This window comes from Pseudomonas sp. NPDC077408, from assembly GCF_050269105.1.
GTDB lineage: Bacteria > Pseudomonadota > Gammaproteobacteria > Pseudomonadales > Pseudomonadaceae > Stutzerimonas.
This window is the reverse complement of the sequence record NZ_JBNNHS010000002.1, coordinates 394,228-450,658: the sequence shown is the minus strand read 5'-3', so window position 1 is coordinate 450,658 and position 56,431 is coordinate 394,228. Positions and strand designations below refer to the sequence as shown.

Below are 56,431 nucleotides of genomic sequence, written 5' to 3'. Positions count from 1 at the left end.
CCTGCGCCGGACCGTACGCTCAACGACGTCGTCGATCCGGCAGTGCAGCAGACCGACGCGGCGATGGATGCGGAGCAGGCGGAAACCTTCGCCGAGCAGTTGGACCGCGAACGTCTGGATCTGCTGCTTCAAGAGTTGCAAAACAAGGTCGACGAAAATCCGGAGCTGACCCGCTTCAAGGATCAGATCCTGTTCGAGATCACTCAGGACGGCTTGCGCATCCAGATCATGGATGCGGCCAATCGTCCTATGTTTGCCCTAGGCAGTGCCCAGTTGCAGCCGTACTTCGAGGATATTCTGCTGGCCATGGCCGATACCATCCGCGCGGTACCGAACAAGATCAGCGTCAGCGGGCACACCGATGCCAAGCCCTATTCTGGGCGCGGCGAATTTGGTAACTGGGAGTTGTCGGCAGGGCGGGCCAATGCAGCTCGGCGCGCCTTGGTTGCGGGTAGCTATCCAGAGGAACAGATTGCCCGGGTGGTGGGCTATGCCTCTTCGGCCTTGTTTGATCGGGAGGACCCGTTGAATCCCGTCAATCGCCGCATCGATATCCTGGTGTTGACCAAGAAAGCGCAGCGCGATATCGAGGGTGAGCAGTCGGACGCGACGGGGAAAGACGCAGCGTCAGAGCCCACTTCCGCAGGTGATATGTCGGCGCCCTCGGCAGCGCCTTCCGCGCCGCTGCAAGCACCGCAGTTGCGCGAGCGGCTGAACATCTTCGAGGACGGCGTGCTGCAATTCGACCAGCCTGGCGGTAACTGAGCCGGGCGGCTCAACCGTTTCTGGTCAAGCAAATGTCAGTAGTCGGCTTCCGGTAGGCTACTGATGATATGTCGGTAACTGGCCATGCGTTGTGGCTGGATTTGCCCCTGCTCCAGTGCCTTGAGCAAAGCGCAGCCCGGCTCGCGGTCATGCTTGCAGTCGCGGAAGCGGCAGTGACCCAGCAGGTCCTGGAACTCGATGAAGCCGGCTTCGACATCAGAGCGGCTTACGTGGCCCAGGCCGAATTCGCGGATGCCCGGGGAGTCGATGAGCTCGCCACCGCCGGGGAAATGAAACAGCCGCGCGGTCGTGGTGGTATGCGTTCCCTTACCGGTCATCTCTGACAGCGCACCCACCCGGGTGTCGACGCCAGGCAAAAGGCTGTTCACCAGCGACGATTTGCCCACCCCGGACTGGCCGACGAATACGCTGACGTGCCCGTCGAGGCGCGCTTGCAGCGCCTCCATGCCGGCACCGTCATGCGCGGACACCTCCATCAGGGGATAGCCCAGGGTGCGGTAGACCGCCAGCAGGGCGTTGAGTGCGCCTTCGTTCTGGGCATCAATCAGGTCTGCCTTGTTCAGCAGCAACAGCGGCGTGATACCGGCATGCTCGGCTGCGATCAGGTAGCGGTCGATGAGATTGGCGTGCGGCTCCGGCAACGGGGCGAAAACGATGACGATCAGGTCGACGTTGGCGGCCACTGGCTTGAGCTGACCGCGAGTGTCTGGCCGGCAGAGCTCGGACTGACGCGGCAGTTGCGCAACGATTACACCGATGCCCTGGTTGCCTGGACGCCAGACCACTCGATCGCCGGTCACCAGCGCTGGCAGGTTTGCACGCAGGTGGCAGCGGAACACCTGACCGCAGTGCTCGCCTTCCTGAGCCTCAACTTCAACCTGCACGCCGAAGTGAGCGATGACCAGGCCGGTCTGTTCTGGGCCGAGATCGCCGCCCTCGAGCTCTTCCACTGTGCGCGATTCCCGCCGCGCCGCGCGCGTGGCGCGTTCTTCCTGGATCTTCTCGATGCGCCAGCTTTGCCGGCGGTTGAGTTGGCGTTTGGCCATTGCGTGGGTGCCCAGGTATGAAAAGAGGGCGAGTCTAACATGCCCGTGAGTACGGGCTGCGGGCCTGTTTTTGCTGGGCTTTTGGCCGGTAGACTAGGCAGTCTCTACCGTTGGCGGCCAGCGCCCATGCCTGTCTCCTCACTTACTCGTTATCCCGCCTTGCTGGCGCTGCTCAGTCAACTGCTGTCGCTGCTGCTCTGCTGGCTGTTGCTGCTTGCGTTGGCGCGACTGCTGGGCTGGCACCTCAGCCTTTTAGGGGCTGCCTGTCTGCAAGGTGCGGTTGCTGCATTGATCGGTCAGCGCCTCGGATTGTCGCGCTGGTGGCTGCCAATCAATCTTGGCTTCGTGCCGGGGCTGGTGCTTCTTCAAGACCATGCGCTGCCACCCTGGTTGTTGCTGGTCGGCTTTCTAATCTTGCTGATGTTGAACTGGAACGCCCTGGCCGAGCGGGTTCCCTTGTATCTCACTGGTTCGGTTGCCGAGCAGCAGCTGGCGCAACGGCTACAGGCGCTGCCCGATGGGTTCAGTTTCGTTGATCTGGGCAGTGGGCTCGGCGGCACCCTCCTGCGGTTGGCGCGGCTTTATCCATCGGCACGTTTCGTCGGTGTCGAGACGGCTCCGCTCACCTTTGCATTGTGCTGGTTGCGCTGTTTGTTCCAGCGCAACTGCCGGGTGCGTTTTCGCAGCTTCTGGCGCGAACCGCTGGCCGGCTACGATGTGGTCTATTGCTTTCTCTCGCCTGCTCCCATGCCCGCGTTGTGGCAGAAGGCTCGGGCCGAGATGAGTCCGGATGCGCTGTTGATCAGTAACAGCTTCGAGGTGCCTGGCGTTGAGGCGCAGGAAACTCTGGCCATCGATGACTGGCGGCGTTCACGCCTGCTGATCTGGCGGCCCGGGGCGGCCCCGCAACCTGACGGCCGCTCCGCGAGCGGCTAAACTGCGCGCCACAGCCAAGGAGTTCACCATGCAGAACCCGCAAAATCTCATCTGGATCGATCTGGAAATGACCGGTCTGGATCCTGACAACGACGTCATCATCGAAATGGCAACCATCGTTACCGACAGTCAGCTCAACGTGCTGGCCGAAGGGCCGGTTATCGCCATCCATCAGAGCGATGAGATCCTTGCCGGTATGGACGAGTGGAATACACGCCAGCATGGCGGCTCCGGCTTGACTCAGCGGGTGCGCGACAGTCAGATCACTACCGAGGACGCCGAGGCGCAGACGCTGGCGTTTCTTGAGCAGTGGGTGCCTAAGGGCAAGTCGCCGATCTGCGGTAACAGCATCTGCCAGGATCGGCGTTTCCTTTACCGCCGCATGCCGCGCCTGGAAGCCTACTTTCACTACCGCAACCTGGACGTTTCGACGCTCAAGGAATTGGCCGCGCGCTGGGCGCCTGAGGTACTGGCTGGTTTCAAAAAAGGTGGTACGCACCTGGCGCTGGACGACATCCGCGAGTCGATTGCCGAGCTGCGCCATTACCGCGAGCACTTCATCAAGCACTGATCACGCCGCAGCATGGCAAAGCCAGAAAAATGCGTGATTTACAAGCTGCGCGCGGCATCAGCGCAGCTTGAAACGGTTACCGGCCCAGTCTTCGCAGTTCGTCTGACTCAACCACCCGCGTACCTTCGCTTTCCTCCAGCGCCAGGCGCCAGAGCGCCCGCGCCAAAGTGCAGGCCGAGATACCCCGGTACTTGCCGGGCAACAGATAGGAGAGCGGGGCGGTCAGCCGTTCGACCGGGCGGACCTGCATGCGTGGCCCGAGCAGCTGCGAAGGTCGCACGATGGTCAGTTGCGGCCAGTTCTGGGCGCGTAGCGCCTGCTCCATCTCGCCTTTGACACGGCAGTAAAAAATAGAACTGGCGGGGTCGGCCCCCAGCGAGCTGATTACCAGCAGGTGTCGCGCGCCCATCTCCCGGGCGCGTTTGGCGAAGGCGATAACCAGATCATGGTCGATGGCGCGAAAGGCGTCCTGGCTGCCTGCTTCCTTCAGTGTGCTACCCAGGCAGCAAAACGCGGTGTCGATGTCACCCGACAGCTCCGGCAGCAGCGTCTGCAGCGGGCCAATCGGGTTCTCAAGCCGCGGGTGTGTGGCTAATTGCCTGCGGCTTGGGGCGAGCACGCACTCTACTGTGGGTTCGTTGAGCAGCCGGTCGAGCAGGTGCTCGCCGGTTAGCCCGGTGGCGCCGGCAAGCAAAATACGCTGTGGCGTCAGATACATGGTTTGGCTTCCTGTGACGATCAGTCAGATGGCGCTGGTTGCTGTCTGCTCAGCACTCGCCAGCGTTCGACAACCTGCTCGGGCGCCCATATCTGCGGCTCCGAAGCTTGATAGTGGTCGGCTTGTTCCCGTTCGGCAACCCTCGCCTGTGCCAGCGTGAATGCCTGCACAATATCCGGAGTTTCCTGCAAGGCCTCGGCAAATAGAGCGCGGCCGAAGTAGGTGAAGTCGCTCTCCTCGGAGCAGCCAAACGACACGCGGTCGGCACGAGCTGCGGTAATGATGAGCGTGTTGGGGCTTTTCAGCGGCTCGATGAACCCGCCGGAATAGCAGGCAGAGATGACAATGATCTTGTTGCGTTCGGCAAGTGGCTGCATCAGCGCCGACAGGTCCGCGGCTGGCAAGTCCTCCAGCGCCAGCCGGGGTTGCGCGAGGACCAACTGATGGTCTGCCGAGCCGTGACTGGTCAAGTAGATGAAGATCAGGTCTTCCGGGCCGCTGCGCTCGGCCAGCCGGGCAATCGCGCGGGAAAGGTTTTCGCGAGTAGCCAATGGCCGGTCGGTGAAGTGGTCGCGGTGGTTGACCAAACTGATCTGACCGCGGGCGGCAAAACGTTCAGCCAGCAGGTCGTCCACGTAGTCGACTTCGCGCAGAAACACGCTTTGCTGTCCATCGCCTGCCAGGGTCAGGCTGTAGAGCTCTGCCGCCGGGGTCGATGGTGGCACTGCGTCAAGAGCGTCCGCCAACAGCTGGCCCTGGTGCAGCAGGCCTATCTCCAGTGGGTCGGCGAGGCGCTTGCCTTGAGCATCCTGGCTTAGGCGGCCGGCCCGCCACGTACCGCTCCGCTTGGTGCCGTCAGCGAGGATGAAGGTTCCCGGCCCATCGAACTGGCCTGCCTGGAAACGACCGACATACTGAGCGCCGTCCGGCTGGCGCAGATCACCTTCGCCGTTGTACTGCCAGCGTGTGAACTGTCCGCTGTAGTGCGTACCATCGATGCCGACATATTCGCCGTTGCCGCTTAGTTCGCCGTGTTTGAACGTGCCTCTCCAGACACTCCCGGCAGCATCTTCGTAGCGCCCCTGGCCATGGAAAAGGTCGTCCTGAAACTGGCCCAGGTAATGCTCGCCGTCGTTGCTACGGTAGAGGCCATCACCGCTGAGTCGGCCGTCGGTGAAGGTGCCGCTGAATACACCGCTGGCGTCGCTACGGGTGCCCTCGCCGTTGGGCTGGCCACTGGCAAACGCGCCTTCATAGCTGATGTCCTCTGCCTCCTGCAATTTGCCGGTGCCGTGATAGAGGCCGTCCTTGAACCCACCTTCGTAGCTCAGGCCGGGTTCGCTGTAGCGGCCCGTGCCGTTGAGGCTTCCTTGCTCGAAATGCCCTTCGTAGACTCCACCGGTGGCGTAGCTGAAGCGGCCCTGGCCATTGAACAGACCTTGTTTGAAGGAGCCTTCGTAGCGGTCGCCATTAGCGCCTTGCCAGGCGCCTCGACCGTGCCACTGTCCATCCTTGAACGATCCAAGGTAGTGGCTGCCGTTGGGATAGTCGATACGCCCTTCGCCCTGCAGCAGGCCATCAATGACCTCGCCCCGGTAACGACCACCATCAGGCAGCACGGCGTCGGCAGGCAACAACGGTTCGCCATCACCGCAGGCGGTCAAAAAGCAGGCGAACAGAAGTGGAGCGAGTTGGCGCATGCGGCTATCCAGAGGGGCGACGCCGCAGTATGCCGCAAACTCAGCGGGGTGCGGCAACGGCGCCCGTCTGGTCAGACAAAGCAGAGCGCCAGGGTCTCAGCAATGTAGGCGGGCTTTTCCACGCCCTCGATTTCCATTACGGCGCGCGACTTGAGCAGCCACTGTCCCGGATTCTTCTCGTAGGCGTCGAGTAGCGTCGCTGCTACGCGAACCCGCGAGCCGACCCTGACTGGCTGGATGAAGCGCAGGCTATCGAGCCCGTAGTTGACCCCCATCTTGGTTCCTTCAGGACGAATCATCAGTTCGTCCATCAACATCGGCAATAGCGAAAGCGACAGGAAGCCGTGGGCGATGGTGCCACCGAACGGGGTTTGCGCAGCTTTCTCCGGGTCGATGTGGATGAACTGGTGATCACCGGTGCAATCGGCGAACTGGTCGACTCGCTGCTGATCGACGGTGAACCATTCGGAGTGGCCTAGCTCTTTGCCAATGTAGTCCTTGAGTTCTGCTACGGGTACTTGCGGCATATATCCTCCGGTGTTTGTTGTTTTGTGCGGATGTGACGCAACGCTAGATCAGCACGCAGCCGAGGGCGAATCAACCAAGCATGGTTCGTGCGAATGGCGCGCCATAGGCTGATAGGGAGCTGTTGCGGGTGTCGTTGTGGCGAGATGCTTATAATTGCGCTCCTTTGCTCTGGAGGCTTCCATGCTGCTACGCGGACTAACCTGGCTGCTGCTGTTCCAACTGCTTGGCACTGCGCTCAACGTAATGGTTCTGCCAATGCTGCCGGGGCCAATCATCGGCTTGCTGTTGCTGTTCGTAGCGCTGCTGGCTCGCGGGCAAGCGAGTGAATCGCTGCAGGTCGCCGCGAGTAGCCTGTTGCGTTATTTGCCCCTGTTGCTGGTGCCGCCCGCTGTGGGTGTGATGGCCTACACCGGGGCGATTCTCGAGGATTTCTGGGCCATCGTCGGCGTACTGGTGCTCTCGCTGGTGGTGTCGTTGGTGTTTACCGGCTGGCTGATGCAAACGCTGATTCGCCGTCAGCAGCGCAAGGCAGGTCGCGCATGATCGCGATGCAGTGGCAGGCGGCTTGGGGTGCGGTCATTCATCACCCCCTGTTTGGCGTGGCGATCACTTTGGCGGCTTTTCAGCTGGCCTATGCGGCCTACGAAAAAACCCGCTGGGTATTCCTGCAGCCAGTGCTGGTGTCGATGGTGGTGGTGGTCGCTACGCTTGTGCTTTGCGGTCTGAGCTATGAGGAGTACCGCGACAGCGCCCAGATGCTGACCGTGCTCCTCGGGCCAACCACCGTGGCACTCGCGGTGCCGCTGTACCTGAATCTGCGGAGGATCCGCGAACTGTTCGGGCCTATCATGCTCACCCTGCTACTGGCCGGCACTGGCGCTACGGCGCTGGGCATGACGCTGGCGTGGGTCTTTGGTGCCGACCAGATGATCCTGATGACCCTGGCGCCCAAGTCGGTTACCTCGCCTATCGCCATGCTGGTGGCCGAGCAGATCGGCGGTGTGGTGGCGCTGGCAGCTGTCTTCGTGATGATCACGGGTATCATCGGCGCGATCATCGGCCCGGAACTGTTGCGCAGGTTTGGCGTTCAGCATCCTGCCGCCCGAGGCATGGCGCTGGGTCTGACTGCGCATGCGGTGGGGACTGCCCAGGCGTTGCAGGAAGGCGACGAGTGCGGCGCGTTTGCAGCACTGGCCATGAGCCTGATGGGCGTGATGACCGCAGTGCTGCTGCCTTTGGCCGTGCTGATGCTGTCGTGAGGAGTTTGAATGAAGCTACCGTTGTTTCCGCTCGATACCGTTTTGTTTCCTGGGTGCACCCTTGATCTGCAGCTCTTCGAGGCGCGCTATCTGGATATGGTCAGCAGCTGCATGAAGGCCGGACATGGATTCGGTGTGGTGCGTCTCATCGAAGGCAGTGAGGTGGGCGTGGCGCCGAGCGAACATGCCCTGACAGGCTGTGAGGCGTTGATTCGCGATTGGCAACAGCGCCCTAATGGCCTGCTGGGCATACGAGTCGAGGGCGGCCGTCGCTTCGATGTGTTGTCGGTCGAGGTACAGCGTGATCAGCTGACCGTTGCCGAGATCAACTGGCGCGAGGAGGGGGACGACCTGCCGCTGAACGATGAGCATCTTGATCTGGCTATTCTGCTGGAAGCGCTCGGTCAGCATCCGCTGGTTGAGGCCTTAGGGATGGGCAGTGCCGCGCAGGGCCAGCGCTCACTGGCGCATCAGCTGGCCTACCTGCTGCCCTTTCAGCCGGAGCAGAAAATCGAACTGTTGCAGCTTGACGATCCAGCGCTGCAATTGCAGCGAATTCAGCGCTGGCTGGAGCAGCTGCAGGGCGAGGCGGTCGAATAAATGTACGGTGTCTGAATGGCGTTGGCGGCACTACTGGTAGCGATACAGCAGCATGGCACCTGGCAATGCCCAGATCGCAAAGGCGCCAATCAGTCCCAGGGTGGCCGGCAGGATCAGCCACCATATTTTCGGCGACAGTCCCGTCATCGGTGCGCGCCATTGCACAAGGGTCAGGCTCGCGGCGCAAATGCTGGCTGCCAACACCGCGCCAGCGATCACATCGGTTGGCCAGTGAACGCCGAGATAGACACGCGACAGTGCAATTGCGGTGGCCGGCAAGGCGCCCAATAGCACCCAGGCCAGGCGCAGGCGCGGTGGCTGGCCCCTGCCAGCGAGAACACCAAGGGTGAGAAAAAAGGCGAATGCTGCCGAGCTGTGACCGCTGGGGAAGCTGAAACTGTGCAGGGGCTCCAGCAGAATTTCCGGGCGGATGCGGCCGAAGGTCGTTTTAAGTGCGCCGTTGGCCAACGCGGTGCCCAGCAGCGTGAGAATGCTGAACGCCGCAGCTCGCCACTGTTTCGTGGCGATCAACAACAGACTCAGCAACACGGCGGCCCACAGCTGGGTTTGGAAGTCGCCGGCTCGTGTGACCACGACCATGAAACGGTCGAAGATCGGGCTGCGCTCGCCCTGAATGACCGTCATCAGCCCTTCGTCGAGTTCCACCAAATAGGGCCAACCAATGAATAGTCCAATCAGAACGGCTGCGCTGAGGCCGGCGGCAAGCGGGGTCACCCAGCGCATCTGATGCAGACTGCCATGCACCACGCCGCCGACGAGCAGAAGCAGAGCGGCGGTCACAACGCCCGCCTCGCTCCAGAAACCCTCTGGCAAGGGCAGTCGCACGGCTGCACCCGCCGCCCAGCCCGGCAGCAGATAGGCCATCGACCAGCCAGCCGCGGCGACCAGGCTGACCAGGAGAAAGCGTCCGAACGGCATGTCGAGCATGCCCGCGGTTACCGGCAACATGGGTCGCAGCGGACCAATGAAGCGTCCTACAAGCAGACTGGCAATGCCGTAGTGCTCGAAGTACAACTCGGCGCGTGTCAGCCATTCTGGGTGGTCGCGTAGGCCGCGGAGACTGCGAATATTCTGATGGTAGCGGCGTCCCAGCCCGTATGAGAGCAGGTCGCCAAGTAGACCGCCGGCATAGCCGAGGAGCAGTGTCTCGCCGAGGCTCAGCACGCCACTGCCGGCGACGACCGCGATGGCAAACACCAGTACGGTGCCGGGCATCAGCAAGCCAATAATGGCGAGGCATTCGAGGCAGGCGACTAAAAACAGGCTAAGGCCAAGCCATTGTGGGTGCTCAGTGAGCCAATTCGAGAGTGCGGTAAGCCATTCCGGCATGGTTGTTTTCCTTGGTCCGAAACGCTTCGACCCGGCACCTGGCGCCTGGGTTTCAAGCGTCTGGTCATGATAACGCTGGGAATTGCCTGGAGCGGTCACTGATCAAACGGCGGATTTCGACGCGCTTGAGTGGTCAGGTGGCACATTCGGTGGCGTGACTGCAGTCGGATGCTTTTCTGCCATTCGCCCGGCGCCGCTGTGCGTGAGGCGCGTGGGTGGCTATAATCAGCCGCTTTCCCTTCAGTCAGGCCAGCCAGACCATGACCGAGTCCGTACTCGACTACATGACCCGCCTCGGTCGCGCCGCGCGCGAGGCGTCGCGCGTGCTAGCGCGTGCCACCACAGCGCAGAAGAACCGGGCCTTGCAAGCCGCCGCCGCCGCGCTTGACGCCGCGCGTGAGGAGCTGGTCCGTGCTAATCGTGAGGACCTCGAGGCTGGGCGTGCCAATGGTCTGGACGAGGCCATGCTCGATCGGCTGGCGCTTACGCCGGCGCGCATCGACGACATGATCGAGGGACTGCGCCAGGTCGCGAACCTGCCTGACCCCATCGGTGAGATACGCGACATGCGCTACCTGCCTTCTGGTATTCAGGTTGGCAAGATGCGCGTGCCGCTGGGCGTGGTTGGGATCATCTACGAGTCACGGCCCAACGTGACCATCGATGCCGCAAGCCTGTGTCTCAAGTCGGGCAACGCCACTATTTTGCGCGGCGGCTCGGAAGCGATCCATTCGAACCAGGCCATTGCTCGCTGCATTCAACTGGGCCTGGCCGAGGCCCAGCTGCCAGCTGCTGCGGTGCAGGTTGTCGAGACCACCGATCGTGCCGCCGTTGGGGCATTGATCACCATGCCGGAATACGTGGATGTGATCGTGCCGCGCGGCGGTAAGGGGCTGATCGAGCGCATCAGTCGCGACGCTAAAGTGCCGGTGATCAAGCATCTGGACGGAATCTGCCACGTGTTCATCGATCAGGCGGCCGACCTCGACAAGGCTGTCCGCATCGCCGACAACGCCAAGACCCAGCGCTATGCGCCGTGCAACACCATGGAAACGCTGTTGGTTCATGCATCCATCGCCGCTCGTGTGTTGCCGCCGCTGGCAGCGATCTATCGGGAGAAGGGCGTCGAGTTGCGTGGCTGCCCGAGGACCTGTGAATTGCTCGGTAGCGATGTGTTAGCTGCCAGCGAAGAGGATTGGTCCACCGAATACAACGCGCCGATCCTGTCGATCCGCATTGTCGATTCCCTGGATGAAGCCATCCAGCACATCAATCGCTACGGTTCGCAGCACACAGACGCGATCGTCACGGAAAACTTCACCGATGCGCGGCGCTTTATTACTGAGGTCGATTCGGCGTCGGTAATGATCAACGCCTCCACTCGTTTTGCCGATGGCTTCGAGTACGGGTTGGGCGCTGAGATCGGCATTTCCACCGATAAACTGCACGCCCGTGGTCCGGTCGGCCTGGAAGGACTGACCAGCGAGAAGTACGTGGTATTCGGCGACGGCCACGTGCGTACTTGATGAGGGCAACTGGCACCCCTCGGCGCATCGGCCTTCTCGGTGGCACCTTTGACCCGGTGCATATCGGGCATTTACGCGGCGCTCTGGAAGTAGCGGAGATGGTCGGGCTCGACGAGGTTCGCCTGGTCCCCAACTACCGACCGCCGCACCGTGAAACGCCATACAGCACTGCGCAGGATCGCTTGAGCATGGTTCGGCTGGCGGTGCAGGACTTGGCTCCGCTTTCGGTCGATGCACGCGAGTTGGAGCGTGACAAGCCGTCTTACACCGTCGACACGCTGGAGTCTTTGCGTGCCGAGCTGGATGATGACGATCAGGTCTTTCTGATCATGGGTTGGGACGCCTTCTGCGGGCTTCCCAGTTGGCATCGCTGGGATCAGCTGCTCGATCATTGCCATATTCTGGTCATGCAGCGGCCGGATGCCGACAGCAAGTCGCCGGAAGCACTGCGGGACCTGCTGGCGGCACGCAGCGTGAACGATCCGCTGACGCTTACCGGCAGCGGTGGGCAAATCGCTTTCGTCTGGCAGGCCCCGCTAGGGGTGTCGGCAACACGTATTCGTCAATTTCTGGCCAGCGGCCGGTCTGTACGCTTTCTCGTACCGGACGCCGTGCTGGCTTATATCAACGCGCACGGACTGTACCGGGCGTCGAACTGAGGTTGTTTCACACTATGCAAAATGATTCTTTGGCTCAGCTGGCCGTTAGTGCCCTGGAAGATCTGAAAGGCACCGATATCACGACTATCGATGTCCGTGGCAAGACCAGCGTCACCGACTTCATGGTTATCGCTAGCGGCACGTCCAGCCGTCACGTGAAATCGCTCGCCGAGAACGTGCTCGAGAAGGTCAAGGAGCAGGGCGTACGCCCGCTTGGTAGCGAAGGCCTGGACGGCGGCGAATGGGCTCTGCTCGACCTCGGGGATGTGGTGGTGCATGTGATGCAGGTGCCAACTCGCCAGTTCTACGATCTCGAGCGCCTCTGGCAGGGCGCCGAGCAGAGCCGTGCGCAGCACGCGGGCGAGCAGGAATAGTCGATCCGTGCGGATCAAGCTGATTGCGGTGGGTTCGAAGATGCCGCGCTGGGTGGAGGACGGTTGGCAAGAATATGCCAAGCGCCTGCCATCTGAGCTGCCTTTGGAGCTTCATGAAATATCGCTTAACACCCGTGGCAAGAATGCCGACGTGGCGCGGTTGATTCGTCAGGAGGGCGAGGCCATGCTGGCGAAGGTGCAACCCGGCGAGCGCATCGTCACGCTTGAAGTGACGGGGCGGCCATGGAGCACCGAGCAACTGGCGTCCGAGTTGGAGCGCTGGCGGCTCGATGCACGCAACGTCAACCTGATGGTTGGCGGACCGGAGGGCCTGGCGCCCGAAGTTTGCGCGCGGAGTGAGCAACGCTGGTCGCTGTCGCCGTTGACCTTGCCACATCCGCTGGTGCGCATTCTTATCGGCGAGCAGATCTATCGCGCCTGGACGTTGCTGTCGGGTCACCCTTACCACAAGTAGTACAGCCAAACCCAAGATGTCCAAGTCGATCCCTCTCCAGGACCACGAAAAGGACGCCCGCCTGGTGCGTCAGCGGGTGATTGTGGGCGGGGTTTTGGTGCTGCTCCTGATCGGCGCCTTGATTGCGCGGCTTTACTACCTGCAGGTCGTGCAGTACGAGCATCACTCGACGCTATCCGAAAGCAACCGTGTTCACGTCCAGCCGATTCCACCGAATCGCGGGCTGATTTTCGACCGGACTGGCAAACTCATCGCCGACAACCGGCCGAGCTTCAGTCTTACGGTGACTCGCGAGCGAGCTGAAGATTGGCGCAAGACACTCGACACGGTGGTCGAGGTGCTGGAGCTCTCCAGCGAAGAGCGTGCGCTCTTCGAAAAGCGCGTGCTTCAGGGGCGGAGGCCATTCGAGCCGGTGCCGATCATGTACGAGTTGTCGGAAGAGCAGATCGCCCGCATCGCGGTGGATCAGTTCCGTCTGCCAGGCGTGGAGGTGGCGGCGCAACTGGTTCGACACTACCCACAGGGCAAGCATTTCGCGCACTCGGTCGGCTACGTCGGTCGGATCAACGAGGCGGAGGTCAAGCAGCTTGATCCGGTCAACTACAGCGGCACCCACCATATCGGCAAGACCGGCATCGAGCGCTTCTATGAAGATGTCCTGCACGGTCAGGTGGGTTACGAGGAAGTCGAAACCAACGCTCGGGGTCGGGTGCTGCGGGTACTCAAGCGCACCGATCCTATTCCGGGCAAGGACATCACCCTGACGCTCGATCTTGAGCTGCAGGAGGCGGCCGAAGCCGCGTTGGCGGGACGTCGCGGCGCCATTGTCGCCTTGCAGCCCTCGACCGGCGAGGTGCTGGCAATGGTCAGCCAGCCCAGCTTCGATCCCAACCTGTTCGTGACCGGCATCAGCTTCAAGGCTTACGGCGAGTTGCGTGACTCGATCGATCAGCCGCTGTTCAACCGGGTCTTGCGCGGGCTGTACCCACCAGGGTCGACCATCAAGCCGATGATGGCGGTGGCTGGGCTGGATACCGGTGTGGTAACCGAGAACAGCCGCGTGTTCGACCCCGGCTTCTTTCAGCTGCCCAATGTGAAGCATAAGTATCGGAACTGGAATCGCGGCGGCGACGGCTGGGTGGATCTGGAAACGGCCATCATGCGGTCGAACGACACCTACTTTTATGACCTTGCCCACAAGATGGGCATCGACCGTATGCATGACTACATGAGTCGCTTTGGCCTCGGCCAGCGCGTTGCGTTGGATATGTTCGAGGAAACCGCCGGCCTGATGCCGTCGCGAGACTGGAAGCGTGGGCGTTACCGGCAGGCCTGGTACCCGGGCGAGACCGTTATCCTCGGCATCGGTCAGGGCTACATGCAGACCACTCCGTTGCAGCTGGCCCAGGCGACCGCGCTGATGGCGACCCATGGCAAGTGGATCAGACCGCACCTGGCGAAAAGCATCGAAGGTGAAATGCCTGTCGATCCGGAACCGATGCCTGATATTCAGCTCCGCGATCCAAGTTACTGGGATGCCTCCATCAACGGCATGGTGAAGGTGCTGCACGGCGCCCGCGGCACGGCAAAGAAAGTAGGCGATACCGCCGCATATCTCATCGCCGGCAAAAGCGGTACGGCGCAGGTCGTCGCCATCAAGCAGGGCGAGAAGTATGACAGCGGCAAACTTGCCGAACGCCATCGTGACCACGCCTTGTTCGTCGCCTTCGCCCCGGTGCATGACCCACAGATAGCAGTGGCTGTGATGGTCGAGAACGGTGAGTCCGGGTCTGGCGTCGCCGCTCCGGTGGCCAAGCAGATCATGGACGCCTGGTTGTTGAACGAGGCGGGCGAGCTAAAGGCCGAGTATGCGCCGGCCATGACGGCACAGGGGCCCAAGCCATGAGCGGAACATTCGACCGCACGCTTTCGACCACCGATGTGATGCGTCGTCGGGCGACGCTGTTACAGCGCATGCATATCGATGGGGTGCTGCTCTTGCTTCTGCTGACGCTGGCGGCCGGCAGCTTGTTCGTTCTTTATTCGGCCGGCGGCAAGAACGTGGATCTGCTGATCAAGCAGGCGACTTCCTATGGCTTCGGCCTGGGCGCCATGCTGGTCATCGCCCAGCTGGAGCCCAGATTCATGGCGCGCTGGGTCCCGGCTGGCTACTTGGCGGTTGTAGCGCTGCTGGTCGCGGTGGAGTTCGTCGGATACACCGCGATGGGTGCGACCCGCTGGATCAATATCCCAGGGGTGATTCGCTTCCAGCCGTCCGAGTTCATGAAAATCATCATGCCGATGACCATCGCCTGGTATTTATCTGCGCGCGCATTGCCGCCAGGCATCAAGCACACCATGGTCAGCCTTGGCCTGATCCTCACGCCCTTCGTGCTGATCCTCAAACAACCGGATCTGGGCACTTCCTTGCTGGTGCTGGTCTCCGGTGCTTTCGTGCTGTTCATCGCCGGGCTGCGCTGGCGCTGGATTCTGAGCGCAATTGCGGCGCTGGTGCCGATCGCCGTGGCTATGTGGTATTTCGTTCTGCACAACTACCAGAAACAGCGCGTGCATACATTCCTCGACCCAGAAAGCGACCCGCTGGGAACCGGCTGGAACATCATCCAGTCGAAGGCGGCGATAGGTTCAGGCGGGGTGTTTGGCAAGGGTTGGTTGCTGGGCACCCAGTCCCATCTGGATTTTTTGCCCGAAAGCCATACGGACTTTATCATTGCGGTTCTGGCTGAAGAGTTCGGCCTGGTGGGCGTCTGCCTGCTGCTGCTGCTTTATTTGTTGCTGATTATGCGCGGGCTGGTCATTACCGTTCAGGCGCAGACCCTGTTTGGCAAGTTGCTGGCCGGTGCGCTGACGATGACTTTTTTCGTCTACGTATTCATCAACATCGGCATGGTCAGCGGTCTGTTGCCGGTGGTAGGGGTGCCGTTGCCCTTCATCAGTTTTGGTGGCACTTCATTGGTAACCCTGCTATCAGGGTTCGGGGTTTTGATGTCGATCCACACCCATCGCAAATGGATCGCACAGGTTTGACTAGAGTGAATTTCTTGGATCGATTACGACGTGGCTGGTTGACGCGAGCGCTCTGCGGAGCGGGTCTTTTTGCAGCGTTCGGACATGCTCCGGCGGTTTTTGCGGCAGATTATCAAGGCGAAAAGGTCGCCGATTTTGTGCGCGAAATGACGCAGGACTATGGGTTCGCCAGTGAGCAGGTGATCGAAGTGCTGGCGCAGGCAGAGCGCAAGCAGGTGATTCTCGATGCTATCTCGCGGCCGGCAGAACGCGTCAAGGCGTGGAAAGAATATCGGCCGATCTTCATGACCGATTCACGGGTCGCTCAGGGAGTGGATTTCTGGCGCGAGAACGAGGCGGCGCTGGCGCGCGCCGAACAGGAATTTGGTGTGCCGGCACAGGTCATCGTCGCCATCATCGGTGTCGAAACCTTTTATGGCCGCAACACAGGTAACTATCGCGTCATAGATGCCTTGTCGACCCTGGGCTTCGATTATCCACCGCGCCAGCCATTCTTCCGTCAGCAGCTCAAGGAATTCCTGTTGCTGGCCCGTGAAGAGCAAGTCGACCCTTTGACACTGACCGGTTCTTACGCCGGTGCCATGGGGCTGCCGCAATTCATGCCGAGCAGCTTCCGCGCCTATGCCGTGGATTTCGATGCGGACGGACGTATCGATATCTGGAAGAATCCTGTCGACGCCATCGGCAGCGCCGCCAATTATTTCAAACAGCACGGTTGGACAGCTGGTGCACCGGTGGTGGCGCGGGCCACAGTAAGTGGCGAGCAGCATAGCGAAGGTCTGACCGAGGGGCTTGAACCGGTCCTGAAGGCCGCTGAATTGCGCGAGCTGGGTTGGCAATGGTCGACCGAAACGGAGATGGCCAACGACACTGTGGTAACCGCCTTTCGTCTCGACGGGACCGACGGCGACGAGTACTGGGTCGGCTTGCCCAACTTCTATGTCATTACCCGTTATAACCGCAGCGTGATGTACGCGATGGCAGTCCATCAGCTTTCCGAGCAGTTGCTCCAGGCGCGGGGTGCGCAATGACCTCTCGTTTGCTGGCGGTAGCGACTGTCGCTGTGCTGGTTGTCGGATGCTCGTCGGCGCCGACACCGTCGCCGGCCCCCACCAAAAGTGCAGGTATCAGTGGGCCAGGTGACTACTCGCGGCCGCACAAGGACGGCGCGCCTTGGTGGGATGTCGACGTGTCCCGTATCCCGGACGCAACACCCACGCCGCACAACGGCCCGTTCAAGGCCAATCCCTATACCGTGCTGGGCAAAACCTATTACCCCATCGGTGACGGGCGCAACTATCGGGCGACCGGAACGGCATCCTGGTACGGCACCAAGTTTCATGGTCAGCCGACCGCCAACGGCGAAAAATACGATCTGTACGGCATGAGCGCGGCGCACAAAACGCTGCCGCTGCCCAGCTATGTTCGGGTAACCAACCTCGACAACGGCAAGACAGTGGTGCTGCGGGTCAATGACCGCGGTCCGTTTTACTCGGATCGGATCATCGACCTGTCGTTCGCGGCGGCGAAGAAACTGGGTTATGCAGAAAACGGGACCGCACGGGTCAAGGTCGAAGGTATCGACCCCGAGCGATGGTGGGCCGAGCGAGGCAGGCCGGCGCCGATGGTCCTGGCCCAGCCGCAAAAAGTCGCCAAACCCTCGGCTGCTGCGCTGGCGCAACCTGTCGAACAATACACGCCGCCACCCACACAGCATGCTGGCGCCACCGTGCCGGTGGAGGTTGAGACCGGCGACAAGCGCGCTGCAAGCGGGACCGGTGTCTATCTCCAGGTCGGTGCGTTTGCCAACCCTGATGCCGCTCAGTTGCTACGCGACAAGCTCAGCAGTCTGACCGAAGCGCCGGTTTTCGTGAGTTCGGTTGTGCACCAAGAGCAGATTCTGCACCGGGTGCGCCTAGGGCCAATCGACTCCCCCGATGAAGCCACACAGCTCGAACAGAGCGTCCGTCTCGCCAATTTGGGAAACCCGCGCAGAGTACGCGGCGATTGAAGGTTCTTCATCGCTGATGGATAAGCGACGCTGACCTGTAACCGTTTTTGCCACACCACCTTTTTGAGAGCGCAATGACTATCACCACCTTCGTGCACCGGCTGTTCCTTCTCACCGTGCTGGCCGTAGCGCCCACCGCCTGGGCCGAGCCGATCATCCCTTCACCGCCACAGCTGGCGGCCAAGTCCTACGTTTTGATGGATGCCGCCAGCGGCAAGGTGCTAGTCGAGAATGCCGGTGACGAGCGCCTGCCGCCCGCCAGTCTGACAAAACTGATGACGGCTTATATCGCCACATTGGAAATCAAGAAGGGGCAGATTTCCGAAAGCGACATGGTGACTATTAGCGAAAAAGCCTGGCGCACCGGTGGCTCGCGGATGTTCATCCAGGTCAATACGCAGGTTTCGGTAGACGATCTGCTGCACGGCATCATTATTCAGTCAGGCAACGACGCCAGCGTCGCTATGGCTGAGCATATCGCCGGCAGCGAAGAGGCCTTTGCCGACCTCATGAACAGCACGGCTCAGCGTTTGGGCATGACCAACACCCACTTCATGAACGCCACAGGGCTGCCTCATCCAGAACACTATTCTTCTGCTGCTGACATGGCCAAACTGGCACGTGCGATCATCTATGAGGATCCGGAGCATTACGACATCTACGCGCAGAAGGAATTCTTCTGGAACAATATCAAACAGCCCAACCGTAACCTTCTGCTATGGCGCGACAAGACCGTAGACGGTTTGAAGACCGGTCATACCGAAGAGGCAGGCTACTGCCTGGTCGCTTCGGCAGTTCGTGATGACATGCGTCTGATCACCGCTGTCTTCGGCACCAACAGCGAGCAGGCACGTGCCGCCGAGACGCAGAAACTGCTGACCTATGGCTTCCGCTTCTTCGAGACCCGAACCTTCTATCAGAAGGGTGTTGAGCTGGCGACGTCTCGTGTCTGGAAAGGCCAGCAGGACCAGGTCAGTGCTGGGCTGGCGAACGACCTGACCATGACCCTGCCGCGTGGGCAGATGGACAAACTCCAGGCCGGCCTTACCTTTAATCCCGAACTCACCGCGCCAATCCAGCAGGGTGATGTAATCGGCAAGGTCGAGGTAAGTCTCGATGGCGAGGTGTTGCAAAGCACTGACCTGATTGCTTTGCAGGCGGTAGAGGAAGGTGGGTTATTCAGCCGTTTGTGGGATAGCATTCAGCTGTTCTTCTTCAACCTCTTCAACTGAACCTCTGAAGCGCGTCCCGCTCTCCGCTGGATGCGCTTGCGGATCACGAGTCCGTTGCCATGACCGAAAGTAAAAGCGAAACACAAGCACCGAAAATCGAGTTCCCCTGCGAGCGCTATCCGATCAAGGTGATCGGCGATGCGGGCGAAGGCTTCAGCGAGACGGTGGTAGAAGTGATCCGTCGGCATTCGCCGAATTTTGATGAAACCACGCTGGTTAGCCGCGACAGTCGTAACGGACGTTTTCTATCCGTGCAGGTACTGATCACGGCGACGAGCGTGGAGCAATTGCAAGCGATTCATGTCGATCTGCGCGCCACCGGGCGCGTGCACATGGTGCTGTAATGGGCCGGCATTCCACGAATGCACGCATGGCTGTAAGTCCTCCAGGCGCAGGTGCTTAGTCATGAGTATCTCGCTGTTGGGGGTGCGTGAGCTCGGTCTGGTGGACTATCCCGTCGCCTGGCAAGCCATGCAGCGCTTTACCAACGAACGGCAGCCGGACACTGTTGACGAGATTTGGCTGCTACAGCATCCGCGGGTGTTCACCCAGGGGCAGGCCGGCAAGGCCGAGCACCTGCTGTTGCCCGGTGATATCCCTGTGATTCAGGCTGATCGGGGCGGGCAGGTGACCTATCATGGCCCCGGGCAACTGGTGTGCTACCTGATGCTGGACGTCCGTCGGTTAGGTTTTGGTGTGCGCGAACTGGTCAGCCGCATCGAACAGAGCCTGATCGGTTTGCTTGCCAGCTACGATGTGCAGGCCTTGGCCAAACCGGACGCGCCTGGCGTGTACGTCGAGGCTGCGAAGATCGCGTCCCTCGGCCTGCGCATTCGTAACGGACGCTCGTTCCATGGCCTGGCGCTCAATGTGGACATGGACCTGGAACCCTTTGGGCGGATCAATCCTTGCGGCTACGCCGGCATGGGCATGACCCAATTAGCCGATCTGGTTGAGGGGCCGGTAGCCTTTGCCGAGGTTGGTGCCCGCCTGCGTGAGCAGCTGGTCAAGCACCTCGGCTACGCGCAGCAGCAGACCCTCACAGGCGCAGCAATAAGCTAGCTAAGTCGGGGCTTATCCAATATGTCAGCGGGGCATGACGGATATGAAACGCCTACCCAGTCGAGATAGAGGGGTAGGCGGTATTCGGCACGATCAGTTCAGATTGAGGGTCGGTATGAGGCTGCTGTCGAACGGCTGGCCCGGTACCGGCACCGGAGCGGCCAAGCCCAGGTTGTTTTTCTCGAACACCCGGTCGGCTCGGTAGCTGGAGCGCACCAGCGGGCCGGCGGCGACTTCCATAAAGCCCTTTTCCAGACCGATATCGCGGAAACGGTTGAATTCTTCGGGGCTGACCCAGCGCTTGACCGGCAGGTGGTTGCGGGTCGGCTGCAGATACTGGCCGAGGGTGAGGATGTCGACGCCGATGGCGCGCAGGTCATCCATAGTCTGCAGCACTTCCTCGTCGCTTTCGCCCAAGCCCAGCATCAGGCTGGTTTTGGTCAGCATCTCCGGGCGATGGCGCTTGGCATGCTCCAGCACGCGCAGGGTCTTCTCGTAGCCGGCGCGAGGGTCGCGCACTTCATGGGTCAGGCGTTTGACCGTCTCGACGTTCTGCGCGAAGACTTCCAGGCCCGAGTCCGCCACGCGTTCGATGGCTTGCAGGTCGCCGTCGAAGTCCGGAGTCAGGGCCTCCACGACCACCTGCGGGGTGCGCTCCTTGATGGCGCGCACACAGGCGGCGTAGTGCGCGGCACCGCCGTCGTCAAGATCGTCACGGTCCACCGAAGTCAGCACGATATAGCGCAGCGCCATGAGCTCCACCGATTTGGCGGTGTTCTGTGGCTCCTCCTGATCCAGCCAGCCGTTGGGGTTGCCGGTATCCACCGCGCAGAAGCGGCACGCGCGGGTGCACACCGAGCCCATCAGCATGATGGTGGCGGTGCCGTTGGACCAGCATTCGCCCATGTTCGGGCAGTGCGATTCCTGGCATACGGTGCTCAGGCGGTGCTCGCCCACGTTGCGCTTGACCGCTTCGAAGCGGCTGCCGCTGGGCGCCTTGACCCGCAGCCACTTGGGTTTGGGTTCGAATACCTGGGGTTCGCTTGAGGCGCGGCGTTTCTGCCCGTCCTTGATCGCGGTGATGCCCTGAGTGGTGCGGAATTTATCGCCGCTGGCAACGGGTTTGGGCTGGGAGATATCGGACATCGGCAATCTGGGCTCCGCTAGAGGCTCCGTGGGACGAGACGGCTTGTGGCCGCCGCGCAGTTTATCACAGGCGTTGACCGGTCAGTCCGCGTGACGAGGCATGCACGGATCGACAGCGCCGCGGCGGGGAGCCGCAGTGACGATCGGGTCGTGCACGAGTGTTCTATCCGCGTTTACCTGCGTTACCGCGCTTTGCTTGCCAACGAGTGTGAGTCACCCGGCTGCGGAGCCGGGCGGCTTGGGGCAGCGCATGGCCGATGAGTTCGGCCATGCTCGCTAAGGCTCTGCGCGCAGCCGTCCCAGCAATTCCTGCGTCGGATGCCCGTCGGCGGGCCAGCCCAGCTGTTGCTGGAAGTCTCGGATAGCGCTGCGGGTGTTGGCACCGATGATGCCGTCTGCAGTGCCTGGATCGAAGCCTCGGTTTGAAAGGCGTTCCTGCAGTTCGAGCCGCTCTGAGCGGCTCAACGGCTGTTCCCCTTGTGGCCAGCTTGCACGGACCCTGCCGGCGCCATCGAAGCGCTCGGACAGCAGTCCGATCGCCAGCGCATAGGACGATGAATTGTTGTAGCGCAGTATGGCGCGGAAATTATCCAGGACCAGAAATGCTGGGCCTCGGTACCCGGCGGGAAGCAACAACGTCGCGCTTGCGGCATCCATGCTGGTACCTGCCGGCAGTCCGGTCAGTCCCAGTTGACGCCATTCGGATACTGGCTTGCGGATAGCATTGTCAGCCTGTGCGTAGTCGAATCCATCCGGCAAGGTGACTTCGAAACCCCACGGTTGCCCGGCTTTCCAGCCAGAGGCTTGCAGATAATGTGCGGCTGATGCCAGGGCGTCGGCGGTACTGCTCCAGATATCCCGGCGGCCATCGCCGTCGAAATCCACCGCGTGGGTGTTATAGGTGGTCGGGATGAACTGGGTCTGTCCCATGGCGCCGGCCCAGGATCCCCGCAGCTGTTCGGCACTCACATCGCCGTGCTGGAGGATTTCCAAGGCCGCCAACAGCTGACTTTTGGCAAATCCAGGGCGTCGACCCTCGTGTGCCAGTGTGGCGAGCGAACGGATCACGCCCTTGTCGCCCATGATCTGTCCGTAGCTGCTTTCAAGGCCCCAGATCGCGACCAGCGTATTACGATCAACAGCGTAACGAGCTTCTATATCATTCAGCGTCGCTTGGTGCTGCTCGAGCAGACGTCTGCCGCGATCGACACGCTGTTTCGATAGGGCGCCGTCCAGGTACTGCCAGACCGGGCGGGTGAATTCCGGCTGGCTGCGATCAGCGATGATGATGCTTGGATCAGGCGTGACGCCTGCAAAGGCGCGGTCGAATACCTGCGCCGAAATGCCCGCGTTAAGGGCTTGGCTACGAAACCTGTTGCGCCATTCTGCGAAGCTCAGCTGTTCAGGCTCGGCTTCGGATGGCAAGACGGTGAGTTCGACGGTGCTAGGGGGGGGCGGGCTAGCGGAGGCTTGCGCGCTCGGTGCGACCGGTTCGGCGGCGCAGGCGACCATGATGCTCAGGGCTGATCCGGCAATCAGGGTACGCAGCAGCAGGACGGGAACGAAGGTGTAAAGCATGCACCACTCTCGGCAGGTCATCGGCAGATGACATTATCACGCTTTGAGTGACTTGGCTTTTCAAGCCGCCAGAAGGACCGAAGCCTCCCAGTTGGTGGACTGGGAGGCTTCACGGCGGTAGCTGCCTTTGCCTTTTTTCGACTGTTCCTGGCGACTGCGGAACAGGGGTTGAGCCACTAGACTCTTGGCCTTGTTTGGCCGCTTTTGTTGCTTGCTCATCAATTACCCTCTCGGTTGCTATGGATCAGCCGGGGCATCATAGGGACTGTATAAAAAATGTCCAGCCCTGGAGGGCAGGCAACACCTGGCGTTTAGCGCAAATCAGAGAGCCTGACCGCATCTGAGGGCGACACCCACACTGTTTGCTGCGTTCTACAACCTGATCTGCCGTCCGCTCAGCTGAAGGCACAAATCCGTCAAACCGACCCATGGGTCACCTTCGGCCTGCCCTTTGATTTGCTCATCGATGCGCTGCGCATCCATCAGGAGCCGCTGCCAACCCGCTGCATCGTGTCGCTGCAAGGCTTTGCTGACCAGCGGCTTGCGCTTGTCCCATACTGGCGGGCGGGCCTGGCTGAATGCCCGGTCAAGCGGTACGCCTTGACTGTACTGCTGGGCGATGTTGGCCAACTGGCGGACTTCCCGCGCGACGGCCCAGAGAATGACCGGCGCTTCGACCCCCTCGCCACGCAGGCCTGCAAGCATCTGCAGGATGTGTTCGGGCTGCCCCAGCAGCGCGGCATCAATCAGCCCGAAGACGTCGTAGCGTGCGCTATCGGCAACCGCGGCCTGGACGGTTTCGGTGGTTACCTGGCCCGCTTCAGCGAGCAGTTTGAGTTTTTCGATTTCCTGCGCGGCGGCCAGCAGGTTGCCTTCGACACGTGCCGCGATCAGCTCCACGGCTTCCTGGTCTGCAGCAAGACCGGCTTGTGCCAGGCGCTGGCGAATCCACTGCGGCAGCTGTTGCGCGTCCACCGGCCAGATCTGCAGGAACTGCGCCTGTTTGCCGTCGATCAGCGCCTTGGCCCATTTGGTCTTCTGAGTATTGCCGTCTAGCTTGGGCAGGCTGATTAGCAGCACGGTGTCTTCTGCGGGACGCGCAAGGTAGTCGATCAGCGCCGCGGCACCTTTGTCGCCGGGCTTGCCGTTGGGAATTCGCAGCTCCAAGAGGCGTTTTTCCGCAAACAGGGAAAGGCTGGCACCGGCTTCGATCAGTAGGCCCCAGTCGAAACCGGTCTCGACATTTAGAACCTGGCGTTCGCTGAAATCCTGTTGACGGCAAGCCGCACGTATCGCGTCGCAGGCTTCCTGGCAGAGCAAGTGCTCGTCGCCACTGACCACATAAATCGGCGCAAGAGAGCCTTGCAAGTGCTTGGCGAGCTGGGCGGGAGGTAGCTTCATCGCAAGGGCCGGGAGCCTGCGCTGGCGGGCTCCCAGGTCTTCACTGGAGCGGCAGTTCGATGGGCGACTGCAAAGGTCGCGCAGACTGTTCGCGCATCTGAGCCTCGATCGCCTCGGCTTCAGCACGCTTCTTCGCTTCTGCTGTCTGCTGCAGTTGGTCGAGCTGCGCAGGCGTGATGTTGCGTAGGCGCATGCTCAGTTGCTGCAGGAGCTCGCGGCGCATTTCCCGGCGCAGCTGGCTGGCTTCCTGATCCGAACTGATCAGGTTGCTGCTGTCATGAACATAGACCTTCGATACTTCGACTTGGTCTTCCAGAAGCACCGTGTTCTGCGGGCCACGGATCTCATAGTCGAGGGTCTGGGTCAGCTCGTATTCGGCAGTGCGTGCAGCGGTGGTGTAACTGGCGGTGCGCTGGCGGGTCTGCTCGCGTACCAGGTCCAGAGTATAGCGAGCGCCGGGATAAACCCTGACGCCGCTGTCCTTGAGCAGTTCTTCAAGTTGCTGCACGGTTTCGCCATAGCTGTTGCGCGCTTGCAGATTAATTTCATCGAGCGCGAAACTGGTATCGCCTGTCCCGCGAAGCTGAAAGCCGCAGGCGCTCAACAGCAGGGCCAGGCCGACCACCACCAGATTGCGTTTGATCATGTTGTATCCCCTTGCCAGCCTTGGCGCACGCGCCAAGGCGAATCAGTTAGCGACGATGTTAACCAGCTTGCCCGGCACCACGATGACCTTGCGAATCGTCAGGCCCTCGGTGAAACGCACTACGTTCTCGTTCGCGCGGGCAGTGGCTTCGACTTCTTCACGTGTGGCGCTGGCGGGCACTTCGATTTGTCCGCGTAGCTTGCCGTTGACTTGCACCACCAGCGTCAGGCTGTCCTGAACCAGAGCAGACTCGTCGACGGCCGGCCACTGTGCATCAATGATCGAGCCGCTGTTGCCCAGCTGTTGCCAGAGTTCGTGGGAGATGTGGGGTGTGATAGGGGCCAGCAGCAGTGCGACGGTTTCCAGGCCTTCCTGCAGCAACGCGCGGTCCTGCTCTGTTGCAGCGGCTGCTTTCTCCAGCACGTTCATCAACGTCATCACCTGGGCGATCGCGGTGTTGAATTTGTGATGCTGCCCAACATCCTGGCTGGCCTGCTTGATCGCAAGGTGGATCGCACGGCGTACAGCCTTCTGCTCATCGCTGAGGGCGGATATATCCAGTTTCACAACGGCACCCGCGCTGACGTGGGCATGTGCCAGTCGCCAGACACGGCGCAGGAAGCGGCTCGCACCCTCGACGCCGGAATCGGACCATTCCAGGCTCATGTCCGGCGGCGAGGCAAACATCATGAACAGGCGGCAGGTATCGGCGCCATAGCTGTCGATCATGGCTTGCGGGTCGACACCGTTGTTCTTCGATTTAGACATCTTCTCAGTGCCGCCGATCTCCACCGGCAGGCCATCGCTGGCGAGCTTCGCACCAATGACCTTGGCCTTGGCGTCGCGCTCGACGATGACGTCGGCCGGGTTGAACCAGTCCTTGCCACCGTTTTCCAGGGTGCGGTAATAGGTGTCCGCGATGACCATGCCCTGGGTGAGGAGGTTCTTGAACGGCTCGTTGGAGCTGACCAGCCCTTCGTCACGCATCAGCTTGTGGAAGAAGCGCGCATAGAGCAGATGCAGGATCGCGTGCTCGATGCCGCCGATGTACTGGTCTACCGGCAGCCAATGGTTGGCTGCGACTGGGTCGACCATGCCCTGATCATAGTGAGGTGAGGCGTAGCGGGCGAAGTACCAGGACGACTCGATAAAGGTGTCCATGGTGTCGGTTTCACGTTTGGCTGCGGCGCCGCATTTGGGGCAGCTGCAGTCATAGAATTCCGGCATACGGGCCAACGGCGAACCGGCGCCGTCAGGGACGACGTTTTCGGGCAGTACGACCGGCAACTGGTCTTCCGGCACCGGGACATCCCCGCAGGTTTCGCAATGGATGATCGGAATCGGGCAGCCCCAGTAACGCTGGCGGCTGATGCCCCAGTCGCGCAGGCGGAACTGGGTGCGGGCTTGGCCCAGGCCTTTGCGCTGCAGCGCGGCTTCCATGGCATCAAAGGCGCCGTCGAAGTCCAGCCCGTCGAAATCGCCAGAGTTGATCAGCTCCCCATGTTCGCCATAGGCATCGTTCCAGGGCGCGGGTGTTTCGTCGCCGGCACTTGTGCGCACCACCGGCTTGATCGGCAGGTCGTATTTGGTGGCAAAGGCAAAGTCGCGCTCGTCGTGGGCCGGTACGGCCATCACCGCGCCTTCGCCGTAATTCATCAATACATAGTTAGCGACCCAGACCGGCAGCAGTTCGCCTGTCAGTGGGTGCTGCACACGCAGGGAGGTGGCGAGGCCTTTCTTTTCCTGAGTGGCGATATCGGCTTCGGCCACGCCGCCACGCTTGCACTCGTCGATGAACGCCGGCAATTCGGGATTGTTCTGTGCGGCAAGGGTGGCAAGCGGATGTTCCGCAGCAACGGCCACGTAAGTTGCACCCATCAGCGTATCGGGGCGGGTGGTGAAGACCTTCATCACGCCTTCGCTGCCGATGCTGGCGACGTCGTAAGGGAAGCTGATCTCCATGCCGCGCGACTTGCCGATCCAGTTGCGCTGCATGGTCTTGACCTGTTCCGGCCAGCCGTCCAGCTCGTCCAGGCTTTCCAGCAGCTCATCCGCGTAGGCGGTGATCTTGAAGTAGTACATGGGGATTTCGCGCTTCTCGATCAGCGCGCCGGAACGCCAGCCGCGGCCATCGATGACCTGCTCGTTGGCCAGCACGGTCTGGTCGACCGGGTCCCAGTTGACGGTGCCGTTCTTGCGGTAGATCACGCCTTTTTCATACAGGCGGGTAAACAGCCATTGTTCCCAACGGTAGTAATCGGGTTTGCACGTGGTGACTTCGCGCGTCCAGTCGACTGCCAGGCCCAGGCTCTTCAGCTGGGTACGCATGTAGTCGATGTTTTCGTAGGTCCACTTGGCCGGCGCGACCTTATTTTTCATCGCTGCGTTTTCTGCTGGCATGCCGAACGCGTCCCAGCCCATGGGCTGCAGCACGTTCTTGCCCTGCATACGCTGGTAGCGTGCAATCACGTCGCCGATGGTGTAGTTGCGCACGTGCCCCATGTGCAGCTTGCCGCTGGGGTAGGGGAACATCGACAGGCAATAGAAGGTGTCCTTGCCTGGCTGTTCGCTCACTTCAAAGGATTTTTGCGCGTCCCAGTGGGACTGCGCGGCGGCTTCGATCTCGCGGGGCTGATACTGTTCGTGCATGGCTACTGGCGTTGGAAAAGAGGCTGGCTGCTCGCATCGCAACTCGGGCTGCCGCACCGCCGGCTCTAAGCCTGACGCAAACGGCGGCGCAACGGGTTGATACGAACGCATGGAAGCGCCGTAGCATACATGACCCTTTGCAACCGAGGGAAACCCGATTTGCCAGCATTGTTCGGCCCCGTTTGTCGAGTGCGAGGTGGATGTTCGAGTCTGAACTACGCTTGTACTGGGGGCGGGATGAACACGAGGTGAATCATGGGTAGAGAGCGCCAGGCGGATGAGGGAACCCTGTACGGACGCGTGCTGCAGCGGCTGTCACTGGCTCTGGAAGAAGCCGAACGAACGGCGGGTGATGACACTGGGACTACTACCGAATTGGAGGTTGGTGGTTTGACGCCTGCCGAGTTTGATTTGATCCGTGCCTATCTCCAGCAGGACTCCCAATGGCTGTCCGGTTGGCACGCGGCTGCCGAGGAGCAGGCGCAGCTGGACCGCCAGGCGGCCCGGCCCGCGTTGCGTAATGTGCTGCGGCATCACTCCGGCAAGCGCTGCAAGCAGAGTCCACCCGCGCTTCAGCAGGCGATGACCTGCGCGCTCTGCGGCGCCAGCGTGCATTGGCCAGAGGGGGCCGGTCCGGTGGCCTGTTCGGCGTGTGGTTCGCAGTTGCTGCGTGCCAGGCAACGGTTGCATACCTACCCGAAGCATTGAAGGCGTCCGTGCTGCCGACAAACGGGCGCCCCGGAAGGTAAAGTTGTGGCGACCGATCAACCGGAGCTGCACATGCCGATACGCTATTTCTTTAAACAATTGCTGCTACCGCCCGGCGGGCTGTTGTTGCTGTTGCTCGCGGCCTGGTGGCTGCGGCGGCGCTCGCCACGGCTGGCAGCGTTCTGTTTCGTGCTGGGATTCGGCGGGCTGTGGCTGATGAGTCTGCCGGTGACAGTCGAATGGGCAGCGCGGGCAATTGAAAGCGAAGTGGCGCTGGATCGCTCGGAGTGGAGCGACCTCGGCCGGCGTGCCCAAGCGATTGTCGTGTTGGGCGCAGGTCGTGAACAGGCCGATCCTGGCTGGGGTTCCGATCAGCCCAGCCATATTGCGCTCGAGCGGCTGCGTTACGCCTCGCGATTGGCAAAGGCATCGGGGCTGCCGATCCTGGCGAGTGGTGGGCTGCACTATGGCGAGCCGCCGAGTGAAGCGCTACTGGCTGCCGAGGCGCTGGAGCGCGATTTCAACACACCGACGCAATGGCTCGAAGAGCGCAGTCGGACCACCTGGGAGAACGCGCGCTACAGTGCGGAAGTGCTCAAGGCGGCGGGCATCGAGCGTGTCGTGCTGGTGACTTCGGCATCGCACATGCCACGGTCCCGCTGGTGTTTCGAGGCGGTGGGACTGAAGGTGATCGCCGCCCCGGTAGGATTCGTGGGTGTCCCCAACGGGCGACCCTTTGGTGGCTGGCTGCCCGAGGCGAAGGCCGTCTGGCAAACCGGCATGCTGCTCAACGAAGCGGTCGGCATGCTGGTCTATCCGTTGCTTTATGACGGCGACTCTGAATAGCGCTGCGTTGGCCGGTGGTGGCTGCGCTGTGCATCAGCCCCGCCGACGGCGCACCAGGCCCCAGCCGAGCAACAACACACAGACGACGATCAGCGGCCAGGAGCGCCATTGCAGATAGGGCGTCAATCCCTGCATGGGCGTGACTTCACCGTATAGCACCGCTTCCTTGAACGCCGGGATTTGCTCGACGATGCGACCGTGCGGGTCGATCAGCACCGTGACGCCGTTGTTGGTGGCGCGAATCATCCAGCGACCGGCTTCAAGGGCTCGCATCTGCGCCATCTGCAGATGTTGCAGCGGGCCTATCGAGTGGCCGAACCAGGCGTCGTTGCTAACGGTGAGCAAGATGTCGCTCTGCGCTGCAAGGCTGGCGGCAAACTCCGGGTAGACGACCTCGTAGCAGATGAACGGTGCGATCCGGTAGCCCTTGGCCTGTAGCAGCGATTGCTCCGCCGTGCCGCGCGCGAAGTCCGACATGGGCAGGTCGAAGAAGGCGATCAGGCCACGCAGCATGTCCTGCAGCGGCACATACTCACCGAAGGGCACCAGTTTCTGTTTCAGGTAGGTACCTTGCGCGTCGCCCGCCGTGGTCAGGCCGTTGTAGTAGCGCAGCTCGCCGTCGGCATTGGGCTGGCGTACCGGAACGCCGGTTATCAAGGCTGACTGCCGGTCCTGGGCGAAGCGGCCCATCATCGTCAGGTAGCCTTCGGCATGCTCCTTGAGTATCGGTACTGCGGTTTCGGGCCAGACGATGAGATCGACAGGTTGGCTGCGGAAGGTCATGTCGCGATAGAGCAGGAGCTGCATCTCGAGCTTTTTCGGGTCCCATTTGATGCTTTGCGCGACGTTGCCCTGCATCGCGGCGACGGTGATCGGTTCGGCTTTTGCGGTTGTCCAGGTGTGGTTGCCTAAGCCCAATGCGCCGCCCCATAGGGCCACTACGAGCAGCGATGCTCCGGTCAGCGATGCCTTGTGACGCAGAAGCTGGGGTAGCTCGACCAGCAGTGATGCGGTCAATGCGAGCGCAAAGGTCAGCAACCAGACGCCACCGAGTGGCGCAAGCCCCGCCAATGGCCCTTCTAGTTGGCTATAACCGGCATACAGCCAGGGGAAACCGGTCAGTACCCAGCCGCGCAGTGCGTCCAAGGCGAGCCAGAGCGCGGCGAACAGCAGAGCGTTGAGCGGGGGCGCCGTCGGTTGTCGCAGCCAGCGGGCCCAGGCCCAGCCAAGCAACAGGAAGAACAGCGCCAGCCCGGCGACGAAGCCCAAGGTCAGCGCACCGGCCAAGACAGGCGGGGCCGAGCCAAAGTCGTGAATGCTGACGTAGACCCAGCTGACGCCCGAGGCGAACAGGCCGAAGCCGTAGCACCAGCCGCGGCCGGCCGCCTGTTTCGGCGTCAGCTCGCGCAGGCCCAGATAAATCAGACCCATCGACACTAGGGCCAGCGGCCAGAGATCGAAGGGGGCAAGCGACAGCGTTGTCAGGGCGCCGGCGGCGAGCGCCAGCAGGTTGCCCAGCCAGCCGGGGCGGGTAATCCAGCGCATGGATGTTCCTTGAGTAACCGCCGCGAGCATGGAGGGTGCACGGCGGGTGAATGCTAAAAGGATCTATCTAAGCCAGTGCAACAGCCCCCGCAGAACCCTAGCGGCTTTCAGCTTCGGTACGGGTCAGGCGTAGCATATGCACGCGGCGACTGTCGGCGTTCAGCACGCGGAAGCGGAAGCCATTTATCTCAGTCACCTCGTTACGCTTGGGCAGATGACCGAAGGTGCTCATCACCAGGCCAGCGACAGTATCGAATTCCTCATCCGGAAATTCGCTCTGGAAGAACTCGTTGAAGCTATCGATCGGTGTCAGCGCCTTGACCAGAAAGTCGCCGCTAGGCAGTGGCCGGATGTAGCTGTCTTCTTCGATGTCGTGCTCGTCCTCGATATCACCAACAATCTGTTCGAGTACGTCTTCGATGGTCACCAGTCCGGCGACACCGCCGTATTCGTCGATGACGATCGCCATATGACTGTGATTGGCGCGGAACTCGCGCAGCAGCACGTTGAGGCGTTTGGATTCGGGCACGAAGGTGGCGGGGCGCAGCAGGTCCTTGATGTCGAAATTCTGCTGATCGTTTTGCAGGATCAGCGGTAGCAAGTCCTTGGCCAGCAGCACGCCGATAACTTCGTCGAGGCTGTCGCCCACTACCGGATAGCGCGAGTGCGCTGCGGAAATGATCGCGGGGAGAAACTCCTTCGGCGACTGGTCGGCCCTGATGCTCATTACCTGCGAGCGCGGCACCATGATGTCGCGCACCTGCAGATCGGCGACCTGGATGGCACCTTCGACAATCGCCAGGGCTTCGTTGTCGAGTAGTTTGTTCTGGTGAGCGCCGCGCAATACTTCCAGCAGCTCCTCACGATTCTTCGGCTCATGGGCAAAAGCCTGGCTGATTTTCCCAAACCAGGACTTCTGCCCGTTGCTCGATCGGTCTTCGCTCATATCTTTGACTCAGTGGTCCTTGCAGTTGCCCGTAGCGGGCTATTCGTCGGCGTAAGGGTCGGCGTGACCCAGTTCCGCCAACAGTTGACGCTCGATGCTCTCCATTTCCTCGGCTTCGTCGTCATCGATATGATCGTAGCCGAGCAGGTGCAGACAGCCATGGATGACCAGATGCGCCCAGTGCGCCTGCAGTGTCTTGCCTTGTTCTACCGCCTCCCGCTCAAGCACCGGTACGCAGATCACCAGATCGCCCAGCAGCGGAATATCCAGCATCGGAACGCCGCCCGGTCCGTCGGGCACTTCGGCCGGAAAGGAAAGCACATTGGTGGCGTAATCCTTGTGTCGCCATGTCCGGTTCAGCTCGCGGCCTTCAGGTTCGTCCACCAGGCGGATGGTCAGCTCGGAGTCGGCCGTGCGCTGGCGCAGCCCCAACTCACACCAGCGACGCAGGTCCGCCTCGGACGGGATGGCTCCCTGGCTTTCGCATTGCAGGTCGAGCTCAATCACGTCCATGTTCCTGAAGCGTACGATTACCGTTTTGTGCCTGATCGCCCTCGAATGCCTCGTAGGCCTCGACAATTCGCTGTACTAGCGGATGGCGTACCACGTCCTTGGGTTTGAAGTGCGTGAAGCTGATGCCATTGACGTCCTTCAGGACTTCGATCACGTGGGCCAGACCGCTCTTGGTGCCACGAGGCAGGTCCACCTGCGTAATGTCGCCGGTGATCACCGCTGTCGAGCCGAAGCCGATGCGGGTCAGAAACATCTTCATCTGCTCGAGGGTGGTGTTCTGACTCTCATCGAGGATGATGAAACTGTTGTTCAGCGTGCGTCCACGCATGTAAGCCAGCGGCGCGATCTCGATGACCTGTTTCTCGATCAGCCTAGCGACCTGCTCGAAACCGAGCATCTCGTAGAGCGCGTCATACAACGGGCGCAAGTAAGGGTCGATCTTCTGGGCCAGATCGCCGGGCAGGAAGCCAAGCTTTTCACCGGCCTCGACTGCCGGACGTACCAGCAGGATGCGGCGAATCTGCTCGCGCTCCAGTGCATCGACAGCGCAGGCGACCGCCAGATAGGTCTTGCCCGTGCCGGCTGGGCCGATACCGAAGTTGATGTCGTTGTCGAGGATCGACTGCACGTAGAGCTGCTGATTGACGCCGCGTGGACGGATATTGCCTTTGCGGGTGCGCAGCGAAATGTTCGGCGTCGTAGACGAGTTGTTCAACTCTTCCATTGCCGACTCCTGCAGGAACAAATGAACCGTGTCTGGCGAGAGCTCAATGCTCTTGGTCTCGCGATACAGGCGTCGCAGGAGATGCTCTGCAGCTTGGGCCACATCACTCGGGCCGACCAACTCGAATTGGTTGCCACGGTTGCGGATTTCCAGATCCAGGCGTTGTTCGATGAGGCGCAGATGCTCGTCGAACTGACCGCAGAGATTGGCAAAGCGATTGGCTTCAAAGGGTTCGAGGGTAAAGCGATGAGGTTCTGTGGGGGCGTTCAAGGGCTTTTAGTTGACCTGCTTTGCAAAAAGATGGGAGGAGAATAGCGCTGCGTGAAGAAAAAAGCAGTGGCGAGCCGTTGCGTTACTGCGGCTGCAGCTCATTCGGCGATCGGCCGCAGTAACGCGGTGCTCAGCTAACGACCGGCTCCAGCAGTGTGCCGCGCAACGAGTGCGGCAGCGCTTCGTCGATGTGCACGTCGACAAACTGTCCGATTAACCGCGGATTGTCGCAACGGAAATTGACGATCCGGTTGTGTTCGGTACGACCCTGTAGCATGCCTGGGTCTTTCTTAGAGTAGTCCGTGACGAGAATGCGCTGCTGCGTGCCCGCCATCCGTCGGCTGTTCTCGAAACCCTGTTGGTTGATCCGCTGTTGCAGGATCGCCAGGCGCTGCTTCTTCACGTCGTCTGGGGTTTCGTCGACCAGGTCCGCTGCTGGCGTGCCCGGCCGCGAGCTGTAGACAAAGGAGTAGGAGAAGTCGAAACCAACGTCCTCGATCAGCTTCATGGTCTGCTCGAAGTCCTTCTCGGTTTCGCCTGGGAAGCCAACGATGAAGTCAGAGCTGATCAGGATGTCCGGTACGGCGGCCTTGAGCTTGCGGATGCGTGACTTGTATTCGAGCGCGGTGTGGTTGCGCTTCATCCCGGCCAGCACCCGATCCGAGCCTGACTGAACCGGCAGATGCAGATACTTCACCAACTCTGGCACTTCGGCGTGAGCCTGGATCAGCGCATCGGAGAATTCCAGTGGGTGGCTGGTGGTGTAGCGGATGCGGTCGATGCCATCGACTGCCGCGACCACGCGGATCAGTTCGGCCAGATCGGCAGTGCGGCCGTCATGGGTAGCGCCGCGGTAGCCGTTGACATTCTGTCCGAGCAATGTGACCTCCCGAACGCCGTTTTCGGCCAGGTGAATGACTTCGGCAAGCACATCGTCGAACGGACGGCTGACTTCCTCGCCACGGGTGTAAGGCACCACGCAGAACGTGCAGTATTTGCTGCAGCCTTCCATGACCGAGACGAACGCGGTCGGGCCGTCGACGCGCGGCTCGGGCAAGCGGTCAAATTTTTCGATCTCGGGAAACGAAATGTCGACCTGCGGTTTCTTCGTCGTGCGCGCTGCATCGATCATTTCGGGTAGGCGGTGCAGCGTCTGCGGACCGAAGACCACATCGACATAGGGCGCCCGGTCACGGATCGCCGCGCCTTCCTGGCTGGCAACGCAGCCGCCGACACCGATCACCAGCTGCGGGTTTTCAAGCTTGAGCTCCCGCCAGCGGCCCAGTTGCGAGAACACCTTCTCCTGGGCCTTTTCACGAATCGAGCAGGTGTTGAGCAGGATCACATCGGCTTCCGCCGGATTTGAAGTGATCTCGAGAGGTTGCTGCTCACCCAGCAGGTCAACCATGCGCGAGCTGTCGTACTCGTTCATCTGGCAACCGTGGGTTTCGATATAGAGCTTGCGGGTCATGTTACGGGCCGGCGTTGTGCAAAAAATGACCGGCGATTATACGACCAGGGCGTGGGCGATAAAAGCGCAAGCGCAAAGGCCCGCCTCAAGCCGTGAGTCGCAAGGGAAAACAGGCGGGTTTGGTGACATTGAGGCCAGTCGGAGTACGCATTCGCTGGCAGCGCGCTATTCGCCCGCCGTCTGCAGGTCCATCAGATAGTCGCGAAAGATCTGCCCGAGGACCTGAGTCGCGATTTCGTGCTCCTCACGGCCCATCTGCGCCGAGACACGATCGGCAGTATCCAGCGCCTCTTCTTCGCCATTGACCGCCGACATCTTCAACACAACGTAAGCCTGGACGTTGTTGGCGGGCACCCCTTCACCGCGAAAGAACATCACGCCGAGTCGATGCTGGGCCAATGCGTGTCCCTTCAATGAGGCCTGCTCGAACCAGTGAAGCGCTTTGGCCAGGTCACGTGGAACGCGCCGGCCGTTGTAGTAATAGTCACCGAGCTCATAGGCCGCCTGCAGGTCACCCCCGTTGGCGGCATGTTCGCAGGCGCGTAGCGCTTCGTTCATCGCTTCCGGGACGGTGTTGAGCGCGCAGCGGGAAGTGGCAGGGATCAGCAGCGAGTTGCCGCCCGCGATGCCCAGCAGGGGAGTGAGTAGCAGCAGGCAGCCAAGAGTGAGGCTGCGACCGGTGCAAGTCATGAATCAAGGCGCCTCGAAGATCAGGGCGGTGACTGAAAGGTTCGGCGTGAAACGAGCCGACTGTCACATTATGGATAAGCGGTGGCCTGCTTACAAAGGCTTTAACGGCAGGCTTGCGGCTTTTTATGTGGGCGCAGGGCTTTCTTCTCGCATATTCCCGGGTAGATGGAGCAATAGCCAGGCGATGATCGGAATGGCCAGTGCCAGCCACAGCTGCTGATAGGCCAGCAGCGGGTTGGAGCTGAGCAGCAGCCCACCCCATGGGAGCAGAGCCATGAGCAAAACGCCGCCAGCCAACCCCGCCGCGGCCTGCAGGCGTGCAGGCCATTGCAGCAAGCCTGCATAAACCACCAGCAGAGCGCTCAGCAAACCCAGCGAAAGCGCATACGGCGCGCTCCAGCCCAGCTGCCTGGCCAGTTCAAAAAACGCGCATAACCCAATCACCACACGGCCCCAGGTGGGGCGGCTCCAGATCCATCTGCGCGACAGAGTCAACGCGACCACACCGACGAGCGGCAAGCCAAGCAGCAAGGTTGCCTGCAGCAGCCAGCGTTCCGCTTCGAGCGTATCAGCACCTAGTGCTAGGCGTGCCGCCGCGCATGCACCTGTCCCGGCCGCCAGACTGAACGCAAGCAGTGCCGAGAACAGAGCCGGTTGATCCGGCTCACCGTAGCCGCGGCGGGCGCTGCCGATCCAGATGGCGCTCGCCAACCCCGTCAGGGTCAGCAGCACGGCTTGTAGTAGATCGGGGATCAGGTTCATTTCAGCTGAGCGAAGGCGTGCTCGGCGGCATCGAAGGTGATCTGCAGCTCCTTATCGCCATGAGCGATGGAGGTGAAGCCGGCTTCGAACGCGCTGGGCGCCAGATACACGCAGCCCTCAAGCATCAGGTGGAAGAAGCGTTTGAAGCGCTCGGCGTCGCTGGACATTACGTCGTCGAACGTGACGATGTTGTCCGCTTCGCTGAAATACAGACCGAACATGCCGCCCACCTGGGTGGTGACGAACGGAATGCCGGCGGCTTCAGCCCGCTCTTTCAGGCCCTGCAGCATGCGCGTGGTGTAAGCGGTGAGCTCTTCATGAAAACCGGGGCGATTGATCAGCTTCAGCGTCGTCAAGCCGGCCGCCATCGCCAGCGGATTACCTGACAAAGTGCCGGCCTGATAAACCGGGCCCAGCGGGGCGATGCGCTCCATGATGGCGCGCTTGCCGCCAAAACAGCCGACCGGCATGCCGCCGCCAATGATCTTGCCAAAGGTGGTCAGGTCCGGGGTGACGCCGTAATGGGCCTGAGCGCCGCCGAGGGCGACGCGGAAGCCGGTCATCACTTCGTCGAAGATAAGCACCACGCCGTGTTTGTCGCACTGCTCGCGCAGCCCCTGTAAATAACCGGGTGCCGGCGGTACGCAGTTCATGTTGCCTGCGACCGGCTCGACGATGATGCAGGCCACTTCGCTGCCCACTTCGGCGAGCATCTGCTCGACAGCGGCCAGGTCGTTAAATGGCAGCGTCAGGGTGTGCTTGGCAAATGCTGCCGGTACCCCCGCAGAGCTGGGAACCCCTTGGGTCAGGGCACCTGAGCCTGCCTTCACCAGCAGGCTGTCGGAGTGGCCGTGGTAGCAGCCTTCGAACTTGATGATGCTGTCGCGCCCGGTGTAGCCACGGGCTAGACGGATTGCACTCATGGTCGCCTCGGTGCCGGAGCTGACCATGCGCATCATTTCCATGGATGGCACCAGACTGCAGACCAGCTCGGCCATTTCGGTTTCCATGGCGGTCGGCGCGCCGTAGGACAATCCGTGTTGCAGCTGATTGCGGACCGCGTCGAGTACGTCAGGATGGCTGTGCCCCAGAATCATCGGGCCCCAGGAACCGACGTAATCTACGTAGCGATTGTCATCTTCGTCGGTGACATAGGCGCCTTCGGCGTGCTTGAAGAATAACGGCGTGCCGCCAACGCTGCGGAAGGCGCGTACCGGTGAGTTCACGCCGCCTGGAATTCGGTTCTGAGCACTTGCGAAGAGGGTTTCGGAACGGGACATAGTGCCTCTCTCGATACAGGAATAGGTTTGAGGAGCACGGCGGCTGGAGCCGTGCCGTGTTCAATTAATAGCGAAGAGTTCGCTGAAGGCCTGCGCGCGGCGTTCGACCTCGTTCGCCGAATCGGCAGCGAACAAGGCGTGGACGACGGCGATCAGACTGGCGCCCTTGGCGATCAGGCCTGGCGCATTGTCCAGCGTCACGCCGCCAATCGCGGTGATCGGCACGCTGAACCGCTGTCGGGCCTCTGCCAGCAGTTCAGGCGTCGCCGAGGGCGCGCCGGGCTTGGTGTGGGAGTCGAAGAACCGGCCAAACGCGATATAGCTGGCGCCCTCACGGATGGCCTGCTCAGCCAGATCCAGGCGCGCATGACAGGTCGCTCCAATGATGGCCTGGCGGCCGAGCAGGGCACGAGCCGCTGAGAGCGATCCGTCTTCCTGGCCGAGATGCAGGCCGACGCCCAGGCGGGCGGCAAGCTCGGCATCATCGTTGATGATCAACTGGGCGCCGTGACGATCGCAAAGTTCGCGCAAGGCCTCGGCCTCGCGTAGACGCCGTCTGTCATCCTCGGACTTGTCGCGGTATTGCAGCAGCCGAGCACCGCCTTTGAGCGCCGCCTCGGCATAGGGCAGCAGCCGCCCGTCGGCCAAGAGTTTGCTGTCGGTGATCGCGTAGAGCCCGCGCAGTTTGGTGTCTTTCATGGCAGCGCTCCGGTCAGGCCAGATCCAGCGGCAGGCGTCGTGGAATATATTGGCCACGGCCTGGTGCTTCGGCGTCACGCAGGGTGCGCCAGGTGTAATCGAGGGCGGATTTCACCGCGCTGGCCAGATCCTCGCCCAGCGCCAGCCTTCCGGACAACGCACTGGCCAGGGTGCAGCCGGACCCGTGATAGCTGCCGGGCAGGCGCTGACAGCTGAAATCGTAGCGGCTGCCATCACGTGAGTAGAGTCGGTTGTGGACTTCGGTCTCGTCGCCATGGCCGCCGGTGATCAGCAGGTGACGGATGAAGGGCAACAGCTTTTCCGCACATTCATCGGCGCTGCCTTCCGGAAGCTCGGCAAGAATCCGTGCTTCAGGCAGGTTCGGGGTGGCTATGGTAGATACTGGAAACAGCCGTTCGCGCATGGCGTATCCGACTTCGTCCTTGCCCAGCGCGCCGCCGCCGCCGGCGCGCAGCACCGGATCACAAACCAGTGGGATGCCAGGCAGCTTCTGCATGATTTCCAATACGGTCTCGACCATTTCAACCGAGCCGAGCATGCCCAGTTTGACCGCGGCCACTGGCAAGTCGGCTATGACGGCGTCAGCCTGAGCCAGCACCCATTCGCGATCGAGCACGCGAAAGTCGGTGACGTTGACGGTGTCCTGAACGGTCAGTGCAGTGACCGCCGGGGCGGCGTGACAGCCCTGGGCGATAAGCGCTTCGATGTCGGCTTGTAGCCCAGCACCGCCACTCGGGTCGTGGCCGGAAAGGCAAAGAACGACAGGGCGGGAGCAATGGCCGGACATCGATGGGTTCCCCGAGTCATGGTGTGGTGGGTCCGGCCGAGGCTAGGCGCTGCCGGATTTTCATGGCGTGCGAGCTTATCACCAATCCTCCCGGGCAGCTCGCGCCGGCACGGGCTCGCGGTTGCCGCCGCGTACGTCCGTCCGGTGGGCACATAGCGTCGATTCTGTGGCGCCAGAACCATGTTAAAGTGCCAGCACTTAGCTTTGGCTGTGTGTATTCGGGAGAACGGGGGTTCTTCTGGCGCAGCTCGACGGATTGCCTCCCCATGCACCATATTCTTCTTTTACTGCTCGCCCTGCTGCCAGCGATGTCGGGTGCCGTCGAGCTCAACAGCAACACCCAGCGTCTTCCACTCGGCCAGGTCATGGCGGTGCTGGAGGACCCCAGCCGCGAAGCCACCATCGCTGAGGTGGTCGAGCTCGATGCCGCGGGGCGCTTCGTCGAGAGCGATGAGGATGTGCTCAATGCCGGTTACTCACGCTCGGCGTTCTGGCTGCGTATCGACCTGAACTACCGTGCCGAGGCGCCAGCTGAACACAGCCGCTGGTGGCTGGAGCTGGCGTATCCGCCGCTCGACCATCTCGACCTCTACCTGCCTGATGGTCGCGGTGGCTATCGCCTTGCGCAGCAGAGCGGCGACGCGTTGCCGTTCCATGAGCGCCAGATCAGGCAACGCAACCATCTGTTCGACCTGCAGCTAGCGCCTAACCAGCCACAGCGAATCTACCTGCGGTTGGAAAGTCAGGGCTCGATTCAGATCCCGCTCACCCTTTGGTCGCCAGTGGCCTACCTGGAAGAACAATCCGGGCACATCTATGTGCTAGCGATCATCTACGGCGTGTTGCTGGTGATGCTGTTCTACAACCTGTTCATCTACCTCAGCGTCCGTGATCGCAGCTACCTCTATTACATCCTCTACATCGCCTCGTTCGGCCTATATCAGGTATCGGTGAACGGCCTTGGCGTTCAGTATCTCTGGCCGAACTGGCCGTGGTGGGCCAATGCATCGACGCCATTTCTCATTGGTGCGGCGGGTCTGTTCGGCTGTCAGTTCGCGCGCAGCTTTCTGCATACCAGCGAGCACAGCCCCTGGATCGACCGTGCCCTGATGCTGCTGATGGGGCTGGGGGCGGTGACGATGATCGTATCGCTGACCTCCAGTTACGCGCTGGCGCTGCGGATGGCGACCTTCCTTGCACTCTGGTTCATTCTGATTATTTTCGTCGCCGCCATTGTGGCCTGGCATCGAGGGATGCGTGTTGCGCGTTATTTCTTGATCGCCTGGTCGGCCTTTCTCATCGGGGGACAGATCAACACGCTGATGGTGCTGGGGTACCTGCCGCATACGTTCATCACCATGTATGCCGGCCAGATCGGCTCGGCGCTCGAGGTGGCGCTGTTGTCGTTGGCCCTGGCCGACCGGATCAACATGATGAAGGAAGAGCGTGCCCAAGTGCTCATGGAGACCGGGCGTAAACTCGAAGCCATGAACCGCGAACTGGCCGAGAGCAACCGCCTCAAGGATCAGTTCCTGGCCAACGTCACCCACGAATTACGAACTCCGATGCACGGCGTGATCGGCAGCCTCGACCTTATGCGCACCCTAGAGCTGAGCGGCGAGCTTGAGCAATACCAGCGCATCGCAACCAGATCGGCGCGGGACATGATGCAGCTGGTCAATGACATCCTCGCCTTGACTGAACTGCAGGCGGGCAAGTTGCGGGTGAGCAACGCGCCGTTCAGCTTGCGGATGTTGGTCGATGAGCTTTATGCGGAATACGGCGCGCGGGCCGCAACGCGCGGGTTGAGCTTCGATCTCGAGCTCGATGGCCACCTGCCGGAAATACTGGTTGGTGACCCCGGCAAATTGAAACAGAGCCTTGGCTACCTGCTCGACAACGCCATCAAGTTCACCCTGCGCGGCGGCATCACACTTTCGGTCAAAGGATACGAGTCAGCGCCTGGTTACTCGCTCGATGTGACGGTGATCGATACGGGCGTGGGGTTCGATGCGCCGGTCGATGACTCGCTGTTTCAATACTTCCGCCAGCTCGATGGCAGCATGACCCGCCAGTACGGTGGGCTAGGAATCGGCCTGTCTCTGTGCAAGCAGCTGGTTGAGTTGCAGGGCGGAACGGTGTCCTGCCAATCCGAGCCGGGTCGCGGCAGCCGCTTCCAGGTATTGCTACCGGTAGAGCTGACCTGAACGTGCAACGCTGAGCGCCCGCGCCTAAGGCTGCGGCCTGTTTCGCCATTGCAACGCGCAGACTTTGGCCGAAACCTCACTTTTGCCCGGCGTACCTGCGTGCTTCACTTCTTTGGTGGGTGCCCACCAGCCGGTGCCCGCTCGGCCCGGCGATTCATCGCAGTGACAGCGGTAGCTATTACTAACCCCTAGTTGCATGCCGTCGGGCCCCTTGCCGCATCTGCCGAGGAGACCCGATATGAGCCTGCTGCAATACGCCGAAACCCACGAGGTGCTGAATCAGGTCCCGCCATTGGACGGTGCCAACCTGTACCGTCTCGACCTGCCGCTGCAGGACTGGGTGCGGCGATACCGGGGCGGCTGGGCCGAGTCGCGGCTGGATGCTTACGGCGCGTTGGCCGGTGGGCCCCTGATGGCTGCCGGGTTTCTGGCCAACGAGAACAAGCCGGTGTTCAAGAGCCATGACCGATACGGACACCGCATCGATCTGGTGGAGTTTCATCCGGCTTATCACCAGTTGATGAGTGCCGCCATTGCTCATGGCATCCCGTCACTGCCCTGGACCGATCCGCAATCCGGCGCCCAGGTGGCGCGTGCCGGTTTGATGTATTTGCACAACCAGGCCGAGGCCGGCAGCAGCTGCCCGTTGACCATGACCTACGCCAGCGTTCCCGCCCTGCGACAGCAGCCTGGGATTGCCGACGTCTGGCTGCCAACGATCCTCAGCCGGGAATACGACCCACGCAACCTGCCGATGGAGCAGAAAAGCGGCGTCACCATCGGCATGGCCATGACCGAAAAACAGGGCGGCACCGATGTGCGGGCCAACACCACTCGTGCCCATGCCGTCGGGGCGCGTGGTCCAGGCCAGGAGTACGAGCTGGTCGGGCACAAGTGGTTCTGTTCGGCGCCTATGTGTGATGCCTTCCTGACCCTGGCGCAGACCGAACAAGGCTTGTCGTGCTTCCTTCTGCCGCGGCATAGGCCCGATGGCAGCCGTAACCAGTTCTATGTCCAGCGGCTGAAAAACAAACTGGGCAACTGGTCGAATGCATCCAGCGAAGTCGAATACCGCGGCGCGCTGGCCTGGATGATCGGTGAGGAGGGGCGCGGTGTGCCCACCATCATCGAGATGGTCTCCTCGACCCGTTTTGATTGCATGATCGGCTCCAGCTCATTGATGCGCCAAGCGCTGACCCAGGCCATGCACCATTGCACGCATCGGCAGGTGGGCGGTCGTGCCTTGATTGAACAACCGCTGATGCAGAACGTGCTGGCCGACCTGGCGCTGGAGAGCGAGGCTGCACTGGCGCTGACCATGCGCATGGGGCGCGCGATGGACAATCCGTTCGACGAGCAGGAGGAGAAGTTCGCCCGGCTGGTCACGGCGATCGGCAAATACTGGATCTGCAAACGCGCTCCGGAAATGGTCGCCGAAGCCAGCGAATGCCTCGGCGGCGCCGGCTACGTTGAGGAGACGATCATGCCGCGCCTCTATCGCGAAGCGCCGGTGAACTCCATCTGGGAAGGCTCAGGCAATGTGCAGTGCCTGGATGTCCTGCGTGCGCTGTCCAAGGAGGCTGGTGTGCTGGAGGTACTGTTCGCCGAGCTGGGCGACGGTCATGGCGATGTGCGTTTGCAACATCACATCAAAGGGCTGCAAACGGCTTTTGCCGATAAAGGCGACATCCAGTACCGCGCGCGTCAGCTCACCGAAGACGTAGCCGTCGCGCTGCAGGCCAAGCTGCTGCTTGAAGCGGGTAACGATAAAGTCTCGGATGCGTTCATCGCCAGCCGCCTGGCGGGTAACGGCCGGGCCTTCGGCACGCTGCCGCGCGGCCTCGACATCAGTGCGCTGCTGGCGCGTAGTGCGCCGACCGAGCGCTAGGTGCGCCCGTCGCCTACTTGGGCAGGATCGCGCCGGCCTGCGGCGTTTGAATGTCCCGTTCGGGGATTTCCCAAATCACTAGCTCCGGCGGTGTTTCGCTGAAGTCACGGCTGGCGAAGTAGCGGGTAGCGGCGCCAGCGAACTCGCCGCCATCCTTGGCAAAGTTGCCTACCGCGGCGCCTACGGCCTGTTCGAGGAAGGCATGGAAATTTGAGTTCTGCGAGAACGAGGTGCCGATCAGCGCGATATTGGGCAGCTGCGCGTCGCCGAAAAGGTCATCTTCACTGAGAATGTCGCTGGCCTCGGCCTGTGTTTCGAAGCGGGTGGGGCGGACCCTTTCCTGTTCGGGCTGCAGCGCGGGCGGTAGCCAGTCGAGGCCAGCCAGGCGCGGAAGGTCGCCGGGGCGCGGCTGAGGTTCTCCGGGATGAGCGACCAGCGTTTTCGCCGGGCTGGGGTTCACCTCGGTTTGCTTCACCGCTGCGGCCAATGCGGCAGCGGCCGCCTGTGCACCGGCTTCACTCCAGTGAGTATCGGTGCGAAGAAAGGCCTCGGGCCCCAGCGTCGCGAGTACCGGGGTAAGGTTCAGGGTGCGTACGCCCGCCAGCTGCGCCGTCCAATCCCGGATTCGCGCCTCGAAACGCTCCGGCCGAGGAATACCGCACAACGCCTCGCGGACGATGCGCGATTTGTCCGGCACGATGGCGACGATCAGCTCAATGCCGCGACTGGCCAGATACTTGCGCACGGCGTTAACCTGTTCCGCTTTGGCGGCGGCGTTCGCGTCAGCCTCGGGATGGACCTTTAACTCGTCGGCGATGAACAGCCAGCCATCGCACCCTTCGCGCACGCGTGGTCCGAGGTCGTCGATTAGCAGCCAGCTGGCGGCACGTTCGAGGCGCGCGGCCTGCTCGGGAAAGGGCACATTCGCCAGTTCGTCGGCGATGCGGTGAGTCACCTCGCCATGGAGCAGCGCGTCCCAACTCGGGCGGCCTTCGATCAGGTCGACGCGGCCGGTATAAACCGCCCACAGGCAGGAAAGCAGGCCGCAGACGAAGAACAGCACAAGCACCACGCCGGCCAGCGGACTCAGCCGGACGCTGAGCTCGGAAGGTGGAACCGGTGCCGGAGAGGAGGGGAGCGAAGGAGTGGTCATCAGGCGGCCCTCAGAACTGGAAATACAGGAAGGGCACGGTTTCGCGGCTGGCGATCAGCGCGAACGACAGCAGGAAACCGCAGATCGGCCAGGCCGCGCCCAGCATAAGGAACCAGCGATCATCGCTCCAGCGCGCTTCGGCACGGGCCTGCCAGACCGGCAGGATAACGCAGACGATGCCGAGCATGGCGGCGATGCCGTGGGCCGGGCGCAAGGTTACCGCCAGGGCATCGCCGAGGCCGAAGCTGTGCAGGCCGAACTGCCCGGCGTACATCGACAGCGCACTGTCCAGGTCCGGTGCGCGGAACAGTGTCCAGGCGAGTGCCACGAACAGCAAGGTCAGTGCATGCGCGGGGAAGGCCGGCATGGCGCGCAGACCTGCCTGGTCCCAGGCGCGCGCCGCGCAAAGTGCCAGCCCGTGCAGCCCGCCCCAGAGCAGGAAGTTCCAGCTGTCGCCGCCGTGCCATAGGCCGGCAATCGCCATGGTCAGGAACAGGTTGCGGTAGGTGATCCACTCGCTGCGCCGGTTGCCGCCCATGGGAATATACAGGTAGTCGCGAATCCAGCTGGACAGCGACAGGTGCCAGCGGCGCCAGAAATCCTGGATGCTGCGCGCCAGATATGGTCGGTTGAAGTTCTCGGGGAAGTGAAAGCCGAGCATCAAGCCGATGCCGATGGCCATGGCGCTGTAGCCGGCGAAGTCGAAGAACAGCTGCATCGAATAGGCGAGGCAGCCGATCCAAGCGTCGACGAAGCTCGGCTGCTCCAGCGCGAAGGCGGTGTCGGCCAGCGGCGCCAAGCTGTCGGCCACCAGCACTTTCATGCTCATGCCGATCATGAAGCGTCGGGCGCCGAGGGAGAAGTTCATCCAGGTGGCGCGGCGCTGTGCCAGCTCCTCGCGTACCCAGTTGTAGCGAATGATCGGCCCGGCGATAGAGTGGCCGAACATCGATAGGTAGGTGGCGTAAGCGACGAAGCTGCGCTCGACCGGGACCACATGGCGATGCACGTCAACCATATAGGAAATCGCCTGCAGCACAATGAATGACAGCCCCGCCGGCAGCGCGACGTGTTGCCATTCCAGCGACATCGCCCCCATGCCCATCAGTAGCTCGCTGATTTGACCTGCCACCATATTGGCGTACTTGTACCAGCACAGCACCAGTACGTTCAGGACGATCAGCGCCGCGAGTACCCGCACCCTCGTCCTGCCCTGTTCGGGCAGGCGGTTGATCAACAGTCCTCCCAGCCAAGCGATGACCGTCAGCACGATGTGCAGCAATAGGAACATCGGGCTCAGCCAGCCGTAGAAGAACCAGCTGCCGACCAGCAGCACCGGGTTGCGCCAGCCAGCCGGGCTCAGGCTGTAGACCAGCACAAACGCCGGCAGGAAAAAGATCAGAAACTCGAGGGAGGCGAATACCATGTCAGTTCTTCAATTGGCCACTGTGTCCCTGGCCTGAAACAGGCGAGATCCATCTGCAGAAGGTGCCAGCATGACGCTGTAGCGCTCGCCGGCTTCCAACTGGCCGAGCGCCAGCGGCTCGCCCACCAGCTGACCGTCGCACAGCAGTTGCACCGACAGGTTCAGTGGATTGATCAGCCGCCGCTGGAAGCCGCCCATCGCCACTGCCTTGAAGATCGAAACGTCGCGCCCGGCGGCATTCAAGGTGGCGTTTTTGCAACCGCCGTCGAGGTTGTAGAAGGCCAGCGAGGACTTGAGGGCGCTGAAGTCGTCCGCCTGCTCACGCACCACGCGTACGTCCATCGTCTCGCCCTTGCCGGCGAGGCCGACAACGGTGACGAATTCGCCGGGCTTCACGGTAACGTTCAGTGCATGCTGCTGCTCGCCGCGGGTCAGTGTGCCCTGCACGGGCGTGCCGGCCGGCACCACCAAAAAGTCCGAGGCGGCGCTGTCGCCTTCAAGCGCTAGGGTTGCGCCAGAGCCAGCGGCGACTAGCTCAAGGGTACCGGGCGCTGCGCTGACGAAGCGCAGAAACGCCGAGTCTTCACTCGGGCCGGTGGGGTACAGCGGGATCGAGGCCGCCAAGGCAGACAGTGGTGCTGCCGCTAGCCAGGTAATCAACAGGCGTGAGCGGCTCATTGCTTGGCCCCTTTGGCGCCGAGGGCTTCAGGCGGGAGCTTGGCGATGGCGTCAGCGATACCTGCGCCCCAGCTCTTGTAGCCGGCAACAGTGAAGTGCTGGCCGTCGGTGGTCCGCCATTGCCCCGGCTTGGCCATCTTCAGCGAGTCGACGTAGGTGCAGGGCGCCACGTTGGATTCGAGAAACTTCGACATCAGCTGGGTGCGCGAATCGTTCTTCTTGTACATACCGCCTTCCTTGCCCCATGCCGGGCCTACCCACACGCACTTGGTGCCGGTAGCCGCGATGGCCTTGGTCAGGCTGGTGACGCTCTGCCAGGCCCAGGCCTTGGGAAAGGCCGGCTTGTCGTAGGAGGCCATGGTGTCGGCGATGACCAGTACCACCACGTCGGGCTTCTTCTGCGCGATTAGGTCCTTGATCGGGGTAGTGGTGGCTTCGCGGCCCTTGATCAGCAGCTTGCCGGTGCCTTGTTGCTCGGCGCCGCAATCGACCTTCTTGGTGGTCAGCCAGTCGGCTGCGCTTGCCCCGCAGGCCCCGATCGAGTGCACCTGTGCGCCTTTGGCGACGAGAGCGGCGTTGAGCGGCTCGGTCAGGTGGTTTTGCAGGCTCATGTGGCTTTCGCCGAGAACGAGCAGGGTGAGGCCGGCGAGGACGGACATCGTGTGGCTCCTGGGTATCAGTGGGCGTAGGGGGATTGGTAGGGGCTGATCGGTAAGGCCATTGGCCCGGCCTGATCCTCGAAGAGGTAGCGCAAGTACAAGCCGGTGTTCCACTGGCGATAGTCTTGGGCGTTATCAAGCCCGAGATGCCCGCCGAGAACGAAGTTCGGCGTCACGCGGTACTCTCCTGCGCCGTACAGGCTGTAGCCGAGGCTAGTCTTGCGGCTGCCCGCATACACTGCTGGTCGCCCGAGGACGCCGGACGCCGCTGCCTGCATATTCGGGTCGTTGGGGAAGTAGTCGGCGTCATCTTGATCAATGAACTGCAGGCCTACCGAGCCCTTGAGCTGATAGCTGAAACGCTCGTAACGCTGCGACCATGACACTGGCATGCTCAGCGCGAAGAATGTCTGCGGGCTGAAGTAGCCTCCATGGCCGTAGGTGTAGTAGCCCTGGTTTTCGGAGTAGCCGAACGCTGTGCTGCTGACGCCGAGCGTGAGCTGCTCGCCTTCTGTGTTGCTCAGGTACCAGTACACACCGCCGCCGAGTTCGGCACGGTTATTGTCGCTGACGTTGTTGCCCTCGAGCACATGGGCGGCGGCGTAGCCATAGGCACCTACGTTGCCATCGTCGTAGCCAAGCTCGCCGCGTACCCCATTGGCGGTCACGCCGCCCCATTGCTGACCGGTGCGCTTGTCTTCGGTGCCGGCGAAGGACAGCACACTGTCAGTCACCGCGCGGCGCGATGCGCCCGCCTTCCAGTGTGCGTGGCCGGTCGAGCCAATCGGCCGCTCGATGCTGACGCCGCCCACCGTCGTGTCGTAGAGAAAGCCGAGCGGGGTAGTACCGAGGTCGGCCTTCAAACCGATATTCTCATGCGCGTAGGCGACGCCGATGCCGACGCCGCTGGCTTTCTGCGAGCCGGGCGAGTCGGCAGAGGCAAGCGGGCCTGCGCCAAAGCGACCGCGGGCGTCTTCGCCGACGCTCGAAGCATTGAGTGCCACGGGCGTTACGCGCACCGCAACTCGACCGTTGCCCACCGGAAGGTTGGCTTCTGCGGGTGCCTCGATGCGAGTCAGGCGTCCAAGTCCTGATTCGCTGTCGTTTCCCGAGACCTGCAGGCCCTGCACCAGGTAAGGACTACGTGCCTCGGAAATCTCGGCCAGTGCGCGTGCGGCGGGGCTCAGATCGGCGCGTGGATCGACCGGTTTCGGCGGCATAGCAAAGGGATTGCCAGACACGCTGGCCTGGCTGGCGACCCGGCCCGTCGCGCTTGCCAATCGATCCGACGCGGTCGGCACTGGCGCCAGCGGGTCGGCCGCTTGCAGCCGCTGCCCCGTCTGGCCCGGCAAGCCAAGGAAGGGGTTGGTGCTGTTCTGCTGGACCGTGGTGGCTGCGTAGGCGGCCCGCTCCTGGCGCTTTTCCTGCGCGACCACTTGCTTGAGCAGCTCCGCGGCCTGCTGTGTCTTGCCTTGGCGGCGGTAGAGATTCGCTGCCGCGGTGAGGACCTCGGCATCGGCCGGGGCAAGGCGCACGGCCTGCTGGATGGCCTGGTCGGCGAACCCGTGGTCACCCGCCTGTGTGGCGGCTTCGGCGGCACCTAGCTGCAGCCGTGCGTCGTCGGGGTTGCGCTGCAGCAGGGGGCGGTAAAGGTCGAGGGCTTTGGCTGGCGTACCGCCATCGGTGTACATGCGCGCCAAGGCCGAGTTCGCCAGCGCATCCTGTGGGCGGGCGGTCAGTGCTGGCGCGAGCATGTCGTAAGCAGCGACCAGATCGCCCTGTTCGCGAAGCCGGTCGGCTTGGCGCACACGATAGATGTGCAGCAGATCGTCGTACTGGCGGCGTTGTGCAGCGTCAAGCTGTTCGGCCTGAAGCGCACGCATCAGCGAAGCCGCTTCGGCATCCTGATTGGCGCTGAGCAGGACACCGATGTACTGCAGTGTCAGGCCGGTGTTGCGGCCGGGGCTGCGGGCCAACAGATCGCGCATCATCGTCATAGCCCGCACCGGGTCGCCGGCGTCGGCGTAGGCCTGTGCCAGTGCCGACTGGCGCTCGGGCCGCCCCTCGGCCAGCGGTTCGGTGCGGGCGAGGAAGACCCGGGCGTCCTGCTTGCGGCCGGCAGCGGACAGCTGACTGATCTGTTGCAGCTGCAGCTGGAAGGTCGTGTCGCTGGTCAGCTGCTGAATGTCGGCGGTGCGCGCGGATACGGGAATTCGCCGCAGCGCCTCGTCTGCCTTCTGCCATTCCCCGAGTTCGGCGGAAAGCAGGGCACTGACGTACAACGCCTGGGGATCGTCGGGGTTGGATGTCAGCAGGCCGTCGATCAGCGACCTTGCTTCGGGAGCGGCGCCCAGCTGCAGGTAGATACGCGCCAGCGCGAAGCGTGCCCAGGCATTGTTCGGGTCGTGCTGCAGGGCTTGCTCAAGTGCCTGCCGCGCCGCGGCCTGGTCGCCTTTGGCCTCGGCAATACGGGCACGCTGCAGTGCCTGGTTTGCCCGCAGCTCGCCGAGATTGCCTAAGGCATCGCGGCTTTCGGTGGGCAGTTGGTCGATCAGTGTCAGTGCTTCTTCAGTGCGCCCGGCCTGCACCATCGTATCGATCAGACCGCGCTGGGCGTCGGTGTCGGCCGGCTTGCGCTGCAGCACCTGCCGGTAGTCCGCTTCAGCCTGTACAAAATTACCGCTGGCCAAGTGGATGTTGGCTCGCTGGCGCAGACCTTCCAGGTTGTTCGGTTGCAGCGCGATGGCCTGCTGCACCAAAGCCAGGGCAGCGTTGCCCGAAGCCTGGCGACTGCTGTCTAGCAGTCGCCAATAACGCACTTCGTCCAGCGCTTTCTTCCAACTGCCGCCACGCGGCTGCCGTACCGCCTTCTTCAGTAGGAGTTCGGCGTCCTCAAGCTTGTCCTGCTGCTGGCGAACCACTCCCAGGCCACCAAGTGCATCGGGGTCGTTGGGGCTAGCCTTGAGGCGCTTGGCGAAGGCTTCCTCGGCGCTTGCAAGATCCTTGCGGTCGAGCGCGGCCAGGCCGCGCGCAACGTCCGGGTCAGGCTTCCACTCGACTGGCTTGGCCGGAGCCTTGCGAGCCTTGGCCAGTAGCGCGCGGATCTCGTCGTCGTCCGGATGGGTCTTCAGGTAGTGTTCGAACAGAGGGGCATCGGCCGGCTTCGGCTCGCCGATCCAGGTCAGTGCCAGGCGCCAGCCTTCCTCGGCGTAACCTTGTATGTCTTCGCGCGCCGTAAGTTTAGCCAATGCCCGGATGCCCTCGGGGCGCGTCGTTTCGCGGCGGGCAAGATGCTGGGCGAGGAACAGCGCGGCGATCGAGTCTTCCGGCCGCTCGCGTACCAGCCGCTCCAGGCCGGCACGGGCTTCGGTCCAATGCTCGTCCAGAAAACCGAGGTTGTTGTAGAACTCGCGCGCAATGAGCCCCTGCGGCTCGCGCTTGCCCAACAACTGACGATAGTGCTGGACGGCTTGCGCCCGCTCGCCATTGTCGACCAAGAGGCGGGCCTCTTCGAGCGCCTTGCTATTGACCGAGCTGGAAAGGTGAATGTCCTGCTCAAGCTGCAACGCCTGCCGGGGAAACGGCTCCACGGCTTGGAGCCGCGCGAGATATTTGCGCGCCTGTGCTGTGTTGCCCTTGTCCAGTGCAATGGCACCCATGCCGTAGAGCGCGTCTACCTGAGCGGCATCCAGTTCCAGCAGGCGGTTCCAGGCTTCAGCGGCCCGCTCGGGTTTATCCTGCGCCTGCCAGAAATGGCCTTGCCGGATCAGCAACTGCTGCGGGTCGTCCTGGGCGAGTGCTGTCGGCAGGCCGAGCGCCGCTAGCAGGCCAAAGGTCAGCGCGTGATATCTGAACATGTGGTGTTCCAGAGAGGTTGCAGGTTGCCGTCAGCGGCAAACCGGTAATGACCGTCAGCCCAGCCGAGGCCGAACAAGCTGAGCATGTAGTTGTAATAAACCGGCGGGGCCTTACCCGCGGGTGCGTCGAGGGCCTTCTCGAGCCCTTGGCGGGCGCGCTGCGCCTGTTGTTTGGCCAGCCGGGTCTTGCCCTTTGCGTGCAGGTAGGGCACGAGGGCTGCGGAAAATCCGAAGGGGGCGTCGCCTTCGGCTTTGCCGCTGGCGACCTCAACGCGTTCGGGCGGGATGCCGCGGGCCGCGGTGGCTGAGCCCATGCCGTGCACCGCTTGCAGCGTGGGCGCGGCCAGTGGATCGGCTGCCGACGTCATCCCTGCCCACAGGTACACACGGATGGCATCGTAGCTGCCGGCGCCACCCTTGAACGGATCGATCTCAAAGTGACCCACGCCATTCTCGTCGAGGCGATAGCCCACCCAGTCTGCAGCGAAGCCGTGCGGTGCTGAGCGCTGCAGGGCGACGGTGCTGGCCGCTGCGATGTTTGACCAGGGACCGGCCGGCTGCTCGGCGGCCAGTCGGCGCAGCAGCGGCAGGGGTTGGTAGCTAGGGTTAAAGCGCCAGAGCCGCTCCTCGGAATGCTCAAACCCGACCGGGCCGGGCAGCAGCATGGTGCCCAGGCCGGGCAGATCGGCGGTTTCCTTGGTGATGACGTTCGCCAATAGCTGCTGGGCATCGGCGCGGTATTTGGGGCGGTCCCACAGGCGTGACGCCTCGAGCAACGCGTAGGCGAACCAGAGGTCGGCATCCGATGCGGCGTTGATGTCCTGGCGTTGCCACACGCCATCCTTGCCCCTGCCCCATAACCAGGCTGGCAATTGGTGGTCGAGGTCGTTGCCAGCGAGGTTCTCGACGCTCCAGCGCCAGATCCGTTCGAATCGGTCACGATCGTTCGCGACCAGCGAAAAGAACAGTGCGTACGACTGGCCTTCAGACGTGCTGTGGTGCGGTTCGAGGGAGGATTCGAGCACCCTGCCGTCGGCCTGCACCCAGCGGTCGGCAAACTGCTCCCACATCGGCCACTGGCCCTGGCACTGATCTGCCCGTGCCGGGGTTGCAATCGGCAGGGCGATGATCAACATGGCCAGGGTCCGAGCTTGGCGGGCGCGTCCAGGCATGCTTCAGCCTTCCAGACGACGTCGCGCCTTGGCGCGCAGTACTACATAGAACACCAGGCTCAGCAGCGCCACGGCCAGTCCGGTGGCCAGCAACATCATGAACACGCTGCCCGAGAGCAACCACTGCAGGTACTTGAACCAACCCAGCGTGCCCACATGGTAGGTCTCCTCTGCGACCAGCGAGTCGACGCGGCTACCGTTGACCACTGCCAGGCTACCCTCGATGCTGCCTTCGTACTGCTCGCCACCGATCAGCGCATCGGTCAGTTCGCTCAGCACGGTAGGGTCGGCACTCGCCAGTACCACGACGGTGCGACCTGGCTCGACTGGCGACTCGAAGCCGGCGATGAAGCTGCGGGTACGGTCGCCGGCCAGCGAGACGCTCGTCCGAGCGCCGCGGTGGTTCACTCCAGCATCGGGGCTCAGCCAGTCGCGCATGCGCCAGGTCAGGTCCGACAGTTCAAGCCGCTGAGTGGTGCCATTCAGGGCAGCCGGCAGATGCTCGTTCCATGCCCGCAACACTGGCAGCTCCTCACTGCCAGCGATAACCAGCAGGTCCTTGCCGCGCAACTGTTCAGGGTCGGCGCCATCGGTTACCTGCACCGCTGAGGCGGGGTAGCCGGTGGATTCGCCAAAACGGCCGAGCACGGTCAGGTAGGCGGCGATTTCCTCCTGAGAGGGGGCGGACGCAAGCACTACTGCTGTTTCCGATAGATCGGCCAGGCGAGTGAAGGGGAACCCGCTGCCCTGGAATACGCCGAGGTTCGGCATCGCAATGAAATGGTTGTAGTGGCTCAGGTCAAGATAGGAGTCAGGCTCGATGCTGCCGCGCATGTTGTCGATAATGATGTCGCGGCACTCGCCTTGCTTGATGAAGTCGTACATGAAGCGGAACTCGAGGGTCGAATTCAGCGGCAGGTCGGTCAGCGGCAGATCGATATCCGTCTCGCGCAATAAACTGTCGTCGCTCTTAAGCAGGTCCAGCAGATTCTGGTCCTCGCCAAGCCTTTCCACTGAAGGCAGAGGCAGCGACTTGAGGTATTTTCCGTTTGCGCTAACCAGTAGCGAGGAATTGGTCGACACCGGCTGAGGCGTGTAACGGTAGCGCAGCTTGAGCGTCGGGTTTTCCTCGTTCCAGCCGAACAGGTCGGGGGGGAGGCGCACTGGGATGGAAATGGTGCCCGGATCGTAGCCCGAGACGCTGAGTGCCTTGTTGGCGATCAGCTCGCCGATACGTACCGGGCGGTCGCTGGGTAGCCAATTGGGTGCGTCATAGGGCTGGCGCGGCGCGAGGTTGACGACTTCTCCAACGGTCAATCGCTCGCCAGCCAATGTCTGGCTGCCAAGCGCCAGGGCCGCTGCGGCTTCCTTAAGCTGTGAGCTGTCCGCGCCGGCCACAACCAGCAGCTTGCCGTAGGGGTCATTGGGGTTATCGGTCATCGCCAGGGTTGGCTTGGTGACTTCCTCGACACCCAGCAACTGCGCCGCTGCGGCGCCGGTAGCCAGCACGACGGCGTGGCCCTGGTCGGGCAGCTCGGCGAAGCTCACCGGGAAGCGAGCGGTGCGATAACTAGCCAGGGCGCCGAACCAGGACGACAGCGCGCCTGCAGCCTCCAGTTGGGTGGCGTTCGGCTTGCTCATGAACACAAACGGCAGGGTCAGTGCACGAGCATCGCGGCGATCGAAAAATGGCTGTGGCAGTCGGCCGAGGTCGTTGGGCAGCGTCAGCGGTGTGGTCTCGATGGTTAGGGTGCTGCGATTGCTGACCTTGGCCCACAGGCTGGTGTGCTTGGGGTCTTCGCAGGCCATAGTGTAATGACCGATCAGCTGCAGGCTGAGCCGGTTGAACTCGGTGACCAGGTGCGGCGGGATCTCCACCAGTTGCTGCTGACGAGTGCCTGCGGTTTCGGTCGGCAGCATCAGGGTGGCAGCGACCTCGTCGTTGACTAAAACGTTGAGCTGCGACAGATCCGGCAGCAGGGCTGGCGAGTAGCTGTAGTTGAGCTGCAGCCGAGCGCCGGTAACGACTTGGTCAGCGCGCACGTCAAAATTGACGCTATCGATGCCTTCGATGCCGCGCAAGGTCATGGGGTAATTGGCGCCGAGCTGGCGCAGGGTAAGCTGCTGGCTGTTCGCTGCGTTGCTCGCTGCGATCAGCTGTATTGACTCGGTCGAGACGGCTTCTGGGGCGGCGTCCTCAGCAAGTGCCGACAGGGCCAGCGTGCTGGTCATGACGGCCAAGAGAGTGGTAACGGAGCGGCGCAACGGGAAGTCGACCTGCTTGCGGAGATTCATGTGTTCCTCGGGACAATTACCGGACCGGAAACTTTTGCGGTGCGGCGAAGCTGGATTTCTTCGAGAGTGGCTTTGTAGAGCTGGCGTATTCCGCGTAGGCCGACTCGCGAGACATCACGCAGAGCGCTCAGTGGAGTGTCGGCCCGGCTGTTGCCCCAGGCGTCTGCCCAAATGTCGGCGCGGCTGAACGTTAGTTGGGCCAGCTCGTACTGCTGTGCGGTGTTGAGCTGGTTGAAGTGCAGGCCGATGGTCTGGTCGCGACTGAATACTACGGTCGCTGGGAACGAGCTTTCGTAATCATCAAGATAAAGGGAGGCGTCGACCGTCGCCCCGCGCGGCACGGTTACCCCCGTAGGTAACTGAATACCAATCCCGCGCTGGGAGAAATCAAGGGTGTGGCAGGCGATGGTATAGCCATCGCCCAGCGCCAAGGTGGCGTTGATCCGGGCATTGACTCTCGGCTCGGCACGCATCTGGCGGCTTTCGCTGGCCACCGCCACCGCGGCGCTGGTGATGATGACGTTGTACAGCGTCCAGATCAGGTTGATGACTAGCGTGGAGGCACTGGCATCGGCGTCGAACGCCAGCTTGCCCAGCCCGACCGCTAAACCGAGCAGGTTCAGGCCCAACACCACGATGTAGGGGCGCGCCATCATCCAGTCGAAGTAGCCTCGGTCAATGACCCCGCCCTTCGCTGTGACGTTGAATTTGCCAAGCTTGGGGTTGACCAGCGCCAGCAGCACCGGCGGCATGATGTACCAGGCCAGTACCGTCTCGTAAACCTCGTTCCAGAATGAATGACGGAAGCGGCCCTGAATCGCGGAGTTGGTAATGCTGGCGTGCAGGATGTGCGGTAGCGCATAGGCTGTGATCAACAAAGCCGAGGCCTGGAACACCTGCGCTTCAAAGAACAGGTAGGCCAGCGGGGCGGTAAGGAACACTAGGCGCGGCAAACCATAGAAGAAGTGCAGCATGGCATTGACGTAGCACAAGCGTTGGCCGAGCTTGAGTCCGCGCCCGAGTAAAGGGTTGTCAGTGCGGAATATCTGCGCCATCCCGCGAGCCCAGCGGATGCGCTGGCCGATATGCCCCGACAGGCTCTCGGTGGCGAGGCCCGCTGCCTGGGGGATCGCCAGATAAGCTGTGTTGTAGCCCAGGCGGCTCAGCTTTAAGGCGGTGTGGGCGTCCTCTGTCACTGTTTCGACCGCCACGCCGCCGACTTCTTCTAGCGGGGCGCGTCGCAGGATGGCGCAGGAGCCGCAGAAGAAGGTGGCGTTCCACAGGTCGTTGCCGTCCTGTACCAGGCCGTAGAACAGCTCGCCTTCGTTGGGTACTGCACGGAAGGTTTCGAGGTTCTTCTCGAACGGATCGGGCGAAAAGAAATGGTGTGGGGTTTGTAGCAGTGCCAGCTTCGGGTCCTTGAGAAACCAGCCGATGCCGATCTGCAGAAAGGAGCGGGTCGGGACGTGGTCAGCGTCGAAGATGGCGACGTACTCACCATCGGTCTGCTTGAGCGCCCAATTCAGGTTGCCAGCCTTGGCGTGGAAATTATTCGGGCGAACGATATAGCCGATGCCGACTTCTTCACAGAACTGTCGGAAGGTTTCGCGGCGGCCATCATCGAGCACGTGCACGCGCAGTTTGTCTTTCGGCCAGTCGATCATGTGAGCGGCGATGGCGGTAAGACGCACGATTTCCAGCGGCTCGTTATAGGTCGGGATGAAAACATCGACTGTCGGCCACAGGCTGCGGTCGGCCGGTAAAGGCAGAGGTTTGCGCCGCAGCGGCCAGGCGGTCTGCAGGTAGCCGAACATCAATACTGTCAGGGCGTAGAGTTCCGCCAGCAGCAGGCCATAGCCGAACACCGCATCGAGCGGGTTCTCGAAGCCCAGCGAAGACGTCAGCCGCCAGTACATATAGCGCAGCGAGGCAATCACCGACAGTGTGATCATGCCGATCTTCACCCATTGGTGGTTATGCTTGCGAAGCAGCAGCACGGCAACCAGGCAAAAGGCTGAGAACAACAGTTGTGCTTGCAGGTCGAGCGGTGCGGCCACTACCGGAACGAGCAGCGCCAGGCCTATGGCTGCCAGAAGCATGCTGCCCAAACGGCCGGTCAGCCAGCGCTCCTCGCTGAGTGCACGCAGCCTTGTCACTAACGACGTCGGGGTGGGGCTCACTTGGTGGCACTGCCTTCTGAAGCGAAGGGCAGTTGGCCCATGAAAGTCTGGGCGAACCGGACCAGGTCCTGGAAACCTTGGCCGTTGGCGTCCTGTTCGAGCGCGGTACGGTTGTAGGCCAGCGCATCGGATACTGACTGGTCGCGGTGGATCATGCCGACCATTCGCTCGCCCACGGCTTGCTGCATGATCAGGCTGACGTCGCGGTTGAGTTGTCGGGAGTGGTCGACCTGATTGATTAGATAGCTACAACCGATAAAGTCGTCGCGCTCACCGACGTAGCTACTGATCAGCTTCTCGGCCATTGGCAATGCTGTATAGGAACTCGCGTCGGGAAGGCTTACAACGAGCGC

General features: G+C 62.1%; 51 protein-coding genes (2 of these 51 running past the window's edge). 21 read left to right on the top strand and 30 right to left on the bottom strand.

Annotation, left to right across the window (positions count from 1 at the left end; translation table 11 throughout):
* Nucleotides 1-765: the 3' portion of a flagellar motor protein MotB gene (gene motB / locus ACQKEK_RS07160; RefSeq protein ID WP_499141789.1), read on the top strand. Its footprint begins 246 nt before the window's first position; the window shows 765 of its 1,011 coding nt (coding positions 247-1,011); the start codon falls outside the window, past its left edge; it ends in the stop codon at nucleotides 763-765.
* A gap of 35 nt (nucleotides 766-800) precedes the next feature.
* Here motB and rsgA read toward each other — a convergent pair whose 3' ends face one another.
* Nucleotides 801-1,832 carry a small ribosomal subunit biogenesis GTPase RsgA gene (gene rsgA / locus ACQKEK_RS07155; RefSeq protein ID WP_046161760.1) on the bottom strand — a complete coding sequence of 344 codons (1,032 nt, stop codon included), beginning with the start codon at nucleotides 1,830-1,832 and terminating at the stop codon, nucleotides 801-803.
* Between the two features lie 126 nt (nucleotides 1,833-1,958).
* Between rsgA and ACQKEK_RS07150 the strand changes: the two genes are divergently transcribed.
* Complete coding sequence (locus ACQKEK_RS07150) at nucleotides 1,959-2,768, top strand: class I SAM-dependent methyltransferase (protein ID WP_499141788.1); 810 nt, start codon at nucleotides 1,959-1,961, stop codon at nucleotides 2,766-2,768.
* A gap of 28 nt (nucleotides 2,769-2,796) precedes the next feature.
* Entirely contained in the window at nucleotides 2,797-3,339 is a 543-nt protein-coding gene (gene orn / locus ACQKEK_RS07145; protein WP_127840206.1) for an oligoribonuclease, read from the top strand.
* A 76-nt stretch (nucleotides 3,340-3,415) separates the two neighbouring features.
* On the opposite strand, the gene ACQKEK_RS07140 is transcribed toward orn, so the two are convergent.
* From ACQKEK_RS07140 to ACQKEK_RS07130, 3 genes are all read right to left on the bottom strand, one after another.
* Nucleotides 3,416-4,057 (bottom strand): oxidoreductase, encoded by a 642-nt coding sequence (locus ACQKEK_RS07140; protein ID WP_216707132.1) that lies wholly within the window; start codon nucleotides 4,055-4,057, stop codon nucleotides 3,416-3,418.
* A 20-nt stretch (nucleotides 4,058-4,077) separates the two neighbouring features.
* Nucleotides 4,078-5,757: a C13 family peptidase gene (locus ACQKEK_RS07135; protein ID WP_499141787.1), complete on the bottom strand. Its 1,680-nt coding sequence runs from the start codon at nucleotides 5,755-5,757 to the stop codon at nucleotides 4,078-4,080.
* A gap of 71 nt (nucleotides 5,758-5,828) precedes the next feature.
* Nucleotides 5,829-6,284 carry a MaoC family dehydratase gene (locus ACQKEK_RS07130; RefSeq protein WP_045424027.1) on the bottom strand — a complete coding sequence of 152 codons (456 nt, stop codon included), beginning with the start codon at nucleotides 6,282-6,284 and terminating at the stop codon, nucleotides 5,829-5,831.
* Between the two features lie 181 nt (nucleotides 6,285-6,465).
* Between ACQKEK_RS07130 and ACQKEK_RS07125 the strand changes: the two genes are divergently transcribed.
* From ACQKEK_RS07125 to ACQKEK_RS07115, 3 genes are read left to right on the top strand one after another with little or no spacing between them, the layout of a single operon-like run.
* Complete coding sequence (locus ACQKEK_RS07125) at nucleotides 6,466-6,828, top strand: CidA/LrgA family protein (RefSeq protein ID WP_046161765.1); 363 nt, start codon at nucleotides 6,466-6,468, stop codon at nucleotides 6,826-6,828.
* 5 nt (nucleotides 6,829-6,833) lie between these two features.
* Nucleotides 6,834-7,544, top strand: coding sequence for an LrgB family protein (locus ACQKEK_RS07120; protein ID WP_499142224.1), 711 nt, complete (start codon nucleotides 6,834-6,836; stop codon nucleotides 7,542-7,544).
* Between the two features lie 9 nt (nucleotides 7,545-7,553).
* The gene (locus ACQKEK_RS07115; protein ID WP_499141786.1) at nucleotides 7,554-8,144 is read left to right on the top strand and encodes an LON peptidase substrate-binding domain-containing protein; all 591 of its coding nucleotides are present in this window, start codon (nucleotides 7,554-7,556) and stop codon (nucleotides 8,142-8,144) included.
* Nucleotides 8,145-8,174: 30 nt separating this feature from the next.
* On the opposite strand, the gene ACQKEK_RS07110 is transcribed toward ACQKEK_RS07115, so the two are convergent.
* Nucleotides 8,175-9,494 (bottom strand): bifunctional DedA family/phosphatase PAP2 family protein, encoded by a 1,320-nt coding sequence (locus tag ACQKEK_RS07110; protein WP_499141785.1) that lies wholly within the window; start codon nucleotides 9,492-9,494, stop codon nucleotides 8,175-8,177.
* Between the two features lie 260 nt (nucleotides 9,495-9,754).
* On the opposite strand from ACQKEK_RS07110, the gene ACQKEK_RS07105 reads away from it, so the two are divergent.
* The 11 genes from ACQKEK_RS07105 (at nucleotide 9,755) to lipB (ending at nucleotide 19,881) form a co-directional block, all read left to right on the top strand.
* Nucleotides 9,755-11,020 (top strand): glutamate-5-semialdehyde dehydrogenase, encoded by a 1,266-nt coding sequence (locus tag ACQKEK_RS07105; protein WP_499142223.1) that lies wholly within the window; start codon nucleotides 9,755-9,757, stop codon nucleotides 11,018-11,020.
* Nucleotides 11,020-11,679: a nicotinate-nucleotide adenylyltransferase gene (gene nadD, locus ACQKEK_RS07100; protein WP_499141784.1), complete on the top strand. Its 660-nt coding sequence runs from the start codon at nucleotides 11,020-11,022 to the stop codon at nucleotides 11,677-11,679. Before ACQKEK_RS07105 ends, nadD begins: the two co-directional genes overlap by 1 nt.
* 14 nt (nucleotides 11,680-11,693) lie before the next feature.
* Nucleotides 11,694-12,053 carry a ribosome silencing factor gene (gene rsfS / locus ACQKEK_RS07095; protein ID WP_045424039.1) on the top strand — a complete coding sequence of 120 codons (360 nt, stop codon included), beginning with the start codon at nucleotides 11,694-11,696 and terminating at the stop codon, nucleotides 12,051-12,053.
* Nucleotides 12,054-12,060: 7 nt separating this feature from the next.
* Nucleotides 12,061-12,528 (top strand): 23S rRNA (pseudouridine(1915)-N(3))-methyltransferase RlmH, encoded by a 468-nt coding sequence (gene rlmH, locus ACQKEK_RS07090; RefSeq protein ID WP_045424041.1) that lies wholly within the window; start codon nucleotides 12,061-12,063, stop codon nucleotides 12,526-12,528.
* A 16-nt stretch (nucleotides 12,529-12,544) separates the two neighbouring features.
* Entirely contained in the window at nucleotides 12,545-14,434 is a 1,890-nt protein-coding gene (gene mrdA / locus ACQKEK_RS07085) for a penicillin-binding protein 2 (RefSeq protein WP_216707139.1), read from the top strand.
* 38 nt (nucleotides 14,435-14,472) lie between these two features.
* A complete protein-coding gene (gene rodA, locus ACQKEK_RS07080) occupies nucleotides 14,473-15,576 on the top strand; it encodes a rod shape-determining protein RodA (RefSeq protein WP_216707260.1) in 1,104 nt (367 codons plus the stop codon).
* A 146-nt stretch (nucleotides 15,577-15,722) separates the two neighbouring features.
* Complete coding sequence (gene mltB, locus ACQKEK_RS07075; protein WP_241509170.1) at nucleotides 15,723-16,607, top strand: lytic murein transglycosylase B; 885 nt, start codon at nucleotides 15,723-15,725, stop codon at nucleotides 16,605-16,607.
* Nucleotides 16,604-17,587, top strand: a complete 984-nt coding sequence (locus tag ACQKEK_RS07070; protein WP_128120702.1) for a septal ring lytic transglycosylase RlpA family protein — start codon at nucleotides 16,604-16,606, stop codon at nucleotides 17,585-17,587. Before mltB ends, ACQKEK_RS07070 begins: the two co-directional genes overlap by 4 nt.
* A 74-nt stretch (nucleotides 17,588-17,661) precedes the next feature.
* Nucleotides 17,662-18,819, top strand: coding sequence for a D-alanyl-D-alanine carboxypeptidase family protein (locus ACQKEK_RS07065; RefSeq protein WP_128120703.1), 1,158 nt, complete (start codon nucleotides 17,662-17,664; stop codon nucleotides 18,817-18,819).
* Nucleotides 18,820-18,878: 59 nt separating this feature from the next.
* Nucleotides 18,879-19,163: a DUF493 domain-containing protein gene (locus ACQKEK_RS07060; RefSeq protein ID WP_499141782.1), complete on the top strand. Its 285-nt coding sequence runs from the start codon at nucleotides 18,879-18,881 to the stop codon at nucleotides 19,161-19,163.
* A 61-nt stretch (nucleotides 19,164-19,224) separates the two neighbouring features.
* A complete protein-coding gene (gene lipB, locus ACQKEK_RS07055) occupies nucleotides 19,225-19,881 on the top strand; it encodes a lipoyl(octanoyl) transferase LipB (RefSeq protein ID WP_499141781.1) in 657 nt (218 codons plus the stop codon).
* A gap of 93 nt (nucleotides 19,882-19,974) precedes the next feature.
* Here the strand turns inward: lipB and lipA are convergent, their stop codons facing one another.
* The 6 genes from lipA to leuS form a co-directional block, all read right to left on the bottom strand.
* A complete protein-coding gene (lipA, locus tag ACQKEK_RS07050; protein ID WP_499141780.1) occupies nucleotides 19,975-21,027 on the bottom strand; it encodes a lipoyl synthase in 1,053 nt (350 codons plus the stop codon).
* 276 nt (nucleotides 21,028-21,303) lie between these two features.
* Nucleotides 21,304-22,605: a lytic murein transglycosylase gene (locus ACQKEK_RS07045; protein ID WP_499141779.1), complete on the bottom strand. Its 1,302-nt coding sequence runs from the start codon at nucleotides 22,603-22,605 to the stop codon at nucleotides 21,304-21,306.
* A gap of 60 nt (nucleotides 22,606-22,665) precedes the next feature.
* Entirely contained in the window at nucleotides 22,666-22,824 is a 159-nt protein-coding gene (gene arfA, locus ACQKEK_RS07040) for an alternative ribosome rescue factor ArfA (protein ID WP_128120706.1), read from the bottom strand.
* Nucleotides 22,825-22,977: 153 nt separating this feature from the next.
* Nucleotides 22,978-24,006 (bottom strand): DNA polymerase III subunit delta, encoded by a 1,029-nt coding sequence (holA, locus tag ACQKEK_RS07035; RefSeq protein WP_128120707.1) that lies wholly within the window; start codon nucleotides 24,004-24,006, stop codon nucleotides 22,978-22,980.
* Between the two features lie 40 nt (nucleotides 24,007-24,046).
* Complete coding sequence (locus ACQKEK_RS07030; RefSeq protein ID WP_128120708.1) at nucleotides 24,047-24,652, bottom strand: LPS-assembly lipoprotein LptE; 606 nt, start codon at nucleotides 24,650-24,652, stop codon at nucleotides 24,047-24,049.
* A 42-nt stretch (nucleotides 24,653-24,694) separates the two neighbouring features.
* Nucleotides 24,695-27,301, bottom strand: coding sequence for a leucine--tRNA ligase (gene leuS / locus ACQKEK_RS07025; protein WP_499141778.1), 2,607 nt, complete (start codon nucleotides 27,299-27,301; stop codon nucleotides 24,695-24,697).
* 255 nt (nucleotides 27,302-27,556) lie between these two features.
* Here leuS and ACQKEK_RS07020 point away from each other — a divergent pair, with 255 nt between their 5' ends.
* A complete protein-coding gene (locus ACQKEK_RS07020) occupies nucleotides 27,557-28,009 on the top strand; it encodes a hypothetical protein (protein WP_499141777.1) in 453 nt (150 codons plus the stop codon).
* 72 nt (nucleotides 28,010-28,081) lie between these two features.
* Nucleotides 28,082-28,855, top strand: a complete 774-nt coding sequence (locus ACQKEK_RS07015; RefSeq protein ID WP_499141776.1) for a YdcF family protein — start codon at nucleotides 28,082-28,084, stop codon at nucleotides 28,853-28,855.
* Nucleotides 28,856-28,888: 33 nt separating this feature from the next.
* Here ACQKEK_RS07015 and lnt read toward each other — a convergent pair whose 3' ends face one another.
* The 10 genes from lnt to ACQKEK_RS06965 form a co-directional block, all read right to left on the bottom strand.
* The gene (lnt, locus tag ACQKEK_RS07010) at nucleotides 28,889-30,400 is read right to left on the bottom strand and encodes an apolipoprotein N-acyltransferase (protein ID WP_499141775.1); all 1,512 of its coding nucleotides are present in this window, start codon (nucleotides 30,398-30,400) and stop codon (nucleotides 28,889-28,891) included.
* Between the two features lie 97 nt (nucleotides 30,401-30,497).
* Entirely contained in the window at nucleotides 30,498-31,346 is an 849-nt protein-coding gene (locus tag ACQKEK_RS07005; RefSeq protein WP_045424070.1) for a CorC family transporter, read from the bottom strand.
* A gap of 39 nt (nucleotides 31,347-31,385) precedes the next feature.
* Nucleotides 31,386-31,853, bottom strand: coding sequence for an rRNA maturation RNase YbeY (gene ybeY, locus ACQKEK_RS07000; protein WP_499141774.1), 468 nt, complete (start codon nucleotides 31,851-31,853; stop codon nucleotides 31,386-31,388).
* On the bottom strand, nucleotides 31,846-32,853 hold the full coding sequence (locus ACQKEK_RS06995) for a PhoH family protein (RefSeq protein ID WP_499141772.1): 1,008 nt from the start codon (nucleotides 32,851-32,853) through the stop codon (nucleotides 31,846-31,848). The genes ybeY and ACQKEK_RS06995 overlap by 8 nt, the downstream gene beginning before the upstream one ends.
* Nucleotides 32,854-32,983: 130 nt before the next feature.
* On the bottom strand, nucleotides 32,984-34,324 hold the full coding sequence (gene miaB, locus ACQKEK_RS06990) for a tRNA (N6-isopentenyl adenosine(37)-C2)-methylthiotransferase MiaB (protein WP_499135533.1): 1,341 nt from the start codon (nucleotides 34,322-34,324) through the stop codon (nucleotides 32,984-32,986).
* A 165-nt stretch (nucleotides 34,325-34,489) separates the two neighbouring features.
* A complete protein-coding gene (locus tag ACQKEK_RS06985) occupies nucleotides 34,490-35,014 on the bottom strand; it encodes a tetratricopeptide repeat protein (RefSeq protein ID WP_499141771.1) in 525 nt (174 codons plus the stop codon).
* 123 nt (nucleotides 35,015-35,137) lie between these two features.
* Nucleotides 35,138-35,776: a hypothetical protein gene (locus ACQKEK_RS06980; RefSeq protein ID WP_499141770.1), complete on the bottom strand. Its 639-nt coding sequence runs from the start codon at nucleotides 35,774-35,776 to the stop codon at nucleotides 35,138-35,140.
* Entirely contained in the window at nucleotides 35,773-37,056 is a 1,284-nt protein-coding gene (gene hemL, locus ACQKEK_RS06975) for a glutamate-1-semialdehyde 2,1-aminomutase (protein WP_499141768.1), read from the bottom strand. The genes ACQKEK_RS06980 and hemL overlap by 4 nt, the downstream gene beginning before the upstream one ends.
* Nucleotides 37,057-37,116: 60 nt before the next feature.
* Nucleotides 37,117-37,755, bottom strand: coding sequence for a thiamine phosphate synthase (gene thiE / locus ACQKEK_RS06970; RefSeq protein ID WP_499141767.1), 639 nt, complete (start codon nucleotides 37,753-37,755; stop codon nucleotides 37,117-37,119).
* Between the two features lie 13 nt (nucleotides 37,756-37,768).
* The gene (locus ACQKEK_RS06965; protein ID WP_045424087.1) at nucleotides 37,769-38,563 is read right to left on the bottom strand and encodes a hydroxymethylpyrimidine/phosphomethylpyrimidine kinase; all 795 of its coding nucleotides are present in this window, start codon (nucleotides 38,561-38,563) and stop codon (nucleotides 37,769-37,771) included.
* A 266-nt stretch (nucleotides 38,564-38,829) separates the two neighbouring features.
* Between ACQKEK_RS06965 and ACQKEK_RS06960 the strand changes: the two genes are divergently transcribed.
* Nucleotides 38,830-40,770 (top strand): sensor histidine kinase, encoded by a 1,941-nt coding sequence (locus tag ACQKEK_RS06960; RefSeq protein WP_499141766.1) that lies wholly within the window; start codon nucleotides 38,830-38,832, stop codon nucleotides 40,768-40,770.
* 238 nt (nucleotides 40,771-41,008) lie between these two features.
* Nucleotides 41,009-42,658, top strand: coding sequence for an acyl-CoA dehydrogenase family protein (locus ACQKEK_RS06955; protein ID WP_499141765.1), 1,650 nt, complete (start codon nucleotides 41,009-41,011; stop codon nucleotides 42,656-42,658).
* 13 nt (nucleotides 42,659-42,671) lie between these two features.
* Here ACQKEK_RS06955 and ACQKEK_RS06950 read toward each other — a convergent pair whose 3' ends face one another.
* The 9 genes from ACQKEK_RS06950 to bcsQ form a co-directional block, all read right to left on the bottom strand.
* Nucleotides 42,672-43,811 (bottom strand): alginate O-acetyltransferase AlgX-related protein, encoded by a 1,140-nt coding sequence (locus ACQKEK_RS06950; protein ID WP_499141764.1) that lies wholly within the window; start codon nucleotides 43,809-43,811, stop codon nucleotides 42,672-42,674.
* Between the two features lie 10 nt (nucleotides 43,812-43,821).
* Entirely contained in the window at nucleotides 43,822-45,237 is a 1,416-nt protein-coding gene (locus ACQKEK_RS06945; protein WP_499141763.1) for an MBOAT family O-acyltransferase, read from the bottom strand.
* 9 nt (nucleotides 45,238-45,246) lie between these two features.
* Entirely contained in the window at nucleotides 45,247-45,915 is a 669-nt protein-coding gene (locus ACQKEK_RS06940; RefSeq protein ID WP_499141761.1) for an alginate O-acetyltransferase AlgF, read from the bottom strand.
* Complete coding sequence (locus ACQKEK_RS06935; protein ID WP_499141759.1) at nucleotides 45,912-46,574, bottom strand: SGNH/GDSL hydrolase family protein; 663 nt, start codon at nucleotides 46,572-46,574, stop codon at nucleotides 45,912-45,914. The genes ACQKEK_RS06940 and ACQKEK_RS06935 overlap by 4 nt, the downstream gene beginning before the upstream one ends.
* 17 nt (nucleotides 46,575-46,591) lie before the next feature.
* A complete protein-coding gene (locus tag ACQKEK_RS06930) occupies nucleotides 46,592-50,431 on the bottom strand; it encodes a cellulose biosynthesis protein BcsC (protein ID WP_499141757.1) in 3,840 nt (1,279 codons plus the stop codon).
* Nucleotides 50,410-51,567, bottom strand: a complete 1,158-nt coding sequence (gene bcsZ, locus ACQKEK_RS06925) for a cellulose synthase complex periplasmic endoglucanase BcsZ (protein ID WP_499141755.1) — start codon at nucleotides 51,565-51,567, stop codon at nucleotides 50,410-50,412. Before bcsZ ends, ACQKEK_RS06930 begins: the two co-directional genes overlap by 22 nt.
* Nucleotides 51,568-51,606: 39 nt before the next feature.
* A complete protein-coding gene (gene bcsB, locus ACQKEK_RS06920; protein ID WP_499141753.1) occupies nucleotides 51,607-53,898 on the bottom strand; it encodes a cellulose biosynthesis cyclic di-GMP-binding regulatory protein BcsB in 2,292 nt (763 codons plus the stop codon).
* Nucleotides 53,895-55,997 (bottom strand): UDP-forming cellulose synthase catalytic subunit, encoded by a 2,103-nt coding sequence (bcsA, locus tag ACQKEK_RS06915; protein ID WP_499142222.1) that lies wholly within the window; start codon nucleotides 55,995-55,997, stop codon nucleotides 53,895-53,897. The genes bcsB and bcsA overlap by 4 nt, the downstream gene beginning before the upstream one ends.
* Nucleotides 55,998-56,074: 77 nt before the next feature.
* Nucleotides 56,075-56,431, bottom strand: partial view of a cellulose biosynthesis protein BcsQ gene (gene bcsQ, locus ACQKEK_RS06910; protein ID WP_499141751.1) — the final stretch only. 852 nt of this gene lie beyond the right edge of the window; only the last 357 of its 1,209 coding nucleotides appear in the window; its start codon lies beyond the right edge, outside the window; its stop codon occupies nucleotides 56,075-56,077.

Bases quoted from the DNA above. Each gene is read 5' to 3' on its own strand.
- bcsZ (WP_499141755.1), bottom strand. From the start codon at position 51,567: ATGTTGATCATCGCCCTGCCGATTGCAACCCCGGCACGGGCAGATCAG.
- ACQKEK_RS06935 (WP_499141759.1), bottom strand. From the start codon at position 46,574: ATGTCCGTCCTCGCCGGCCTCACCCTGCTCGTTCTCGGCGAAAGCCAC.
- leuS (WP_499141778.1), bottom strand. From the start codon at position 27,301: ATGCACGAACAGTATCAGCCCCGCGAGATCGAAGCCGCCGCGCAGTCC.
- miaB (WP_499135533.1), bottom strand. From the start codon at position 34,324: ATGACCCGCAAGCTCTATATCGAAACCCACGGTTGCCAGATGAACGAG.
- ACQKEK_RS07045 (WP_499141779.1), bottom strand. From the start codon at position 22,605: ATGCTTTACACCTTCGTTCCCGTCCTGCTGCTGCGTACCCTGATTGCC.
- mrdA (WP_216707139.1), top strand. From the start codon at position 12,545: ATGTCCAAGTCGATCCCTCTCCAGGACCACGAAAAGGACGCCCGCCTG.
- arfA (WP_128120706.1), bottom strand. From the start codon at position 22,824: ATGAGCAAGCAACAAAAGCGGCCAAACAAGGCCAAGAGTCTAGTGGCT.
- mltB (WP_241509170.1), top strand. From the start codon at position 15,723: ATGACGCAGGACTATGGGTTCGCCAGTGAGCAGGTGATCGAAGTGCTG.
- ACQKEK_RS07070 (WP_128120702.1), top strand. From the start codon at position 16,604: ATGACCTCTCGTTTGCTGGCGGTAGCGACTGTCGCTGTGCTGGTTGTC.
- bcsA (WP_499142222.1), bottom strand. From the start codon at position 55,997: ATGCTTCTGGCAGCCATAGGCCTGGCGCTGCTCGTTCCGGTAGTGGCC.
- ACQKEK_RS07065 (WP_128120703.1), top strand. From the start codon at position 17,662: ATGACTATCACCACCTTCGTGCACCGGCTGTTCCTTCTCACCGTGCTG.
- ACQKEK_RS07005 (WP_045424070.1), bottom strand. From the start codon at position 31,346: ATGAGCGAAGACCGATCGAGCAACGGGCAGAAGTCCTGGTTTGGGAAA.
- nadD (WP_499141784.1), top strand. From the start codon at position 11,020: ATGAGGGCAACTGGCACCCCTCGGCGCATCGGCCTTCTCGGTGGCACC.
- ACQKEK_RS06985 (WP_499141771.1), bottom strand. From the start codon at position 35,014: ATGACTTGCACCGGTCGCAGCCTCACTCTTGGCTGCCTGCTGCTACTC.
- ACQKEK_RS06980 (WP_499141770.1), bottom strand. From the start codon at position 35,776: ATGAACCTGATCCCCGATCTACTACAAGCCGTGCTGCTGACCCTGACG.
- ACQKEK_RS07130 (WP_045424027.1), bottom strand. From the start codon at position 6,284: ATGCCGCAAGTACCCGTAGCAGAACTCAAGGACTACATTGGCAAAGAG.
- rsfS (WP_045424039.1), top strand. From the start codon at position 11,694: ATGCAAAATGATTCTTTGGCTCAGCTGGCCGTTAGTGCCCTGGAAGAT.
- ACQKEK_RS07110 (WP_499141785.1), bottom strand. From the start codon at position 9,494: ATGCCGGAATGGCTTACCGCACTCTCGAATTGGCTCACTGAGCACCCA.
- rodA (WP_216707260.1), top strand. From the start codon at position 14,473: ATGCGTCGTCGGGCGACGCTGTTACAGCGCATGCATATCGATGGGGTG.
- orn (WP_127840206.1), top strand. From the start codon at position 2,797: ATGCAGAACCCGCAAAATCTCATCTGGATCGATCTGGAAATGACCGGT.
- ACQKEK_RS07115 (WP_499141786.1), top strand. From the start codon at position 7,554: ATGAAGCTACCGTTGTTTCCGCTCGATACCGTTTTGTTTCCTGGGTGC.
- ACQKEK_RS07030 (WP_128120708.1), bottom strand. From the start codon at position 24,652: ATGATCAAACGCAATCTGGTGGTGGTCGGCCTGGCCCTGCTGTTGAGC.
- ACQKEK_RS06965 (WP_045424087.1), bottom strand. From the start codon at position 38,563: ATGTCCGGCCATTGCTCCCGCCCTGTCGTTCTTTGCCTTTCCGGCCAC.
- holA (WP_128120707.1), bottom strand. From the start codon at position 24,006: ATGAAGCTACCTCCCGCCCAGCTCGCCAAGCACTTGCAAGGCTCTCTT.
- ACQKEK_RS06960 (WP_499141766.1), top strand. From the start codon at position 38,830: ATGCACCATATTCTTCTTTTACTGCTCGCCCTGCTGCCAGCGATGTCG.
- ACQKEK_RS07140 (WP_216707132.1), bottom strand. From the start codon at position 4,057: ATGTATCTGACGCCACAGCGTATTTTGCTTGCCGGCGCCACCGGGCTA.
- ACQKEK_RS06940 (WP_499141761.1), bottom strand. From the start codon at position 45,915: ATGAGCCGCTCACGCCTGTTGATTACCTGGCTAGCGGCAGCACCACTG.
- ACQKEK_RS07125 (WP_046161765.1), top strand. From the start codon at position 6,466: ATGCTGCTACGCGGACTAACCTGGCTGCTGCTGTTCCAACTGCTTGGC.
- thiE (WP_499141767.1), bottom strand. From the start codon at position 37,755: ATGAAAGACACCAAACTGCGCGGGCTCTACGCGATCACCGACAGCAAA.
- ACQKEK_RS06950 (WP_499141764.1), bottom strand. From the start codon at position 43,811: ATGACCACTCCTTCGCTCCCCTCCTCTCCGGCACCGGTTCCACCTTCC.
- ACQKEK_RS07105 (WP_499142223.1), top strand. From the start codon at position 9,755: ATGACCGAGTCCGTACTCGACTACATGACCCGCCTCGGTCGCGCCGCG.
- lipB (WP_499141781.1), top strand. From the start codon at position 19,225: ATGAGTATCTCGCTGTTGGGGGTGCGTGAGCTCGGTCTGGTGGACTAT.
- ACQKEK_RS06930 (WP_499141757.1), bottom strand. From the start codon at position 50,431: ATGTTCAGATATCACGCGCTGACCTTTGGCCTGCTAGCGGCGCTCGGC.
- ACQKEK_RS07060 (WP_499141782.1), top strand. From the start codon at position 18,879: ATGACCGAAAGTAAAAGCGAAACACAAGCACCGAAAATCGAGTTCCCC.
- ACQKEK_RS07015 (WP_499141776.1), top strand. From the start codon at position 28,082: ATGCCGATACGCTATTTCTTTAAACAATTGCTGCTACCGCCCGGCGGG.
- hemL (WP_499141768.1), bottom strand. From the start codon at position 37,056: ATGTCCCGTTCCGAAACCCTCTTCGCAAGTGCTCAGAACCGAATTCCA.
- ACQKEK_RS06945 (WP_499141763.1), bottom strand. From the start codon at position 45,237: ATGGTATTCGCCTCCCTCGAGTTTCTGATCTTTTTCCTGCCGGCGTTT.
- ACQKEK_RS07020 (WP_499141777.1), top strand. From the start codon at position 27,557: ATGGGTAGAGAGCGCCAGGCGGATGAGGGAACCCTGTACGGACGCGTG.
- ACQKEK_RS07150 (WP_499141788.1), top strand. From the start codon at position 1,959: ATGCCTGTCTCCTCACTTACTCGTTATCCCGCCTTGCTGGCGCTGCTC.
- bcsB (WP_499141753.1), bottom strand. From the start codon at position 53,898: ATGAATCTCCGCAAGCAGGTCGACTTCCCGTTGCGCCGCTCCGTTACC.
- rsgA (WP_046161760.1), bottom strand. From the start codon at position 1,832: ATGGCCAAACGCCAACTCAACCGCCGGCAAAGCTGGCGCATCGAGAAG.
- ACQKEK_RS07135 (WP_499141787.1), bottom strand. From the start codon at position 5,757: ATGCGCCAACTCGCTCCACTTCTGTTCGCCTGCTTTTTGACCGCCTGC.
- ACQKEK_RS06955 (WP_499141765.1), top strand. From the start codon at position 41,009: ATGAGCCTGCTGCAATACGCCGAAACCCACGAGGTGCTGAATCAGGTC.
- lipA (WP_499141780.1), bottom strand. From the start codon at position 21,027: ATGTCCGATATCTCCCAGCCCAAACCCGTTGCCAGCGGCGATAAATTC.
- lnt (WP_499141775.1), bottom strand. From the start codon at position 30,400: ATGCGCTGGATTACCCGCCCCGGCTGGCTGGGCAACCTGCTGGCGCTC.
- ACQKEK_RS07120 (WP_499142224.1), top strand. From the start codon at position 6,834: ATGCAGTGGCAGGCGGCTTGGGGTGCGGTCATTCATCACCCCCTGTTT.